54 protein-coding genes, 1 tRNA gene and 2 pseudogenes (2 of these 57 only partly in view) are annotated in these 54,800 nt (G+C 68.5%); 34 read left to right on the top strand and 23 right to left on the bottom strand.

Features of this window, described 5'->3' with window-relative positions; all coding sequences use genetic code 11:
- From FA743_RS01645 to ccoS, 5 genes are all read left to right on the top strand, one after another.
- Nucleotides 1-847, top strand: the 3' portion of a protein-coding gene (locus FA743_RS01645) for a nickel/cobalt transporter (RefSeq protein WP_136884130.1). It extends 107 nt beyond the left edge of the window; only the last 847 of its 954 coding nucleotides appear in the window; its start codon lies off the left edge, out of view; it ends in the stop codon at nt 845-847.
- A gap of 75 nt (nt 848-922) precedes the next feature.
- Nucleotides 923-2,338 (top strand): cytochrome c oxidase accessory protein CcoG, encoded by a 1,416-nt coding sequence (ccoG, locus tag FA743_RS01640; RefSeq protein WP_136884129.1) that lies wholly within the window; start codon nt 923-925, stop codon nt 2,336-2,338.
- Nucleotides 2,335-2,793: a FixH family protein gene (locus FA743_RS01635; RefSeq protein ID WP_136884128.1), complete on the top strand. Its 459-nt coding sequence runs from the start codon at nt 2,335-2,337 to the stop codon at nt 2,791-2,793. Before ccoG ends, FA743_RS01635 begins: the two co-directional genes overlap by 4 nt.
- 4 nt (nt 2,794-2,797) lie before the next feature.
- Nucleotides 2,798-5,002: a heavy metal translocating P-type ATPase gene (locus FA743_RS01630; RefSeq protein ID WP_136884127.1), complete on the top strand. Its 2,205-nt coding sequence runs from the start codon at nt 2,798-2,800 to the stop codon at nt 5,000-5,002.
- The gene (ccoS, locus tag FA743_RS01625) at nt 5,002-5,175 is read left to right on the top strand and encodes a cbb3-type cytochrome oxidase assembly protein CcoS (RefSeq protein ID WP_136884126.1); all 174 of its coding nucleotides are present in this window, start codon (nt 5,002-5,004) and stop codon (nt 5,173-5,175) included. Before FA743_RS01630 ends, ccoS begins: the two co-directional genes overlap by 1 nt.
- Here the strand turns inward: ccoS and hisG are convergent.
- From hisG to hisS, 3 genes are read right to left on the bottom strand one after another with little or no spacing between them, the layout of a single operon-like run.
- The gene (hisG, locus tag FA743_RS01620; RefSeq protein ID WP_136884125.1) at nt 5,145-5,846 is read right to left on the bottom strand and encodes an ATP phosphoribosyltransferase; all 702 of its coding nucleotides are present in this window, start codon (nt 5,844-5,846) and stop codon (nt 5,145-5,147) included. The two genes, ccoS and hisG, sit on opposite strands and share 31 nt — an antisense overlap.
- Complete coding sequence (locus FA743_RS01615; RefSeq protein ID WP_136884404.1) at nt 5,843-6,916, bottom strand: ATP phosphoribosyltransferase regulatory subunit; 1,074 nt, start codon at nt 6,914-6,916, stop codon at nt 5,843-5,845. Before FA743_RS01615 ends, hisG begins: the two co-directional genes overlap by 4 nt.
- Nucleotides 6,916-8,397, bottom strand: coding sequence for a histidine--tRNA ligase (gene hisS / locus FA743_RS01610; protein ID WP_136884124.1), 1,482 nt, complete (start codon nt 8,395-8,397; stop codon nt 6,916-6,918). Before hisS ends, FA743_RS01615 begins: the two co-directional genes overlap by 1 nt.
- Nucleotides 8,398-8,455: 58 nt before the next feature.
- Here hisS and FA743_RS01605 point away from each other — a divergent pair, with 58 nt between their 5' ends.
- The 5 genes from FA743_RS01605 (at nt 8,456) to ispG (ending at nt 12,324) form a co-directional block, all read left to right on the top strand.
- Complete coding sequence (locus tag FA743_RS01605) at nt 8,456-8,689, top strand: SlyX family protein (protein WP_136884123.1); 234 nt, start codon at nt 8,456-8,458, stop codon at nt 8,687-8,689.
- Nucleotides 8,690-8,877: 188 nt separating this feature from the next.
- On the top strand, nt 8,878-10,170 hold the full coding sequence (locus FA743_RS01600; protein WP_136884122.1) for an adenylosuccinate synthase: 1,293 nt from the start codon (nt 8,878-8,880) through the stop codon (nt 10,168-10,170).
- 107 nt (nt 10,171-10,277) lie between these two features.
- Nucleotides 10,278-10,487: a DUF2842 domain-containing protein gene (locus tag FA743_RS01595; protein WP_136884121.1), complete on the top strand. Its 210-nt coding sequence runs from the start codon at nt 10,278-10,280 to the stop codon at nt 10,485-10,487.
- Complete coding sequence (locus tag FA743_RS01590) at nt 10,484-11,140, top strand: thiamine diphosphokinase (RefSeq protein WP_136884120.1); 657 nt, start codon at nt 10,484-10,486, stop codon at nt 11,138-11,140. Before FA743_RS01595 ends, FA743_RS01590 begins: the two co-directional genes overlap by 4 nt.
- A gap of 62 nt (nt 11,141-11,202) precedes the next feature.
- The gene (ispG, locus tag FA743_RS01585) at nt 11,203-12,324 is read left to right on the top strand and encodes a flavodoxin-dependent (E)-4-hydroxy-3-methylbut-2-enyl-diphosphate synthase (RefSeq protein WP_136884119.1); all 1,122 of its coding nucleotides are present in this window, start codon (nt 11,203-11,205) and stop codon (nt 12,322-12,324) included.
- A 192-nt stretch (nt 12,325-12,516) separates the two neighbouring features.
- Here ispG and FA743_RS01580 read toward each other — a convergent pair whose 3' ends face one another.
- Nucleotides 12,517-13,059 carry a hypothetical protein gene (locus tag FA743_RS01580; protein WP_136884118.1) on the bottom strand — a complete coding sequence of 181 codons (543 nt, stop codon included), beginning with the start codon at nt 13,057-13,059 and terminating at the stop codon, nt 12,517-12,519.
- A 208-nt stretch (nt 13,060-13,267) separates the two neighbouring features.
- Here FA743_RS01580 and FA743_RS01575 point away from each other — a divergent pair, with 208 nt between their 5' ends.
- From FA743_RS01575 to FA743_RS01565, 3 genes are all read left to right on the top strand, one after another.
- On the top strand, nt 13,268-14,977 hold the full coding sequence (locus tag FA743_RS01575; RefSeq protein WP_136884117.1) for a bifunctional sulfate adenylyltransferase/adenylylsulfate kinase: 1,710 nt from the start codon (nt 13,268-13,270) through the stop codon (nt 14,975-14,977).
- Between the two features lie 132 nt (nt 14,978-15,109).
- Entirely contained in the window at nt 15,110-16,537 is a 1,428-nt protein-coding gene (locus FA743_RS01570) for an MFS transporter (protein ID WP_136884116.1), read from the top strand.
- The gene (locus tag FA743_RS01565; RefSeq protein WP_136884115.1) at nt 16,534-17,352 is read left to right on the top strand and encodes a TolB family protein; all 819 of its coding nucleotides are present in this window, start codon (nt 16,534-16,536) and stop codon (nt 17,350-17,352) included. Before FA743_RS01570 ends, FA743_RS01565 begins: the two co-directional genes overlap by 4 nt.
- On the opposite strand, the gene FA743_RS01560 is transcribed toward FA743_RS01565, so the two are convergent.
- On the bottom strand, nt 17,346-17,573 hold the full coding sequence (locus FA743_RS01560) for a DUF1150 family protein (RefSeq protein ID WP_136884114.1): 228 nt from the start codon (nt 17,571-17,573) through the stop codon (nt 17,346-17,348). The two genes, FA743_RS01565 and FA743_RS01560, sit on opposite strands and share 7 nt — an antisense overlap.
- Entirely contained in the window at nt 17,566-17,994 is a 429-nt protein-coding gene (locus tag FA743_RS01555) for an Hsp20 family protein (protein ID WP_136884113.1), read from the bottom strand. Before FA743_RS01555 ends, FA743_RS01560 begins: the two co-directional genes overlap by 8 nt.
- A gap of 216 nt (nt 17,995-18,210) precedes the next feature.
- Here FA743_RS01555 and FA743_RS01550 point away from each other — a divergent pair, with 216 nt between their 5' ends.
- Genes FA743_RS01550 through FA743_RS01535 form a run of 4 tightly spaced genes read left to right on the top strand, consistent with a single transcriptional unit; the run spans nt 18,211 to nt 20,437 of the window.
- Nucleotides 18,211-18,429, top strand: coding sequence for a YdcH family protein (locus tag FA743_RS01550; RefSeq protein ID WP_135312821.1), 219 nt, complete (start codon nt 18,211-18,213; stop codon nt 18,427-18,429).
- A 58-nt stretch (nt 18,430-18,487) separates the two neighbouring features.
- On the top strand, nt 18,488-18,973 hold the full coding sequence (gene purE / locus FA743_RS01545; protein ID WP_136884112.1) for a 5-(carboxyamino)imidazole ribonucleotide mutase: 486 nt from the start codon (nt 18,488-18,490) through the stop codon (nt 18,971-18,973).
- The gene (locus FA743_RS01540; RefSeq protein ID WP_136884111.1) at nt 18,966-20,000 is read left to right on the top strand and encodes a 5-(carboxyamino)imidazole ribonucleotide synthase; all 1,035 of its coding nucleotides are present in this window, start codon (nt 18,966-18,968) and stop codon (nt 19,998-20,000) included. The genes purE and FA743_RS01540 overlap by 8 nt, the downstream gene beginning before the upstream one ends.
- Complete coding sequence (locus tag FA743_RS01535; protein ID WP_136884110.1) at nt 20,000-20,437, top strand: NUDIX domain-containing protein; 438 nt, start codon at nt 20,000-20,002, stop codon at nt 20,435-20,437. The genes FA743_RS01540 and FA743_RS01535 overlap by 1 nt, the downstream gene beginning before the upstream one ends.
- Before the next feature lie 81 nt (nt 20,438-20,518).
- Here FA743_RS01535 and purF read toward each other — a convergent pair whose 3' ends face one another.
- From purF to radA, 3 genes are all read right to left on the bottom strand, one after another.
- Complete coding sequence (purF, locus tag FA743_RS01530; RefSeq protein WP_136884109.1) at nt 20,519-22,009, bottom strand: amidophosphoribosyltransferase; 1,491 nt, start codon at nt 22,007-22,009, stop codon at nt 20,519-20,521.
- Between the two features lie 132 nt (nt 22,010-22,141).
- On the bottom strand, nt 22,142-22,744 hold the full coding sequence (locus FA743_RS01525) for a CvpA family protein (protein WP_136884108.1): 603 nt from the start codon (nt 22,742-22,744) through the stop codon (nt 22,142-22,144).
- 41 nt (nt 22,745-22,785) lie between these two features.
- The gene (gene radA, locus FA743_RS01520; protein WP_136884107.1) at nt 22,786-24,150 is read right to left on the bottom strand and encodes a DNA repair protein RadA; all 1,365 of its coding nucleotides are present in this window, start codon (nt 24,148-24,150) and stop codon (nt 22,786-22,788) included.
- Between the two features lie 134 nt (nt 24,151-24,284).
- Between radA and FA743_RS01515 the strand changes: the two genes are divergently transcribed.
- From FA743_RS01515 to FA743_RS01505, 3 genes are all read left to right on the top strand, one after another.
- The gene (locus tag FA743_RS01515; RefSeq protein ID WP_136884106.1) at nt 24,285-25,580 is read left to right on the top strand and encodes a lipoprotein-releasing ABC transporter permease subunit; all 1,296 of its coding nucleotides are present in this window, start codon (nt 24,285-24,287) and stop codon (nt 25,578-25,580) included.
- Entirely contained in the window at nt 25,573-26,238 is a 666-nt protein-coding gene (locus FA743_RS01510) for an ABC transporter ATP-binding protein (RefSeq protein ID WP_136884105.1), read from the top strand. Before FA743_RS01515 ends, FA743_RS01510 begins: the two co-directional genes overlap by 8 nt.
- Nucleotides 26,239-26,304: 66 nt before the next feature.
- Complete coding sequence (locus FA743_RS01505) at nt 26,305-26,718, top strand: c-type cytochrome (RefSeq protein ID WP_136884104.1); 414 nt, start codon at nt 26,305-26,307, stop codon at nt 26,716-26,718.
- Here FA743_RS01505 and selD read toward each other — a convergent pair.
- Complete coding sequence (gene selD / locus FA743_RS01500) at nt 26,715-27,773, bottom strand: selenide, water dikinase SelD (protein WP_136884103.1); 1,059 nt, start codon at nt 27,771-27,773, stop codon at nt 26,715-26,717. The genes FA743_RS01505 and selD overlap by 4 nt on opposite strands.
- A 163-nt stretch (nt 27,774-27,936) precedes the next feature.
- On the opposite strand from selD, the gene tig reads away from it, so the two are divergent.
- Complete coding sequence (gene tig / locus FA743_RS01495) at nt 27,937-29,271, top strand: trigger factor (protein ID WP_136884403.1); 1,335 nt, start codon at nt 27,937-27,939, stop codon at nt 29,269-29,271.
- A 162-nt stretch (nt 29,272-29,433) separates the two neighbouring features.
- Here tig and FA743_RS01490 read toward each other — a convergent pair whose 3' ends face one another.
- Nucleotides 29,434-30,348 carry a 1-acyl-sn-glycerol-3-phosphate acyltransferase gene (locus FA743_RS01490; RefSeq protein ID WP_246054776.1) on the bottom strand — a complete coding sequence of 305 codons (915 nt, stop codon included), beginning with the start codon at nt 30,346-30,348 and terminating at the stop codon, nt 29,434-29,436.
- Nucleotides 30,349-30,361: 13 nt separating this feature from the next.
- Nucleotides 30,362-32,932: an aminopeptidase N gene (pepN, locus tag FA743_RS01485; RefSeq protein ID WP_169308732.1), complete on the bottom strand. Its 2,571-nt coding sequence runs from the start codon at nt 32,930-32,932 to the stop codon at nt 30,362-30,364.
- Between the two features lie 182 nt (nt 32,933-33,114).
- On the opposite strand from pepN, the gene FA743_RS01480 reads away from it, so the two are divergent.
- The 5 genes from FA743_RS01480 (at nt 33,115) to FA743_RS01460 (ending at nt 38,989) form a co-directional block, all read left to right on the top strand.
- Entirely contained in the window at nt 33,115-33,849 is a 735-nt protein-coding gene (locus FA743_RS01480; protein WP_211242178.1) for a hypothetical protein, read from the top strand.
- Nucleotides 33,850-34,049: 200 nt separating this feature from the next.
- Nucleotides 34,050-35,624 (top strand): Re/Si-specific NAD(P)(+) transhydrogenase subunit alpha, encoded by a 1,575-nt coding sequence (locus FA743_RS01475; RefSeq protein ID WP_136884102.1) that lies wholly within the window; start codon nt 34,050-34,052, stop codon nt 35,622-35,624.
- 12 nt (nt 35,625-35,636) lie between these two features.
- Complete coding sequence (locus FA743_RS01470) at nt 35,637-37,079, top strand: NAD(P)(+) transhydrogenase (Re/Si-specific) subunit beta (protein ID WP_136884101.1); 1,443 nt, start codon at nt 35,637-35,639, stop codon at nt 37,077-37,079.
- 114 nt (nt 37,080-37,193) lie between these two features.
- On the top strand, nt 37,194-38,498 hold the full coding sequence (locus FA743_RS01465) for a DUF3422 family protein (RefSeq protein WP_136884100.1): 1,305 nt from the start codon (nt 37,194-37,196) through the stop codon (nt 38,496-38,498).
- A 146-nt stretch (nt 38,499-38,644) separates the two neighbouring features.
- On the top strand, nt 38,645-38,989 hold the full coding sequence (locus FA743_RS01460) for an arsenate reductase family protein (protein WP_246054774.1): 345 nt from the start codon (nt 38,645-38,647) through the stop codon (nt 38,987-38,989).
- Nucleotides 38,990-39,024: 35 nt separating this feature from the next.
- Here the strand turns inward: FA743_RS01460 and FA743_RS01455 are convergent, their stop codons facing one another.
- The 3 genes from FA743_RS01455 to FA743_RS01445 all read right to left on the bottom strand — a co-directional run bounded on the left by FA743_RS01455 (nt 39,025) and on the right by FA743_RS01445 (nt 40,794).
- The gene (locus FA743_RS01455) at nt 39,025-39,453 is read right to left on the bottom strand and encodes a protein tyrosine phosphatase family protein (RefSeq protein WP_136884099.1); all 429 of its coding nucleotides are present in this window, start codon (nt 39,451-39,453) and stop codon (nt 39,025-39,027) included.
- Nucleotides 39,454-39,566: 113 nt separating this feature from the next.
- The gene (gene gph, locus FA743_RS01450; protein WP_136884098.1) at nt 39,567-40,238 is read right to left on the bottom strand and encodes a phosphoglycolate phosphatase; all 672 of its coding nucleotides are present in this window, start codon (nt 40,236-40,238) and stop codon (nt 39,567-39,569) included.
- Nucleotide 40,239: 1 nt separating this feature from the next.
- A complete protein-coding gene (locus FA743_RS01445) occupies nt 40,240-40,794 on the bottom strand; it encodes a thioredoxin family protein (protein ID WP_136884097.1) in 555 nt (184 codons plus the stop codon).
- A 231-nt stretch (nt 40,795-41,025) separates the two neighbouring features.
- On the opposite strand from FA743_RS01445, the pseudogene FA743_RS01440 reads away from it, so the two are divergent.
- Nucleotides 41,026-42,402: pseudogene (locus tag FA743_RS01440) on the top strand (ISNCY family transposase).
- A 312-nt stretch (nt 42,403-42,714) separates the two neighbouring features.
- Here the strand turns inward: FA743_RS01440 and FA743_RS01435 are convergent.
- Nucleotides 42,715-43,326: pseudogene (locus FA743_RS01435) on the bottom strand (LysE/ArgO family amino acid transporter).
- 185 nt (nt 43,327-43,511) lie between these two features.
- On the opposite strand from FA743_RS01435, the gene FA743_RS20200 reads away from it, so the two are divergent.
- From FA743_RS20200 to grxD, 3 genes are all read left to right on the top strand, one after another.
- Complete coding sequence (locus FA743_RS20200; RefSeq protein ID WP_169308731.1) at nt 43,512-43,679, top strand: hypothetical protein; 168 nt, start codon at nt 43,512-43,514, stop codon at nt 43,677-43,679.
- Between the two features lie 121 nt (nt 43,680-43,800).
- Nucleotides 43,801-44,043 (top strand): BolA/IbaG family iron-sulfur metabolism protein, encoded by a 243-nt coding sequence (locus tag FA743_RS01430; RefSeq protein ID WP_136884096.1) that lies wholly within the window; start codon nt 43,801-43,803, stop codon nt 44,041-44,043.
- Between the two features lie 72 nt (nt 44,044-44,115).
- Entirely contained in the window at nt 44,116-44,478 is a 363-nt protein-coding gene (gene grxD / locus FA743_RS01425) for a Grx4 family monothiol glutaredoxin (protein WP_136884095.1), read from the top strand.
- Nucleotides 44,479-44,531: 53 nt separating this feature from the next.
- On the opposite strand, the gene FA743_RS01420 is transcribed toward grxD, so the two are convergent.
- The 4 genes from FA743_RS01420 to lipA all read right to left on the bottom strand — a co-directional run bounded on the left by FA743_RS01420 (nt 44,532) and on the right by lipA (nt 46,907).
- Entirely contained in the window at nt 44,532-45,197 is a 666-nt protein-coding gene (locus tag FA743_RS01420; RefSeq protein WP_136884094.1) for a phage holin family protein, read from the bottom strand.
- 10 nt (nt 45,198-45,207) lie between these two features.
- On the bottom strand, nt 45,208-45,639 hold the full coding sequence (locus FA743_RS01415; RefSeq protein WP_136884093.1) for an ElaB/YgaM/YqjD family protein: 432 nt from the start codon (nt 45,637-45,639) through the stop codon (nt 45,208-45,210).
- A 114-nt stretch (nt 45,640-45,753) separates the two neighbouring features.
- Nucleotides 45,754-45,837, bottom strand: a tRNA-Leu gene (locus FA743_RS01410).
- A 119-nt stretch (nt 45,838-45,956) separates the two neighbouring features.
- On the bottom strand, nt 45,957-46,907 hold the full coding sequence (gene lipA, locus FA743_RS01405; RefSeq protein ID WP_136884092.1) for a lipoyl synthase: 951 nt from the start codon (nt 46,905-46,907) through the stop codon (nt 45,957-45,959).
- A 222-nt stretch (nt 46,908-47,129) separates the two neighbouring features.
- On the opposite strand from lipA, the gene FA743_RS01400 reads away from it, so the two are divergent.
- Complete coding sequence (locus FA743_RS01400; RefSeq protein ID WP_136884091.1) at nt 47,130-47,678, top strand: peroxiredoxin; 549 nt, start codon at nt 47,130-47,132, stop codon at nt 47,676-47,678.
- Nucleotides 47,679-47,725: 47 nt separating this feature from the next.
- On the opposite strand, the gene FA743_RS01395 is transcribed toward FA743_RS01400, so the two are convergent.
- The gene (locus FA743_RS01395) at nt 47,726-48,643 is read right to left on the bottom strand and encodes a LysR substrate-binding domain-containing protein (RefSeq protein ID WP_136884090.1); all 918 of its coding nucleotides are present in this window, start codon (nt 48,641-48,643) and stop codon (nt 47,726-47,728) included.
- A gap of 98 nt (nt 48,644-48,741) precedes the next feature.
- On the opposite strand from FA743_RS01395, the gene FA743_RS01390 reads away from it, so the two are divergent.
- Nucleotides 48,742-50,235, top strand: a complete 1,494-nt coding sequence (locus tag FA743_RS01390) for a catalase (RefSeq protein ID WP_136884089.1) — start codon at nt 48,742-48,744, stop codon at nt 50,233-50,235.
- Nucleotides 50,236-50,302: 67 nt separating this feature from the next.
- Here the strand turns inward: FA743_RS01390 and FA743_RS01385 are convergent, their stop codons facing one another.
- Nucleotides 50,303-51,451 carry a DUF6456 domain-containing protein gene (locus FA743_RS01385; protein ID WP_136884088.1) on the bottom strand — a complete coding sequence of 383 codons (1,149 nt, stop codon included), beginning with the start codon at nt 51,449-51,451 and terminating at the stop codon, nt 50,303-50,305.
- Between the two features lie 216 nt (nt 51,452-51,667).
- On the opposite strand from FA743_RS01385, the gene FA743_RS01380 reads away from it, so the two are divergent.
- Entirely contained in the window at nt 51,668-52,015 is a 348-nt protein-coding gene (locus FA743_RS01380; protein ID WP_246054771.1) for a DUF6477 family protein, read from the top strand.
- 3 nt (nt 52,016-52,018) lie between these two features.
- Here the strand turns inward: FA743_RS01380 and FA743_RS01375 are convergent, their stop codons facing one another.
- Nucleotides 52,019-53,578 carry a helicase HerA-like domain-containing protein gene (locus FA743_RS01375; RefSeq protein WP_136884087.1) on the bottom strand — a complete coding sequence of 520 codons (1,560 nt, stop codon included), beginning with the start codon at nt 53,576-53,578 and terminating at the stop codon, nt 52,019-52,021.
- Nucleotides 53,579-54,048: 470 nt separating this feature from the next.
- On the opposite strand from FA743_RS01375, the gene FA743_RS01370 reads away from it, so the two are divergent.
- Nucleotides 54,049-54,800, top strand: partial view of an invasion associated locus B family protein gene (locus FA743_RS01370; RefSeq protein ID WP_246054770.1) — the 5' portion only. It continues 100 nt past the right edge of the window; only the first 752 of its 852 coding nucleotides appear in the window; its start codon is at nt 54,049-54,051; its stop codon lies off the right edge, out of view.

The raw sequence follows: 54,800 nt of genomic DNA, 5'->3' as shown, positions 1-54,800 counted from the left end.
CGCCCTGCAGCAGCGCGCGGCGCAGGACCTGATGGCGGGCGCGCTGCGGGCGCTCAGGGCGGGTGATCCGGGCGCCACGGCCTCGCTGGTCTGGGTCTGCTTCGGCTACGGGGTCTTTCACGCGGTCGGGCCGGGTCATGGCAAGCTGGTCATCGGAAGCTATGGCTTTGGCTCGCAGGTGCCGCTGGCCCGGCTGGCGGGACTGTCGCTGGCATCGTCGCTGGCGCAGGCGGGCGTGGCGGTGGCGCTGGTCTGGGGCGGCATCACGATCCTGGATCTGGGTCGCGAGGCGCTGACCGACCTGTCCGAGGCCCATATGGCGCGGATCAGCACCGTGCTGGTCGCGCTGGTCGGGCTGTGGCTGGCCCTGCGCGGGTTGAAGATGCTGCGGCATGAGGCCGCACGGGATGGCGTCCCCGGCCATTCCCACGATCACGCGCATTCTCACGACCACGACCACGACCACGATCACGGCCCCGCGTGCGGCTGCGGCCATGCGCATGGCCCGACGCCCCGGCAGCTGGCCGAGACGCGGTCCCTGCGCGACGGGCTACTGGTGGTGGCCTCCATCGCCGCGCGTCCCTGCACCGGCGCCCTGTTCCTGCTGATCCTGACCTGGCGGATGGGGATCTTCGGCACCGGCATTCTGGGAACCTTCGCCATGGGCCTGGGCACCGCGACGGTCACGCTGGCCGTCGCGGGGCTGGCGGTCTGGGCGCGACGGGGCAGCTTTGCGCTGCTGCCCCAGACGGGCCCCTGGGCGCAGACGGCGCGCTGGCTGCCCGGCGCGATGCAATTGGGGGCCGGGGCGCTGATCGCGGCGGTCTCGGTGGCGGTGCTGCTGTAGCCGGGGATTGATGCAGGTCAAGGACGGACGGCGCGCGCGGGGCCTAGATGGCGCAACGCGCAACAGGAGTCCGCCATGACCACCCCGCAGCTGGACCCGCCCAGCCTTTACGCCGCCCGCGAGCCGATCTTTCCCAAGCGCGTCAGCGGGCGGTTCCGCAGCCTGAAATGGGCGGTGATGGCGGTCACGCTGGCCATCTACTACATCACCCCCTGGCTGCGATGGGACCGGGGTCCGGCCATGCCCGATCAGGCCGTGCTGGTCGATCTGGCGCATCGGCGCTTCTTCTTCTTCGGCATCGAGATCTGGCCGCACGAATTCTACATCGTTGCGGGCCTGCTGGTCATGGCGGGGCTCGGGCTGTTCCTGTTCACTTCGGCGCTCGGGCGGGTCTGGTGCGGCTATACCTGCCCGCAGACCGTCTGGACCGACCTGTTCATTCTGGTCGAGCGCTGGATCGAGGGCGACCGCAACGCCCGCATCCGCCTGCACCGGCAGGGCTGGTCGGTGCGCAAGGCCGGGCTGCGCGGGGCGAAATGGGCGGTCTGGCTGGTGATCGCGGTGCTGACCGGCGGGGCCTGGGTGTTCTACTTCACCGACGCGCCGACGCTGGCGCGCGATCTGGCGACCCTGTCGGCGCCACCCGTCGCCTGGATGACCATCGCCATCCTGACCGCGACGACCTTCCTCTTCGGCGGCTTCGCCCGCGAGCAGATCTGCATCTATGCCTGCCCCTGGCCGCGCATCCAGGCCGCGATGATGGACGAGGACACGCTGACCGTCGCCTATCGCGACTGGCGCGGAGAGCCGCGCGGCAAGGGCGAGGGGGCGGGCGACTGCATCGACTGCCTGGCCTGCGTGTCCGTCTGCCCGACGGGCATCGACATCCGCGACGGGCAACAGCTGGAATGCATCACCTGCGCGCTGTGCATCGATGCCTGCGACCAGATGATGGACCGCACCGGGCGCCCGCGCGGGCTGATCGGCTATCTGGCCTTGTCCGACGAGACGGCCGAGCGCGCCGGCACCGCCCCCCGCAGCCCCTGGCGCCATGTGCTGCGCCCCCGCACCCTGATCTATGCGACTCTGTGGTCCGGCATCGGCGTGCTGCTGGCCACGGCGCTGGTCCTGCGCTCGCAGATCGATCTCAGCGTGACGCCGGTGCGCAACCCGATGTTCGTCACCCTGTCGGACGGCGCGGTCCGCAACGCCTATGAGCTGCGCCTGCGCAACAAGCAGCACGAGGCGGTGCGCTATGACATCGCCGTCGAGGCCCCGGGCGCGATCGAGGTCAGCGTCGAGGGCGAGACGGACGGCGCCATCACCGTGCCACCCGACCAGACCCTGACCCGCCGGGTCTATCTGACCGCGGCGCCGGGCAGCCCGCTGGCGGGCACCGGCGCCACCCCCGTCATCCTGACGGCCCGCGATCCCGGCAGCCCGGCTCGGGCTGAGATCGACACCGTCTTTCATGGAAGGGACGCCGAATGACCCGCGAACTTACCGGCCGCCACGTGCTGGCCATCACGGTCGGGGCCTTTGCCGTGATCATCGGCGTCAATCTGGTCATGGCCTTCCAGGCCGTGCGCAGCTTTCCCGGGCTCGAGACGCGCAGCGCCTATATCGCCTCGCAGCAATTCGAGGCCGAGCGTGCGGCCCAGGCCGCCCTCGGCTGGACCGCCGCCCTGTCGTTGGACGGCGACCGGCTGCTGCTGACCCTGCAGGATGCCGAGGGGCAGGGGGTCAGGCCGCGCGCGCTGGCGCTGGTCCTGCGCCGGCCCACGCATCTGCAGGCCGACCAGCATCCCCGGCTGCTGGCCGAGGCGGCGGGCCGCTGGCACGGACAGGTGCGGCTGGCCCCGGGCAACTGGAATGCCGACCTGACCGCCGAGGCGGCGGATGGCACGCAGGTGCGCCTGCGCCTGCCGCTTTACGTGGGGAGCTGAGATCATGGCCGACCTGTCCGCTGGTCACCATCACCGGCTTGGCGCCTGCCCGGCCTGCGACGCCGCCCCCCTGGCGCAGCGCCTGGCCGAACGGGCCGAGGCCGCGCGTCCCGCCCGGCTGGTCCTGTCGCTGCCCGACGCGCATTGCGCGCTGTGCATCACCTCGGCCGAGCGCGCGCTGATGGCCCATCCCGGCGTCAAGGCTGCCCGCGTCAACCTGACCCTGCGCCGCGTGACCATCGAGGCGCCCGGCCTGACCGCGCTGGATCTGGTCCCGGTGCTGGCCCGCGCCGGCCATGAGGCGCATGAGCTGGATCCCGACGCGCTGGTCGGGGCCTCGGCCGACCGGGCGGGGCGCGATCTGCTGATGCGGATCGGCATCTCGGGCTTCGCGATGATGAACGTGATGATCCTGTCGGTCGCGGTCTGGTCGGGGGCCGAGGCCGCGACCCGCGACCTGTTCCACTGGATCAGCGCCGCCATCGCCCTGCCGACCGTGGCCTTCGCGGGCCGGCCCTTCTTCGCCAGCGCCTGGACCTCGCTGAAGGCGCGGCGCTTGGGGATGGACGTGCCGATCTCGCTGGCGCTGATCCTGGCCAGCGCGATCAGCGTCTTCGAGACGACGCAATCGGGCCATCACGCCTATTTCGACGCGGCGGTGATGCTGTGCTTCTTCCTGCTGATCGGGCGCTATCTGGACCACCGCACCCGCGCCATCGCGCGGTCCGCCGCAGCCGAGCTGACCGCGCTGGAGGTGCCGCGCGCCACCCTGATCTCGGGGATGGTGGAACGGGCGGTGGCGGTGGCCGACCTGCGCCCGGGCGATCTGATCCGCGTGCGCCCCGGCGGGCGCATCCCCGCAGACGGCATCATCGCGCAGGGGCGCAGCGAGATCGACCGGGCCCTGCTGACGGGCGAGACGATGCCGGTGCCCGCAGGCCCCGGCACGGCCCTGCAGGCGGGCGAGGTGAACCTGACCGGCCCCTTGGACCTGCGGGTGACGGCGGCGGGACAGGACAGTTCGCTGGCGCGCCTGACCGCGCTGGTCGAGGCGGCCGAGACGGCGCGGGGCCGCTATACCTCGCTGGCCGAACGCGCCGCGCGGGCCTATTCGCCGGCTGTGCATCTGCTGGCCTTCGGCAGCTTTCTGGGCTGGCTCTGGGGCACGGGCGATGTCCGGCTGGCGGTGAACATCGCGGCGGCGGTGCTGATCATCACCTGCCCCTGCGCGCTTGGGCTGGCGGTGCCGGCGGTGGTGACCTCGGCCTCGGGGCGGCTGTTCCGGCGCGGGCTGCTGATCAAGGACGGCACCGCGCTGGAGCGTCTGGCCGAGGTGGACACGGTCGTCTTCGACAAGACCGGCACGCTGACCCTGGGCCAGCCGCTGCTGCTGACGGATGTCCCCGAGGTCCTGCGCGCCCCCGCTTTGGCCCTGGCGCAGGGGTCGTCGCATCCCCTGTCGCGCGCTCTGGCCGAGGGGCTGGAGGGCACGATCCCCGCCACTGTCACGGATCTGTGCGAGCATCCGGGGCAGGGCGTCAGCGCCATCTGGCAGGGGCAGGCGCTGCGGCTTGGCCGCGCCGACTGGCTGGGGCTTGGCCCGCAACAGGACAGCGCGACCCTGTCCAGCTGGCTGGCGGTCGGGGATCAGCCGCCGCTGCGGCTGGACTTCTCGGACCGGCTGCGCCCGGGCGCCGAGGCGTGCATCGCCCGGCTGAAGGCGGACGGGCTGCGGGTGATCCTGCTGTCAGGCGACCGCGCGGCGCCGGTGCAGGCGCTGGCGGCGCAGCTGGGCATCGAGGACTGGCGCGCGGGCATCAGCCCGATGGGTAAGGCCGCGGCCATCGCCACACTGTCGGACGAAGGTGCCCGCGTGCTGATGGTCGGCGACGGGCTGAACGACACGGCGGCGCTGGCGGGGGCCCATGCCTCGATCTCTCCGGCCAGCGCGCTGGATGCGGCGCGGGTGGCCAGCGACATGGTGCTGACCGGCCGGGATCTGGCGCCGGTGGCCGAGGCGCTGGTCATCGCGCGTCAGGCCACCCGGCGGATCCGCGAGAACTTTGCCATCTCGATCGGCTACAACGTCATCGCGGTGCCGTTTGCGGTGATGGGTCTGGCCACACCGCTGCTGGCCGCCTTGGCCATGTCGGCCAGCTCGATCACGGTGACGCTGAACGCGCTCCGCCTGAACGGAAAGGCCCGCTGATGGAGATCCTGGTCATCCTGATCCCCGTCTCGCTGGCCCTGGGGGGGGTGGGCCTCGGCGCGTTCCTCTGGGCGCTGAGGAACCGCCAGTTCGAGGATCCCAAGGGCGATGGGGAACGGGTGCTGTCGGACCGGTGGGACGATCACCCCCGGCCCGACACGCCCCCCGACTGAAGGCCCAGGACAGCGGCGAAGGCGTCCAGATCCGGACCCAGGGCCGCGCGGGCCGCGAACAGCGTCGCTTGCGAGCGCAGGATCGGCGGCTCGTCCAGGATGCGCAGGTTGTTGGCCCGCAGCGTCTCGCCCGACGAGGTGATGTCGGCGATCGCCTCGGCGGTCTGGTTGGCGACGGTGCCCTCGGTCGCGCCCTGGCTGTCGACCAGCTGGTAATCGGCGACCTCGTGCGCGGCCAGATGCGCGCGTACCAGCCGGTGATACTTCGTGGCGATGCGCAGGCGGAACCCGTGCTGCGCGCGGAAATCGCGGGTGATCGCGGCAAAATCGTCCAGGTCGCGGCAATCGCGCCAGCAATCGGGCACCGCTAGGATCAGGTCGGCATGGCCGAAGCCCATCGGCGCCAGCTCGACCAGGTCCGAGGACCAGCCAGCCAGCTTCTCGCGCACCAGATCGGTGCCGGTCACGCCCAGCTCGATCCGCCCCGCCGCCAGCTCGCGCGGGATCTCTCCGGCCGACAGCAGGACCAGCTGCACGCCCTCCGCGCCCTCGACCCGGCCCGCATATTCGCGGTCCGACCCGGCGCGCGACAGGCGCACGCCACGCGCGGCGAACCAGTCGAAGGTCTGTTCCATCAGCCGCCCCTTGGACGGCACCCCAAGGCGGATCATGCGGATGCCTCCAGTTCGGCGACCAGTCCGGGGCGAATGATGCCGCCCACGGCGGGGATCTCGCGCCCGCGTCCCAGCACGCGGGTCAGCGCGTCATAGCGCCCGCCCGAGGCGACGGGCGGCCAGGTCGCGCGCCCGGGCAGCGTGCGGTCGGCATGGAAGGTGAAGGTGAAGCCGTCGTAATATTCCAGCGTGGTGCGCCCGTGGCTGGCATCGAAGATCACCGCGCCCAGGTCGATCCCGCGCGCCGCGATGGCGTCCATCCGCGCGTGGATGCGGTCCACCGCCGGGGCGATGGCGGGCATGTCGCGGGCCAGTTCAACCAGCGCCGGCAGGGCGTCCGATGCGGGCGCACGCAGAGCGAACAGCCGCTCCAGCCGCTCGGTCCAGACCGGGGACAAGGGCGGCACGGCGGCATCGGCCTGCAGGCGCGCGATGCGGCGGATCATCTCGTCCTCGGACCGCATCCCGGCCCAGGGCGCGGTGCTGTCCGGAAACGCCCGCGCCACCGCGGGCCTGGAGAACCGCGCCAGCAGCCGCGCGAAGCGGCCCGGGCGCCAGATGTGATGAGAGAGGGCACAGGCCCGCGCCTGCGTCAGCGGCAGCCCCGCCACGGCATCCAACAGCAGCCCCATGTCGCCCGTCTCGGCCTGCAGGTCCAGCGGCGCCAGCGCCTCGTGGAACAGCGCGAAGACCTCGGCATCGGCGGCGGGATCGCGGCTGAACAGCTCGAACCCGCATTGCAGGTATTCGTGGTCGCGCGGCGTCTCGGGGCGGGTGTCGCCCATGTCCTGCTTGCGGAAGATCTCGCCCAGATAGCAATAGCGCGCGGGCTCGGCGCCCGTCCGCATATGGGCCTGCACCACCGGCACGGTGAAATCCGGGCGCAGCATCATCTCGCCCCGGATCGGGTCGGCGGTGACATAGGCGCGCGCGCGCAGGTCCTCGCCATAGAGGTCCAGCAGGCTCTCGGCGGGCAGCAGGATGTCGGGGGCGACCTCCTCGGCGCCGGTCGCCCGAAAGCGGGCCAGCAGGCGCTGGCCGACATCCTGCTTGTCGCGCTTGGTGATCATCCCAGGATCCGCCGCACTTCGGCCACCAGATCGGCGCGGGCCACCTCGGTCTGGGCGGGCTGGGATTTCCATTCGTCCAGCGAGGCCTGGGCCGCGATCCTGGCGCCCAGGATCAGGTCCTTGACCTGCACGACGCCGCGCGCGGCCTCGTCCTCGCCTTGGATGATCGCCACCGGGGCGCCGCGCTTGTCGGCATATTTCAGCTGGTTGCCGAAGTTCTTGGGGTTGCCCAGATAGACCTCGGCCCGGATCCCGGCGGCGCGCAGATCGGCGGCCATGGCCTGATAATCGGCCATCCGGTCGCGGTCCATGACCGTCACGACGACCGGTCCCGCCGCCTCGTCCCCGGCCAGCCCCTTGGCGCGCAGCGCGGCCAGCAGCCGGTCCACGCCGATGCTGACGCCGGTGGCAGGCACCTTCTGGCCGGTGAAGCGCTCGACCAGCCCGTCATAGCGCCCGCCGCCCGCGACGGACCCGAACTGGCGCCTGCGGCCCTTCTCGTCCAGGATCTCGAAGGTCAGCTCGGCCTCGAAGACCGGCCCGGTATAATATCCCAGGCCCCGCACGACCGACGGGTCGATCACGGCCCGGTCCTCGGCCACGCCCATCGCGGAGAGAAGGCCGGCCATCTGCGAAAGCTCGTCCACCCCCTCGGCGCCCATCTGCGAGACGCCCACGGCGGCGCGCAGATTGTCCAGCGTCGCGGCATTGTCCGCGCCCTTCGAGGTCAGGAAGGCCAGCACCGGCGCGGCCTGCGCCTCGGAAAGGCCCACGCCCTCGATCTGCGCGCCGCTCTCGTCGCGCCGTCCCGTGGTCAGCAGCGCCAGGACGCCGTCGCGGCCGACCTTGTCGAACTTGTCGATCGTGCGCAGGACGTCGTCGGCGCGGTCCGTGTCGACCTCGGCCGCCTCGAGCACCCCGTTCAGGACCTTGCGGTTGTTCATGCGCACCAGATAGTCGCCGCGGGCGATGCCCACGGCCTCCAGCGCATCGGCCAGCATCGCGCAGATCTCGGCATCCGCCGCGACCGACCCCGAGCCCACCGTATCCGCATCGCATTGATAGAACTGCCGGAACCGCCCCGGGCCGGGCTTCTCGTTGCGCCAGACCGGACCCATCGCATAGCGGCGATAGGGGCTGGGCAGGTCGTTGCGGTACTGCGCCGCGACCCGGGCCAGGGGCGCGGTCAGGTCATAGCGCAGCGCCAGCCAGTCGCCCGCCGTGCCGCCGCCCGGAACGGCCTCCTCCTGCCAGGCGAAGACGCCGGCATTGGGGCGGTCCACGTCGGGCAGGAACTTGCCCAGGGCCTCGACCGTCTCGACGGCGCTGGTCTCCAGCGGATCGAAGCCGTGGCGGTGATAGACCTCGGCGATGCGGTCCAGCATGCGCTTGCGCTCGGTCACGTCGCTGCCGAAGTAATCGCGGAACCCCTTGGGCGTCTCGGCCTTGGGGCGGGGCTGCTTCTTGTCTTTTGCCATGGTATCGGTCGCCTTTTCGGGCCCATATTCAGGCGCCGCTCTAACGGAAGGTGACGACATGGACAAGCAGCCCGCAGCGCCCGGCGCGCAGGACCGGCTTCTGCAGCTGGAAGAGGCGCTGGCCCATCTGGCCCGCCTGACCGAGGACCTGTCCGAGGTGATCGCCCGCCAGGACCGCGACCTGGCCCGGCTGACCCGCCGCCTGGACCTGCTGCTGCAGGCCGAGGCCGACCGCCAGGCCGACGCCCCCGGCCAGGTCGCCCTGACCGACCAGCGCCCCCCGCATTACTGAGGCGGGGGGCCGAACCCCCACCTTTCATCTTGGCATAAATATCCTCGGGGGGTCCGGGGGGCGAAGCGCCCCCGGTCGTCGCCCCCCGGCAAGGTCCCGCCCTCCTTGGGAAATCGCGCCTTCCCCCATCATCTTCGATGCGCTAGACGCAATCCGAAAAGAGTTTCGGACAACGAAAAGGATCGGTCATGGCCAATGTGGTGGTTGTCGGGGCCCAGTGGGGCGACGAGGGCAAGGGCAAGATCGTCGACTGGCTCTCGGAGCGGGCGGATGTGATCGCGCGGTTCCAGGGCGGTCACAATGCCGGCCATACGCTGGTCATCGGCGAGACGGTGTTCAAGCTGTCGCTGCTGCCCTCGGGCATCGTGCGGCCGGGCAAGCTGGCGGTGATCGGCAATGGCGTCGTGCTGGACCCCTGGGCGCTGTTCTCGGAAATCGACCGGCTGGCCGGGCAGGGGGTCGCCATCTCGACCGAGAACCTGATGATCGCCGAGAACACGCCGCTGATCCTGCCGCTGCACCAGGATCTGGACAAGCTGCGCGAGGATGCCGCCGGCAAGGCCAAGATCGGCACCACCGGGCGCGGCATCGGCCCCGCCTACGAGGACAAGGTCGGCCGCCGCACCATCCGCGTGGCCGATCTGGCCGACGAGGAGACCCTGGACAGCCGTCTGGACCGCCTGCTGGCCCATCACGATGCGCTGCGCAAGGGTCTGGGCGCCTCGCCCATCGACCGCGCCGACCTGAAGGCCCGGCTGATGGAGATCGCGCCCCAGCTGCTGCCCTATGCCCAGCCCGTCTGGAAGATCATGGGCGACGCGCGAAAGGCCGGAAAGCGCATCCTGTTCGAGGGCGCCCAAGGGTCCCTGCTGGACATCGATTTCGGCACCTATCCCTATGTGACCTCGTCGACGACGACCTCGGGGGCCGCGGCCTCGGGGACGGGCGTGGGGCCGGGGGCGATCGGCTTCGTGCTGGGCATCGTCAAGGCCTACACGACCCGCGTGGGCGAGGGGCCGTTCCCGACCGAGCTGGACGATGCGGACGGGCAGCGCTTGGGAGAGCGCGGCCACGAGTTCGGCACGGTGACGGGGCGCAAACGCCGTTGCGGCTGGTTCGACGCAGTGCTGGTGCGCCAGACCTGCGCCATCTCGGGCGTGAACGGCATCGCCCTGACCAAGCTGGACGTGCTGGACGGGTTCGAGACACTGAAGATCTGCACCGGCTACGAGATCGACGGCGTGACCTATGACTATCTGCCCACCGCCGCCGCGCTGCAGGCCAAGGTGACCCCGATCTATGAGGAGATGGAGGGCTGGCAGGAATCCACCGCCGGCGCGCGCAGCTGGGCCGAGCTGCCTGCGGCTGCCATCAAGTACGTCCGCCGGGTCGAGGAGCTGATCCAGTGCCCCGTCGCCATGCTGTCGACCAGCCCCGAGCGGGACGACACGATCCTGGTGACCGATCCCTTCGCGGACTGATCTCGCCCGCGACCCCGCGTCCCCTTGCGTCCCGCGACCGCCGGGGGACATCCTTTCCCCCGGACCCCCTGGGGGATATTTCTGCCAAGATGAAAGGACGACCCGTCATGCAGCTGAAGGCCCGCAAGAGGTGGTCGATCTTCATTCTGGTCGTGGCGCTGCCGCTCTATGTGATGGCGGCGGTCACGCTGATGAACTGGCTGGACGGGCGCTTCGGGCGCCAGCCGATCTGGATCGAGCTGCTGATCTATGTCGGTCTGGGGGTCCTGTGGGCGCTGCCCTTCAAGAAGGTCTTCCTGGGCGTCGGCAAGGGGTGAGGTCCGCTTGGGTCCGCGATCCGCGCGGGGTGACCGTGATCGGTGGCGGTGCGGTCGCTTCGGAGGATCTGGACGGTGCCCTGGCGGTCGCTCCGTTGCTGGTGGCGGCGGATGGGGGGGCGGACCGGGCCCATGATCTGGGACGGGCGCCCGATTGGGTGATCGGGGATCTGGACAGCATCTCCGACGCCGCGCGGGCACGGGTGCCCGGCGGACGCCTGCTGGAGGTGGCCGAGCAGGACAGCACCGATTTTGCCAAATGCCTGGGACGGATCGACGCGCCGCTGATCATGGCGGTGGGATTTGCCGGGCTGCGTCTGGATCACACGCTGGCGGCCCTGACGGCCCTCGTGCAACCGGAGGCGCCTCGGGTGGTGATGCTGGCCTCGGAGGACGTGATCCTGGCCTGTCCGGCGCGGATCGACCTGCCACTGCCGGCGGGAACGCGGGTGTCGCTGTTTCCTATGGGCCCGGCGCGCGGGACCAGCCGGGGGCTGGAATGGCCGATCGACGGGATCGAGATGACGCCGGGCGGGCGGGTCGGAACCTCGAACCGCGCCCTGGGGCCGGTGAGCCTGCGGATCGAGGGGCCGATGCTCTTGATGCTGCCCCGCGATTGCCTGGGGGTGGTGCTGGGCGCGCTCGGTCGCTGAGGGGGCGGTTGTCGTCGCGGCCTCGATGGCTTATCTGAGGGGCGAACCCCCGGAGGCCGCCCATGTCGCTGAACCCGATCCGTCCCTGGCGCAACATCGAACGCCGGAAATCGCGCCAGATCATGGTGGGCAACGTCCCCGTGGGCGGCGACGCCCCGATCAGCGTGCAGACCATGACCAACACCAACGGCCATGACGTGCGTGCCACGCTGGACCAGGTCATCGCCTGCGCCGAGGCCGGGGCCGACATCGTGCGCATCAGCGCGCCCGATCAGGAGACGACGACCGCGCTGCGCGAGATCTGCCGCGAAAGCCCGGTGCCGATCGTGGCGGACATCCATTTCCACTACAAGCGCGCCATCGAGGCGGCCGAGGCGGGCGTGGCCTGCCTGCGCATCAATCCCGGCAATATCGGTGACGAGACCCGGGTGCGCGAGGTCATCAAGGCGGCCCGGCATCACGGTTGCTCGATGCGGATCGGGGTCAATGCGGGGTCGCTGGAGCGGCATCTTCTGGAGAAATACGGCGAGCCCTGCCCGGATGCGATGGTCGAATCCGGCATGGATCACATCAAGATCCTGCAGGACAACGATTTCCACGAGTTCAAGATCAGCGTGAAGGCCAGCGACGTGTTCCTGTCGGCGGCCGCCTATGCGCAGCTGGCCGAGATCACCGATGCGCCGATCCATCTGGGCATCACCGAGGCCGGCGGCTTCGTCGGCGGCACGGTGAAGTCCGCCGTGGGTCTGGGCAACCTGCTGTGGTCGGGGATCGGCGACACGATCCGCGTCAGCCTGTCCGCCGATCCGGTGCAGGAGGTCAAGGTCGGCTTCGAGATCCTGAAATCGCTCGGGCTGCGGACGCGGGGCGTGCAGATCATCAGCTGCCCCTCCTGCGCGCGGCAGGGCTTCGACGTGATCCGCACGGTCGAGGCGCTGGAGCAGCGGCTGGAGCACATCAAGACGCCGATGAGCCTGTCGATCATCGGCTGCGTGGTGAACGGCCCCGGCGAGGCGCTGATGACCGATCTGGGCTTCACGGGCGGCGGCGCGGGCTCGGGCATGATCTACATGGCCGGCAAGCAGAGCCACAAGCTGTCCAACGACCAGATGGTCGATCACATCGTCGAACTGGTCGAGAAGCGTGCCGAGGTGCTGGAGGCCGAGGCGAAGGCGGCAGAGTAAGGCGCATGGTTCTGTGACGAAAGGCCGGGGGCTGAGGCTGGCGCCGATGGGCGACCCCTGCCGAAGCAGGCTGTCGAAGCCGATTCGCCCCGGCAAGATGATCCGGTGATTTTGGTGTAGCCCCCGACGCGGTGTCGCCGGGGGTTTTTCCTTGGTGTCAGCCGATCATGGGCGCAGACCCGGATCCGGGCGTCACTTGCGCGTGCCCGAGCGTTCGCGGGCGGGCAGGTCTCCGGCGTGATCCAATGCACCGGAGGGCGCGGTAGCGCGCTCGGTGCCGGCCAAGCCCTTCTTGCCGGGATCGGCATCAGGATCGTTCGGGTGCAGCGCGCCGCCTCCTTCCAGCATCGGATTCGGCGTCTCGGCCTCGGTCTTCAGCTGCATCGCCTGTTCGGCCAGCTCGGTCTGGCTGGCGCCACCGGCCTCGCGGCGGCCGCGTTCCTCGGTGGCGCGGTCCAGCGCGGCGGTCAGGTATTCCGCCTTGCTGCGCGTGCCCTCGTTGCCGCCGGCCGAGGACTTGCCCGAGGGCCGGACCTTGCCGCGCGCCTCACGGCCCTGCCGGGCGGCGATGTCGCGGGCGCGGTTTCGGCGCACCCGCAGCAGCCCGATCAGATCCGACAGGTCCTTGTCGGACAGCTGACCCAGGGCGGGCTGGCGGCTTTGATTGGCAAATCCCAGCTCTTCCTGGCTCAGGGCCCGCTGTTCTTCGGGGGTGGCGGGGGTGTGGTCGGTCATCGAAGCCTCCGGGTTGCCATGCGGTCGCAAACCCAACGTAGGCGCCTTGGCAGGGTTCCTCTGCCACACCCCCGGCGCCGTGACGACGCAAAAGCGTTTTCCCAGACTTGAATATCGCTTTTTTCGCGGCTATGGCTGTGCTGGTATCACGCGGTCCCCTTCAGGTTGCGCGTGTCGATTCCCTTTCGCGTAACCGTGAGCTTTGCACATGACCCTGCCCAACCAGACCCCGATCCCCGAACTCTACGTCTCGGAGGCCGCCGCCGAGGCGCTCAAGGACGATGCGGGGCAGATGCCCAGCTGGGACCTGACGCCGCGCCAGATCTGCGATCTGGAGCTGCTGATGAACGGCGGCTTCAACCCGCTGAAGGGCTTCCTGACCGAGGCCGACTACAACGGCGTCGTCAACGAGATGCGGCTGGAATCGGGCGCGCTGTGGCCGATGCCCATCACGCTGGACGTGTCTGAGAAATTTGCCGACGGCCTGCCCACCGGCACCGACATCGCGCTGCGCGATCAGGAAGGCGTGATCCTGGCGATCATGTCGGTCACCGACAAATGGGTGCCGAACAAGGCGCTCGAAGCCGAGAAGGTCTTCGGCGCCGACGATCTGGCCCATCCGGCGGTCAACTACCTGCACAACACCGCGGGCCCGGTCTATCTGGGTGGCCCGGTCAAGGGTCTGCAGACGCCGACGCATTACGACTTCCGCGCCCGCCGCAACACGCCCAACGAGCTGCGCGCCTTCTTCAAGAAGCTGGGCTGGACCCGCGTCGTGGCCTTCCAGACGCGCAACCCGCTGCACCGCGCGCATCAGGAGCTGACCTTCCGCGCCGCCCGCGAAGCGCAGGCCAACCTGCTGATCCATCCGGTCGTCGGCATGACCAAGCCGGGCGACGTGGACCACTTCACCCGCGTGCGCTGCTACGAGGCGGTGCTGGACAAGTATCCGGCCGCGACCACCAACCTGTCGCTGCTGAACCTGGCGATGCGCATGGCGGGCCCGCGCGAGGCGGTCTGGCACGGCCTGATCCGCGCCAACCATGGCGTCACGCACTTCATCGTGGGCCGCGACCATGCCGGTCCGGGCAAGAACAGCCAAGGCAAGGACTTCTACGGTCCCTATGACGCCCAGACCCTGTTCACCCAGTACAAGGACGAGATCGGCGTCGAGATGGTCGACTTCAAGCACATGGTCTATGTGCAGGAAAAGGCCAGCTATTTCCCCGCCGACGAGATCCCCGAGGGCTCGACCGTGCTGGACATCAGCGGCACCGAACTGCGCCGCCGCCTGCGCGAGGGTCTGGACATTCCCGAATGGTTCAGCTTCCCCGAGGTCGTGCAGCAGCTGCGCCGCACCTCGCCGCCGCGCGCCCAGCAGGGCTTCACGGTGTTCTTCACCGGCCTGTCGGGTTCGGGCAAGTCGACCGTCGCCAACGCGCTGATGGTCAAGCTGATGGAGATGGGCGGGCGTCCCGTGTCGCTGCTGGACGGCGACGTGGTCCGCAAGCACCTGTCCTCGGAGCTGGGCTTCTCGAAGGAGCATCGCGACATCAACATCAAGCGGATCGGCTATGTCGCGTCCGAGATCACCAAGAACGGCGGCATCGCGATCTGCGCGCCGATCGCGCCCTACACCGCGACCCGTCGCGCCGTGCGCGAGATGGTCGAGGCCGGTGGCGCCTTCGTCGAGGTCCATATCTCGACCCCGATCGAGGAATGCGAGCGCCGCGACCGCAAGGGCCTGTACAAGCTGGCCCGCGAAGGCAAGATCAAGGAATTCACCGGGATCTCGGATCCCTATGAAGAGCCGAAGAATGCCGAGCTGGTCGTCGACACCAGCGACATCGACGTGGACGGCGCCGCCCACCAGGTGCTGCTGAAGCTGGAAAGCATGGGCCTGATCGGCCTCAGCTGATCGCGACTGCAAGTTTCGGAACGGCCCCGGCACCCTGCCGGGGCCGTTTCGCGTTTGTCCCGGGGCGCGCGGAACCCGCCCTGCCACCCGAAGGTTCGACCCCGGCCGTTTCCGCCGCGAAGGATATCCCCGATGACCACATCGACCGCCGCGCCCAGGGGCGTGAACCCTTGGGCCGCGACCGTGCTGCTGCTGATGGGCAATTTCATGAACCTAGTCGATGTCAGCATCGTCAACGTGGCGCTGCCCTCGATCCGGGCCGACCTGAACGCGACCGAGACGCAGATCGAATGGGTCTCGGCCGCCTATGTGCTGGCCTTCGCGGTGGGGCTGCTGCCCTGCGGGCGGTTCGGGGACAAGCTGGGGCGCAAGCGGCTGTTCCTGTCGGGGGTGGGGCTCTTCACGCTGGCCTCGGTCCTGTGCGGGCTGGCGCCGGGCATCTGGGTGCTGATCGCGGCGCGGGCGCTGCAGGGGATCGGCGGCGCGATGATGGTGCCGCAGGTCATGGCGATCATGCATGTGCTGTTCGCACCCGAGCAGAAGGCCCGGGCCTTCGCGCTGGCGGGCGTCGTGGTCAGCCTTGGCGCGGTCAGCGGGCCGCTGCTGGGCGGGCTGCTGATCACCGCCGACATCCAGGGGCTGGGCTGGCGGCCGATCTTCCTGGTGAACCTGCCCATCGGCCTGCTGGTCGTTCTGGGCGGCCTGCGGCTGATCCCGACCATGTCCTCGGCGCGCGAGATGGCCATCGACTGGCGCGGGGTCGGGCTGTTCGCCGCCGCCATCACGCTGGTCGTGCTGCCGGTGATCGAGGGGCCGCTGCTGGGCTGGCCGTGGTGGTCGCTGGTGGCGCTGGCCAGCGCCGCGCCGGTGGGCTGGCTGTTCTGGCGCCGCCAGCAGGCGCTGGAACGCGCGGGCCGCGAACAGCTGCTGCCGGTGCAGCTCTTGCGCGACCGGGGCTATCTGTCGGGAGTCATCGTGGTGATGCTGCATTTCTCGGCCATTCCGGGGATGTTCCTGATCTTGGCGATCTATCTGCAGACGGGCTTCAGGTTGAGCCCGCTGCAATCCGGGCTGGCCACGGCACCCTTTCCTCTGGGGGTGATGCTGGGCAGCTGGGTGACGGCGCGCTTCGGCATCCGCGCCATGACCCGGCGCATCGCGATGGGCGCCGGGATCATGCTGGTCGGCATGATCTGGCTGCGCCATGCGGCGGGCCATCCGCCCGCCGATCTGCATCTGTGGACGCTGGCCGCGCCCCTGGCCCTGAACGGTTTCGGAATGGGGCTGGCCATCTCGCCGCTGTTCCAGATGGTGCTGCGCGACGTGCCCGGGCCGATGGCGGGGGCGGCGACCGGAGGGATGCAGGCCTTCCAGCAGGTCGGCGCGGCCATCGGCATCGCGCTGGCCTCCAGCCTGTTCTTCGTGCATCTGCGCGGGACGGGCGATTATCCGGCGGCGCTGGCCACCGCGCTGACCTATCAGGTCTGCGTCTTTGCCGCGATCCTGACCCTGCTGGCGATCCGGGCCCGCACGGTGCGCCGCGTGCGGGTACCCGGATGAGCGGCTGGCGATCCTCGCTGGAGGTCTGGGATCTGGCCTCGGCCAGCGCCCGGGTGATCCTGCGCACGGAAAAACTGATCGAGGCGCCGAACTGGCATCCCGATGGCTGGTTCCTTGTCAATGGCGAGGGGCGGCTGTGGCGGGCGGACGAAGCGGGGCTGCACCTGATCGACACCGGCTGCCCCGAGCGGTGCAACAACGACCACGGCATCCTGCCCGACGGGCGCATCGTCTTTTCGGCGCATGACGGGACGGGGGCGGGCATCCACATCTCGGATGGGCGCGAGGTGCGGACCCTGCCGCTGCCCCGGCCCAGCTGGTGGCACGGCGCCGGGACGGAACGTCTGGTCTATGCCTGCGCGCGCGGCGGCGACCGGGTCGTGCGGATCGCCAGCTGCGACCTGGAAGGCCACGACGAGCGGATCCTGACCCCGGGCATCGCCCATCATGACGGCCCGGATCTCAGCCCCTGCCGCACGTGGATCTGGTTCAACTCGGACGCCACGGGGCACGCGCAGATCTGGCGGATGCGGTCCGACGGATCAGAGGCCGCACCGGTCTTTCGCGACGACCATGTGAACTGGTTTCCCCATCCCTCGCCCTGTGGCAGCCACGTCATATGGCTGGCCTATGCGCCGGGCACGCAGGACCACCCGCGCGACCGTCCCGTGGCGCTGCACATCATGCGACCGGACGGGACGGGGCGGCGGAAGCTGCTGGATTTGTGGGGAGGGCAGGGAACGCTTAACGTGCCCTGCTGGGCGCCGGACGGGCACGCCTTTGCCTTCATGCGCTATGCGCGGCTCGGTCAGTGAACGCTGACCGGCATCATCTCGTTCTGCCGCGCCAGCGTGAAGGCCAGGCTGCGATCCTGGACCAAGGCCAGACGCTCGCCCTCGGCATCATGCACGGCATAGACGTCCTGCCCTTCGGGCAGCTGCTCGCGGATGTCGCGGGGCAGGGTGGCGAGGGCCACCTTGCGGATGTAGACTGTCTGGGCGACGTCGATATCGCCGAAATCGTATCTGCTATTCAAGACGTTCCCCTTCCTTGCGGCTGATGGGAATGGATCGGACGACCTGATGCGGGGTGACCCGTCTCAGATCAATGTTCAAAAGCCCGTTGTCGAGACCCGCGCCCATCACCTCAACGCCGTCGGCCAGCACGAAGTTGCGTTGAAATGCGCGGGCCGCGATCCCGCGATGCAAAAAGACGCGGTTGTCCTCGCCCTCGGGCTGGCGGCCCCGGATGACCAGTTGGCGGTCCTCGGTCGTGATCGCCAGATCCTCCTCGGCAAAGCCTGCGACGGCCAGCGTGATGCGGAACCCGTTGGGCGCGATATGTTCGATATTGAAGGGCGGATAGCCCTCGGCCCCTTTGGCGGCGCGTTCGGCCAGGCGTTCTAGCTGGTCGAAGCCCAGAAGATAGGGGTGAGACCCCAAGGACATCTTTGTCATCTCAGCCCTTTGCATTGCAGCGACTGCGTGGCGCGGGTCCCGAAGCGATGTGGCAACCCGCCTGATCGGAATATGGAAAGTCGCGGGCATTTTTGCAAGAACTGCATGTCGTGCAATGCGCCCGCAGCCCCGGATTCGAACAGGGGCAGTTAACAGACGCGCATCGCCGCGCTATACTGGATGAAACCGGCATCGACAGCCCGAAAGCGTCCAAAGATGAACATGCAGCATTCGATGACCCATGATGATATCGCGCGCACCCGCCTCGAGGCGCTGCGCTGCGAGCATCGCGATCTGGACGAGGCGATCGCGGCCCTGCAGGGCCAGCAGCTGACCTCGTCCCTGGCCCTGCAGCGGCTGAAGAAGCAAAAGCTGTCGCTCAAGGATCGCATCGCCCGGCTGGAGGACGAGCTGACCCCCGACATCATCGCCTGATTGAAGGCCGCGCCCCCCCGCGCTATGCGGGACCCGGCAAGGATCAATGGGGGCCGCGATGGACGAACCGGTGGGAATTATCATGGGCAGCCAGTCCGACTGGCCGACCCTGCGCGAGGCGGCGGATGTGCTGGACCAGCTGGGCATTCCCTGGCACGCGCGCATCGTCAGCGCCCATCGGACCCCCGACCGGCTGTGGGACTATGGCCGCTCGGCCGTCGATCGCGGGCTGCGCGTCATCATCGCGGGCGCGGGCGGGGCGGCGCATCTGCCCGGCATGATGGCCAGCAAGACGCGGATCCCGGTGATCGGCGTGCCGGTCCAGACCAAGGCCCTGTCGGGGGTCGATTCGCTCTATTCCATCGTGCAGATGCCCAAGGGCTATCCGGTGGCCACCATGGCCATCGGGGCTGCGGGCGCCGCCAATGCCGGGCTGATGGCCGCCGCCATCCTGGCACTGTCCGATCCGTCTTTGGCACAAAGGCTGGACGATTGGCGCGCGGCGCTGTCGGCCTCGATCCCCGAGGAGCCGGTCGATGAGTGAGATCCGCACCCTCGGCATCCTGGGCGGCGGTCAGCTGGGCCGCATGATCTCGGTCGCGGCCAGCCGCCTCGGGCTGCGCTGCCACATCTTCGAGCCCGGCGCGGCGCCGGCCGGCGATGTCGCCTGGCGCGTGACGACGGCTCCCTACGAGGACGAGGCCGCCCTGCGCGCCTTCGCCGCCTCGGTCGATGTCATCACCTATGAATTCGAGAATGTGCCGACCAGCGCGCTGGATCTGCTGGAAAGCCTGGCGCCCATCCGCCCGAACCGCCGCGCGCTGGCCGTCTCGCAGGACCGGCTGACGGAGAAGTCCTTCCTGAACCAGATCGGCTTGGCCACCGCCCCCTTCGCCGATGTCCCCGATGCGGGCGCGCTGGACGCGGCCATCGCGGAGATCGGGCGCCCCTCGATCCTCAAGACCCGCCGCATGGGCTATGACGGCAAGGGCCAGGTCCGCATCGGGGACGGCCCCGCCGACTGGACCGGCGGGCCCTCAGTGCTGGAAGGGTTCATCGACTTTTCGGCCGAGATCAGCGTCATCGTCGCGCGCGGCGCCGATGGGCAGGTGGCGGCCTTCGATCCGGGCCTGAACGTGCATGAAGGTGGCATCCTGCGCACCACCACCGTGCCCTGCGGCCTGGCCGGGGCGGTCACCACCGATGCCGTGCTGATCGCCGCCCGCATCGCCACCGCGCTGGACTATGTGGGCGTCATGGGGGTCGAGCTGTTCGTCACCCCCCAGGGCCTGATCGTGAACGAGATCGCGCCGCGCGTCCACAATTCCGGCCATTGGACGCAGGCCGGATGTGCCGTCGACCAGTTCGAGCAGCATGTCCGCGCCGTGGCGGGCCTGCCCCTGGGCGATGGCCGCCGCCATGCCGATGTGGTGATGGAGAACCTGATCGGCGACGACATGGACCGCGTGCCCGAGCTGCTGGCGCAGCCGCGCACCCAGGTCCATCTCTATGGCAAGGGCGAGGCGCGTCCCGGTCGCAAGATGGGCCATGTGAACCGGATCACCGGCTGATGGCCCCCCGCCTCGCGGTCCGCGCGGCGATCCTGCATCGGGCCCTGGTGCTGGTGGTGAATGCCTGGCCGGGCCATGGCTCGGACCTGTGGTGCCTGCCCGGCGGCGGGGTCGAGCCGGGCCAGTCCCTGCCCGACACGCTCATCCGCGAGGTGGCCGAGGAGACCGGCTTGCAGGTCACCCCCGGCGCCCCCTTCCTGATCAACGAGTTCCACGACCCCGCCTCAGGCTTCCACCAAGTCGAGATCCACTTCCGCGCCACCCTGACCGGCCCCGACCTGATCACCCTGGCCGACCCCGAAGGCATCGTGAACCGCGCCCGATGGGTGACGCGGGCCGACCTCGCGCAACTTCGCCACAAACCCGACAGCCTCGGCGCGTCCATCTGGGGCGGCGGCGACGCGCATTACGACCCGCTCGAGACGGTCATCTTCTAAGCGAACCCCACCCCCTTCATCTTGGCTGAAATATCCCGGGGGGTGCGGGGGGCTGGCCCCCCGCCGTCGCGGGACGCACCCTTATTCTGCGGCCTGCTTGACCGCCGTTTCCGACCCGACCTTCATGCGGAAGCCGCGCTCCAGCTGGTCGAAGGGCGCCACCGGGTAGTCGCCCGAGAAGCAGGCATCGCAATATTGCGGACAGCTCTTGTTGCGCCCCTCGGCCTCGCCCACCGCACGATACAGCCCGTCCAGCGAGACGAAGGACAGGCTGTCCACGCCGATCCATTCGCGCATCTCGTCGGGCGTCATGTTGGCGGCCAGCAGCTTGTCGCGATCGGGCGTGTCGACGCCGTAGAAGCAGGGCCAGGCGGTCGGAGGCGAGGCGATGCGGAAATGCACCTCGGCGGCGCCCGCATCCAGGATCATGTCCTTGATCTTGCGGCTGGTGGTGCCGCGCACCACGCTGTCATCGACCAGCACCACCCGCTTGCCAGCGATCAGCGCGCGGTTGACGTTCAGCTTCAGCCGGACGCCCATGTTGCGGATCTGCTCGGAGGGCTCGATGAAGGTCCGGCCCATATACTGGTTGCGGATGATGCCCATGCCGTAGGGAATCCCCGATTCCTGCGCATAGCCAATGGCGGCGGGGGTGCCGCTGTCGGGGACCGGGCAGACCAGATCGGCCTCGACCGGGGCCTCGCGCGCCAGTTCCACGCCGATCTGGCGGCGGGTCTCATAGACCGAGCGCCCGCCGATGATCGAATCGGGGCGCGAGAAATACACGTGCTCGAAGATGCAGAACCGCCCCGTGGAGGGCCCGAAGGGGCGCGAGCTTTCGATCTTGCCCTTCGAGATCACCACCATCTCGCCCGGCTCGACCTCGCGCAGGAATTCCGCGCCGATGATGTCCAGCGCGCAGGTCTCGGAGGCCAGCACATAGCCGTCCTCGCCCACCCGGCCCACGACCAGCGGGCGCACGCCCAAGGCGTCGCGCACGCCGATCAGCTTGGTGCGGGTCATGGCGATGACCGAGAATGCGCCCTCGACGCGGCGCAGGGCGTCCTTCATCCGCTCGGGGATGTTGCGCTGGATCGACCGGGCCATCAGGTGGATGATGCATTCGCTGTCCGAGGAGGACTGGAAGATCGAGCCGCGCTCGATCAGTTCGCGGCGCAGCGCGGCGGCATTGGTGATGTTGCCGTTATGGGCGATGGCGCAGCCGCCCATGTGGAACTCGCCGAAGAAGGGCTGCACGTCACGGATCGCGGTATTGGCCTTGGTGCCGGTCGTCGAGTAGCGCACATGGCCGATGGCCAGCGGCCCGGGCAGCGTCGACATCACGTCCGGCTTGGTGAAGTTGTCGCGCACATAGCCGAAGCGGTGGGCGCTGTTGAAGCCGTGTTCGGGATCGTGGGTGACGATGCCGCCGGCCTCCTGCCCGCGATGCTGCAGGGCGTGCAGCCCGAGGGCCACGAAGTTCGACGCGTCAAGCACGCCGATGGCGCCGAAGATGCCGCATTCTTCGTGGAGGCGGTCCGAATCGAAGGGATGGGCCAGGAATGGTTGCATTGGCACGGACCTCGATGGCTGGGGGCTGTCCTGCGCTATGTAGGGCCGGGAACCCCTAAAGTCACGCCCCCGCGGTCGGGCGGGGGCGCTTTTTCGTCATCCGCCCGTCATGCGGGCGGATCTTGGTACGGATCAGTTCACTGCGGGCGTGGTGGGGGTGGCGGGGGTCACCGGGACCGCATCGGCGGTGCAGGCGGCGACCATCTGCTCGTAGCGGTTGACGATCCAGCCCGGCGCGTCGGCGGGGATCTGCTCGTCCATCTGGCCGCGCATGCGGGCGAAGACCTGCGCCGAGCGCGAATTCTCGACCATCTCGACGCTCTGGCTTGTCATCACCCGGTCATGGACGATGAAGGCGATGGCGACCAGCAGGATGCCGCGCGCGACCCCGAAGAGGAACCCCATGCCCTGATCGACCCCGCCCAGGGCGGATCGCTGCACGACCGACGAGAACAGCGGCGTGATGATCGAGAAGATCACCAGCGCCAGGGCAAAGACCACCGCGAAGCCCGCGATTGTGGCCAACTCGCAACTGTCGCCCAGAAAGCGGTCCAGCACGGGCAGCTGCGCCACCATCGGCCGCACCGTCGGCGCGAAGAGAAAGGCCAGGATGGCCGCCGCGATCCAGCCCAGGATCGCCAGCGATTCGCGCACGAACCCCCGCGACCAGGCCAGAATTGCCGACAGGATGATGACCCCTGCCACCACCGCGTCGATGATCGTAAATCCGTCCATTACCTGCCCTTTGCGCCGGTTGTCCCTGTTCTGCCGGCGGCCTAGCCGGCGCCGAACACCTCACCCACGAAGCCCGTCAGGTCGGTGATGCGCCGCAGCGTCATGCCGCCCGTGCCCTCGACCCTGGAAGCGTCCGGCAAAATCGCTTGTGAAAAACCAAGTTTTTGCGCCTCTTTCAACCTGTTTTCGGCCTGAGCCACCGGACGAAGCGCCCCGGACAGGCTGATCTCGCCGAAAAGCACGGCCTCGGGCGGCAGGGGCGCATCCTCGCGGGCCGACAGAAGCGCGCCGGCGATGGCAAGGTCGGCGGCGGGTTCCGCGACCTTCATGCCGCCCGCCACGTTCAGGAATACGTCGAGCCCCGCGAAGGGAATGCCGCAGCGCGCCTCGAGCACCGCCAGGATCGTGCTGACGCGGCCCGAATCCAGCCCCACCACCGTCCGGCGGGGCGAGGCGAGGGTCGAGGGGGCGACCAGCGCCTGCACCTCGGTCAGGACCGGGCGGGTCCCCTCGATCCCGGCAAAGACCGCGCTGCCGGCGATGGGCTGGCCGCGTTCGGACAGGAACAGCGCCGAGGGGTTGGCGACCTCGGCCAGGCCCGCGCCCGTCATCTCGAAGACGCCGATCTCGCCCGAGGGGCCGAAGCGGTTCTTGACGCTGCGCAGGATGCGGAACTGGTGGCCGCGCTCGCCCTCGAAATAGAGCACGCAATCGACCATGTGCTCGACCACGCGGGGGCCGGCGATCTGGCCGTCCTTGGTGACATGCCCGACCAGGATCACCGCGACGCCGCGCTTCTTGGCGAAGGTCACCAGCTCGTGGGCGGCGGCGCGGACCTGGGCCACGCTGCCCGGCGCGGCCTCGACCGTGTCGGACCAGAGCGTCTGGATCGAATCGATCACCGCCACGTCGGGGCGCTCGGTGTCCAGCGTCGTCAGGATGTCGCGCAGGTTCGTCTCGGCGCCGAGGCGCATGGGCGCGTCGGCCAGGCCGAGGCGTTGCGCGCGCATGCGGACCTGGGCCGAGGCCTCCTCGCCCGAGAAATAGATCGCCTGCAGCCCGGTGCGCGAGAAGGCGGCGGCCGCCTGCAGCATCAGCGTGGACTTGCCGATGCCCGGATCGCCGCCGACCAGCAGCGCCGAGCCGGGCACGAGGCCGCCGCCCAGCACGCGGTCCAGTTCCACCATGCCCGACAGGCTGCGCGGCGGCGGCGGTTCGGTCGTCGACAGCGCGGACAAGGGCACGGCCCGGCCCTTGTGGGCGCCGAGGCCGCGGCCCGGGCCCTGGGACAGGGGCGCTTCCTCGATGATGGTGTTCCAGGCCCCGCAGGCCTCGCAGCGCCCGGCCCATTTCTTGTGGGCGGCGCCGCAGGCAGTGCAGGTGAAGGCGGTGACGGATCTGGCCATGCCCCCCTGTCGCACCCGGGGGCAGCCGTCGCAAGATGGGTATTTGTGCAAAGAAGAAGGGCTCACGGCTTTGTCGGCTTGAATCTCGGGGGATGGGGGGGCAGGGTCCGGGCGGAATTTCAGGGGTTTGAACCATGACGCTCGGCTTTTCGCGTTTCGAATTCCTCATCGCCTGGCGCTACCTTCGGGCGCGCCGCGCCGAGGGGGGGGTCAGCGTCATGACCTGGATCAGCCTGATCGGCATCGCCCTGGGGGTGATGGCGCTGATCGCCACGCTGGCGGTGCGGGCCGGATTCCGGGCCGAGTTCGTGGACACGATCCTGGGCGCCAATGCGCATACGACGGTCTATGTCTCGCCGCAGCGGATCACCAACGAATTCACCGACGACGTCTATGTGGTGCCCGGGCGGATCGCGGATTACGACGCGATGGCCGCGCGGCTGGCCGAGGTGCCGGGCGTCACCCGCACCGCCGCCATCGTCAAGGGCCAGGTCATGGCCAGCGCCAATGACAGCTCGAACGTGGCCGAGGTGTTCGGCGTGGCGCGCAGCGATCTGGAGGCGATGCCGCGCATCGTGGACCCCGCCACATCGATGGGGGATCTGGAGCGGTTCGACGAGGGCATCGCCATCGGCTCGGGCATCGCGCGGGAATTGGGCGTGGGGGTGGGCGACCGCATCCGGCTGATCGCGCCGGAGGGGGCGCGCACGGCCTTCGGCACCACGCCGCGGGTCAGCGCCTATGAGGTGACCTATGTCTTCAGCGCCGGGCGCTATGACATCGACCGCACCCGCATCTACATGCCACTGGCCGAGGCGCAGTCCTATTTCAACCGCGAGGGCGTGGCCGACGAGATCGAGGTCTTCGTCGACGATCCCGAACGGGTGGGCGACTGGACGCTGGCGCTGATGCAGGCGGCGGGCGAGGGCGCGCAGACCTGGTCCTGGCGCGACAGTTCCGGATCGTTCCTGTCGGCCCTGGACATGGAGGATGACGTGATGTTCGTCATCCTGTCGGTGCTGGTGCTGATCGCCTCGATGAACATCACCAGCGGGCTGATCATGCTGGTCAAGAACAAGGGCCGCGACATCGGCATCCTCCGCACCATGGGGCTGACCGAAGGGTCGGTGCTGCGGGTATTCTTCCTCTGCGGGGCCTTCACGGGCATCCTGGGGACGCTGGCGGGGGTGGTGCTGGGCGTCCTGCTGGCGCTGAACGTCGACACGATCATGGCGGGCCTGAACGCGCTGACCGGGGGGGGCGCGTGGCAGCCCGAGGTGCGCGGCATCTATCGCCTGCCGGCCGAGCTGCGGCTGTGGGATATCGGGCGCGCGGTGGGGCTGTCGCTGGTCCTGTCCTTCGTGGTCACGATCTTTCCGGCGCGCCGGGCCGCGCGCATGAACCCGGTGGAGGCGCTGCGCTATGAATGACGTGTTGCGGCTGGAGGGCGTGGGCAAGACCTATGCCGCGGACGGGCCTTCGCCGGTGACCGTGCTGGCCGGGCTGGACCTGAGCGTGGCGCGGGGCGAGGTCGTGGCGCTGGTCGCGCCCTCGGGGGCCGGAAAATCGACGCTCTTGCATATCGCGGGGCTGCTGGACACGCCCGACACGGGCCGGGTCTTTCTGGGCGGGCGCGATATGACGGGGCTGCCCGACCGCGCCCGCACCGAGGCGCGGCGGCGCGAGCTGGGCTTCGTCTATCAGTTCCACCACCTGCTGCCGGAATTCAGCGCGGCCGAGAACATCGTGCTGCCGCAGTTGGCCGACGGGGTGTCGCCGCGCGTGGCGCAGACCCGGGCCACCGACCTTCTGGGCCGCGTGGGCCTGTCGCACCGCGCCGATCACCGACCCGCGCAGATGTCGGGCGGCGAGCAGCAGCGCGTGGCCTTCTGCCGGGCGCTGGCCAACCAGCCCGCGCTGCTGCTGGCGGACGAGCCCACAGGCAATCTGGATCCCGAGACCTCGGACAAGGTCTTCGACGTGCTGATGACGCTGGTGCGCGAGACGGGCCTCTCGGCGCTGATCGCCACGCACAATCATGCGCTGGCGGCGCGGATGGACCGGGTGGTGCGGCTGACCGCCGCCTGATCGTTGCGCCTGCGCGCGCCAGCGTGCATGCTGCGTGCCTGAAGCAAACTGGAAGGCGGGTCGGCGATGCGGGCAGTGATGATGGCGGGCGGCATGGGACTGGCCATGGCCGGGCTGGTGGCGGCCTGTGCGCCCGAGGCGCAGCCGCGCGGCGCGGCGCGCGATTATGCCGAGAATTGCGTGGTCTGCCACGGTCCGGCCGGGCGCGGCAACGGGCCCGCCGCCGTGGGCATGATGCCTGCGCCAAGCGATCTGACGATGCTGGCCGCCGAGAATGGCGGGGTCTTTCCCAAGACGCGGGTGATGGGCCAGCTGGTCGGCTACACCATGGGCCGCAGCACATCCCACATGCCGGTCTTCGAAGAGCTACGCGAAGGGCCGGTGGTCATGTATGACGACGGCTCGGGGCAGCGGGTGGCGACGCCGGCGCGACTGGTCGCGCTGGCGGATTACCTGCAGACCCTGCAGCGCGCGCCCTAGCGCAGAATGACGCGCGGCGTGGCGGTTTCGGGACCGACTTCGCCGATCACCGCGGCCCCGGCAAAGCCATGGCGGGCGAAGGCCTCGCGGACGGCCGCCAGCGCTTGCGGAGCGCAGGCCACCAGCAGCCCGCCGCTGGTCTGCGGATCGCTGAGCAGCGCGCGGGCGTCCTCGCCAAAGCCCTGGGGCAGTGCCACGCCGTCGCTGTAGCTGGCCCAGTTGCGGCCCGAGGCGCCGGTCACATGGCCCGCCGCGATCAGCGCGTCGATGCCCGTCAGGCGCGGCACGGCGGACCAGTCGACGACCAGATCGCAGCCCGAGCCGCGCGCCATTTCCAGCGCGTGACCGCCCAGGCCGAACCCCGTCACATCGGTCATCGCATGGACGCCCGGGATGGCCGCCAGATCGGGGCCGGGGCGGTTGAGGCGCGTGGTGACCTCGATCATCTGCGCGTAACCCTCGGGCGACAGGGCACCTTTCTTCAGCGCCGCCGACAGGATTCCGACGCCCAGAGGCTTGCCCAGCACCAGCACGTCGCCGGGCTGGGCATCGGCATTGCGCTTGAGCAGTGCCGGATCGACCAGACCGAGCGCCACGAGGCCGTAGATCGGTTCCACCGAATCGATGGTATGGCCGCCCGCGATGGGGATGCCTGCCTCGCGGCAGACCTGCGCGCCGCCATCCAGCACGCGGGCGATCGTCTCGGGCGAGAGGACGTTGATCGGCATGCCGACCACGGCCAGCGCCAGGATGGGGGTCGCGCCCATCGCATAGACGTCGCTGATCGCGTTCGTGGCGGCGATGCGCCCGAAATCGAAGGGATCGTCCACGACCGGCATGAAGAAGTCGGTGGTGGCGACCAGGGCCTGATGGTCGTTCAGGCGCCAGACGGCGGCGTCGTCCGAGGTCTCGATCCCGACCAGCAGTTCGGGCGGGACGGGCAGGGCGGCGCTGCCGCGCAGCAGGCCCGACAGCACGCCCGGCGCGATCTTGCAGCCGCAGCCGCCGCCATGGGCCAGCGAGGTCAGGCGGGGTTCGGGGGCGGTCTGGGTCATGGCTGTCTCCGGCTTGCGTGGCGCGAACCTTACCGCAGGCCGGACGGGATGTTCCAGACGGGCCGTCTGCTATCTGCTTGCAGGTCCGGGACGGCGCGACTAGAACGGCTCAAATTTTCAGGCCGCCGAAGGATCGGTGGCCCTTCTGTCTATGAGGGTGATGATGCAGGTCAAGGAAACGCAGAACGACGGTCTGAAGCGCGGATATCAGTTCACGCTGCCCGCAGCCGATCTGGCCGCCGCCGTCGACGCCAAGCTGAAAGAGGCGCAGCCCGAGGTCGAGATGAAGGGCTTTCGCAAGGGCAAGGTGCCCATGGCGATGCTGAAGAAGCAGTTCGGCCCCCGGATCCTGGGCGAGGCCATGCAGGACGCCATCGACGGCGCGCTGCGCGACCATCTGGAAGGCTCGGGCGACCGCCCCGCCGCCCAGCCCAAGGTCGAGATGGACAATGGCGACGGCTGGAAAGAGGGCGACGATGTCGTCGTCAACGTCACCTATGAGACGCTGCCGACGATCCCCGAGGTCGACCTGACCACGCTGTCGCTGGAAAAGCTGACTGTGCCCGCCGAAGAGGCCGCCGTCACCGAGGCGCTGGAGAACCTGGCGAAATCCTCGCAGGCCTTCGAGGACCGCGAGGCCGGCAGCGCCGCCGAAAACGGCGACCAGATCACCATCGACTTCAAGGGCTTCGTCGATGGCGAGGCGTTCGAGGGCGGCGAGGCCGAGGACTATCCGCTGGTCCTGGGCTCGAACAGCTTCATCCCCGGTTTCGAGGACCAGCTGGTCGGCGCCAAGGCCGAGGACGACCTGAAGGTCGAGGTGAGCTTCCCCGAGGAATACGGCGCCCCCCATCTGGCCGGCAAGGCCGCCACCTTCGAGTGCAAGGTCAAGTCGGTGAAGGCCCCGAAAGAGGCGCAGATCGACGACGAGTTGGCCAAGAAGTTCGGCGCCGAGGATCTGGACGGTCTGAAGAAGCAGATCACCGAGCGTCTGGAGGCCGAATATGCCGGCGCCGCGCGTCAGGTGATGAAGCGCTCGCTGCTGGACCAGCTGGACCAGAAGGTCAAGTTCGACCTGCCCGAATCGCTGGTCGAGGCCGAGGCCAGCCAGATCGCGCATCAGCTGTGGCACGAGGAGAACCCCGAGGTTCAGGGCCACAACCATGACGCCATCGAGCCGACCGACGAGCACAAGACCCTGGCCGAGCGCCGCGTGCGGCTTGGCCTGCTGCTGGCCGAGATCGGCCAGAAGGCCGAGGTGACCATCACCGACCAGGAGATGACCCAGGCCGTGCTGCGCGCCGCCCGTCAGTATCCGGGCCAGGAGCGCGCCTTCTTCGAGTTCGTCCAGAAGAACGAGGGGGCCCAGCAGCAGCTGCGCGCGCCGATCTTCGAGGACAAGGTCGTCGATCTGATCGCCGAAAAGGCGAAGGTCGAGGAAAAGACCGTGACCAAGGAAGAGCTGGAAAAGGCCGTCGAGGCGCTGGACGAGCTGTGATCCTGGCGCAGTGACGACAAGGGGCCGCATCTTCGGATGCGGCCTTTTTCATGTCCGGGGTTTCCGTTCCGCGCACCGGGACGGTCGGCGGGGGCGGATGCCTCCGGCGGGGATATTTTTGCCAAGATGAAAGAGGGCGGGCCCGTTTTGGCGGTCGGGGCCTCAGCCGCCGACGGGGCGGCGGCGGGCGCCGATCAGGCGAGTGACGCCGCGATCCCGGCTGAGGCGGGCAGCGTTCTGGCCGGGCGCGGGCAGGGAGAGCACGGCCTCGCGCAGGACCGTGATCGCGTCCTCGCTGCTGCGGGGCAGGTCGCCCGGCGCGATGGGGGCGCCGATCGTCACGCGATAGGGCTGGCGGGTCTTGTTCAGCACCTCGTTGAACAACGTCACGTCGCGCAGGGTCGGATGCATCTTGTCCAAGAAGTAGAAGAGAAGCGAGTTGCGGGCGCGGATGCGCAGCGGGATCACCGGTAGGTCGAACTTGCGCGCGATCATCGCCGCGCTGGCCATCCAGGGACGTTCGGTCAGGGTCAGACCGTGCCGCTTGGCCAGACGGCCCGAGGGGAAGATCAGCCCGAGACGCCCCGCGGCGATCGCGTCGCGGGTATAATCCATCGTCGCCCGGGTCTTGGCATGGCTGCGCTTTTCGGGGCGCCATTCGACCGGGGCGATCATCTCGATCATCTGCGGCAGGACGCGGATCATGTCGTGATTGGCATAGATGAACAGGTCGTCGCGCAGCTGCGAGATGACCGCGTTCAGGAAGATCCCATCCGCGATGCCGGTGGGATGGTTGGCGACGATCAGGGCAGGGCCGGTGGCCGGGATATGCTCCAGCCCCTCGACCTGCAGATCCTGCACCACCATATCGCTCATCCGGCGGAAGATCTCGGTGGGCGGCAGGTCGCGGAACTGGGCGCCCAGATCCACGGTCCGGGGATAGCGCAGCAGATGCATCATCGTCCATTTCGCCAGACGATGATGCGGACGGCCCGAAAAGAGCCAGGGCGCGCGCTCGGCGATCAGCGGGTCCAGCCGCGCCTGCATCTCGGCGCGTGCGTTCATCAGCGTGCTCATCCCGGTTTCCCCCTCAGCGGCCCGCCGCGATCATGCGCGAGACCATTTCGCGCGTGTTCCGGCTCAAACCCTCGAGAGCGGCGATCCGTTCCAAGGCGGCCCGGGCGCGAGCGCCCCGGGCGGCGTCATAGCGGGGCCAGGTCTCGAAGGCGGTGGACATGCGCGCGGCGATCTGCGGGTTGGCCGCGTCCATGCGCATGAGCCAGTCGGCGGTGAAGTCATAGCCCGACCCGTCGGCCGCATGAAAGCCCGCATGGTTGCCCGCCAGCCCGCCCAGCAGCGCGCGGAAACGGTTGGGGTTCTTCCAGTCGAAGTCGCGCCGCGCGGCCAGATCGCGGGCCACGGCCACCGCCTGCGCCGGGGGCGCGGCCATGACCTGGATCGCGAACCACTTGTCCATGACCAGCCGGTTGTCGGCGAACTCGGCCTCCAGCACCTTCAGCGCCGATCCCGCCCGGTCCAGTCGCACCAGGACCGCCAGGGCGGCCATCCGCTCGGTCATGTTCGAGGCGACGCCGAAGAGGATCTCGGCCCGCTCGCCGCCATCGATCCGGGCCAGCAGGCCCAGGGTGGCGATGCGCAGGGACCGGCGGGCCGCCGAGGCGGCATCGGGCGAATAGGCGCCGGGCACGGTCATCTCGTCGTAGAGGCGCGACAGCAGGTCCTGATGGGCCAGGGCGATGCGGCGTGCCAGATCGCCCCGCGTGGCATGGATCGCGTCGGGATCGGGGGTGGACCCTTCGGCGGCCATGCGGGTGGCGATCTCCTCCTCGCCGGGCAAAGTCAGGCAGAGGGCGCGGAAGGCCGGATCGGCACTCTCGTCGGCGGCCAGCGCGCCGATGGCGTCGATATAGGCCGAGGCTGCCGGATCGCCATGGATCAGCGCCGACAAGGCCAGCTCGCGCCCCGCCTCCCACCGCGCGAAGGGGTCGGTGTCATGGGCCAGCAGGAAGGCGCGGGTGGCGTCGTCCATCAGGCGCTTCAGCATGACCGGGGCCGAGAAGCCGCGCAGCGCCGAGACGACGGGACGGGCGCCCAAGCCACTGAAGGTGAAGCTTTCGCGCGCCTCGGTCATCTCCAGCACGCGGGTGGGGGCGACCTCGTCGCCATCGGGGCCGATCAGGCCGACCGCGATGGGGATCACGCGGGCGGGCTTGTCGGGCTGGCCGGGCGTCGGCGGCGTCGATTGGGCGAAGCTCAGCGTCAGGGTGCCGTCCTGCCAGTCCTCGACCATCTCCAGCACCGGGGTGCCCGCGTCGGTGTACCAGCGCTTGAACTGCGTGAGGTCGCGGCCGGTCGCATCCTGAAAGACCGTCAGCCAATCCTCGATCGTGGCGGCGTCGCCGTCATGGCGGGTGAAGTACAGATCCAGTGCGCGGGCATAGGCCTCGTCGCCGACCAGCAGCTTGAGCATGCCGATGACCTCGGCGCCCTTCTCGTAGACCGTGGCGGTGTAGAAGTTGTTGATCTCCTCGTAGCGGTCGGGGCGCGGGGGATGGGCCAGGGGGCCCTGATCCTCGCGGAACTGCCGGGCGCGCATGGTCTGCACATCCTCGATCCGCTTGACCGCCGCCGAGCGCAGGTCCGAGGTGAACTGCTGGTCGCGATAGACCGTCAGCCCTTCCTTGAGGCACAGCTGGAACCAGTCGCGGCAGGTGATGCGGTTGCCGGTCCAGTTGTGGAAATACTCATGCGCGATCACCGCCTCGATCCGCTCGTAATCCGTGTCGGTCGCGGTGTCCGGCGAGGCCAGCACCAGTTTCGAGTTGAAGATGTTCAACCCCTTGTTTTCCATGGCCCCCATGTTGAAATCATCGACCGCGACGATGTTGAACACGTCCAGATCGTATTCGCGGCCATAGACATCCTCGTCCCACCGCATCGAGGCGACCAGGCTTTCCATGGCGAAGCCTGCCCGGTCCTGATCGCCCGGGCGCACCCAGACATTCAACGCGACCTCGCGGCCCGAGCGGGTGGTGAAGCGGTCGCTGACCGCCACCAGATCGCCCGCGACCAGCGCGAAGAGGTAGGCGGGTTTCGGCCAGGGGTCGTGCCATTCCGCCACGCCCGCGTCGGTGCGGACCGGGTTGCCGTTCGACAGCAGCACCGGCAGGTCGCTGCGCAGCGTGACGTGAAAAACCGTCATCACGTCGGGGCGGTCGGGATAGAAGGTAATGTGGCGGAAACCTTCGGCCTCGCATTGCGTGCAGAAGATGCCGCCGGACAGGTAGAGCCCCTCGAAGGCGGTGTTGGCCTCGGGGTCGATGGCGACCTCGGTTTCCAGGATGAAGGGCGCGCGGGGCAGGGCGGCGGCGGCGATGGTCAGACGCTCGTCGGTGCGCGTGACATGGGCGGGGTCGGGGGCCTGCCCGTCGATGGTCAGCGCGCGCAATTGCAGGCCCGCGCCGCCGTCCAGGATCAGGTCCTCGGGGGCATCGGGATCGCGCATCGCCAGGTCCAGGGCGGCCCGGACGATGGTTCCGCGCCCCGCCAGCGTCAGGTCCAACCGGGTCTGGGACAGCAGGAAAGGCCAAGGCCGATAATCTGCAAGGTGCTGGACGGGTTGCAGTTTTGGGGCGGACATGGGCGGCGGCCTCTCGTGAAAAAACCGGACCGGGGCGGAACCCGGGCCTGACACCGGTGTTAATCGCCTGAACGCCGGCTCGCAAGACGCGGTGTCCGGCCTTGGCGGTTGACAGCCCATCGGCCGCGCGCCAAGCACAGCGACGTAACCCGGTCCCAAGACAGTCCGAACTGGAGGCTTCCATGAGCTATGATCCCAACGATCCGAACCGCCCGAAACCCGGCACGGGTCACAAGGAGACCTATGTCGAGCCGGTCGAGCGCAAGTCCTCGGCGCTGCCGCTGATCATCGGTGTGCTGCTGGCTCTGGCGCTGGCCTATTTCGTGCTGCAGCGGTTCATGGCCGATGACACGACCATCGTCGATGGCGACACGACCACGGTGACGACGACCGAGGACACGCCCGATCCGGTCGAGGCGCCCGCCGTCGTGGCCGAGCCCGATGCCGAGCCCGACACGGCCGAGATGGAGGCCGAAGCCGCTGCCGACAATGCCGCTGCCGATGCGGAAGCGGCCGCCGAGAGTGCCGCCGAAAGCGCGTCGGAAACGGCCGATGACGCGGCAGATGCCACCGGTTCCGCGGTCGATGCGGCCGGCACGGCTGCGTCGAACGCCGCCGATGCGGCGTCGGACGCGGCGAGCGATGCCGCCGATGCGGTCGAGGATGCCGTGACCGTCGACGAACCCGCCACCGAGACCGAGGCCGAGATCGACACGCCGGCGCCCGTGGCGACGCCTGACGCCACCGAGACGCCGGCCACCGAGACCCCGGACGTGGTCGAGACCCCCGATGCGGCTGAAGCCGAGACCGATACCGAGACCACCACGGTTCCGATCGAGCCGGTGACCGAGGATCCGGCGACGGACGACGCCACGACGGATGACGACGCGACGACGGCGCCCGCCCCGGCGAACTGATCGGTTCCGCCGACCGCAAGACGGCCCGGATGCAGCATCATCCGGGCCGTTTTCATATGGGCCGCGCAGGATGCGGCAATCGTGACGTCACGTCGGCCTTCGGTCGTGCCTGTCGCAGCCGAACCTTGTGAAATAATCTTTCCCGATGCTATGTGTCGTTCAATTGCAGGAACCACGACATGCGGGGGGCATTGGAAGCCATGAAGATTGGCGCTTTGAAAGAGAGCTTCGAGGGTGAGGCCCGCGTGGCGATCACGCCCGGCTCTGCGGGGCATCTGGGCAAGCTGGGACACGAGGTTCTGGTCGAAAGCGGCGCAGGCGCGCGGGCCGGATTCTCTGATGACGAATATCGCCGTGCGGGCGTCACCGTCTGCGCGACGGCGGCCGAACTGATCGGGGCGGTCGACGTGCTGGCCAAGGTCCGGCCCGCGACCGAGGCCGAGATCGGGCAGATGCGCGAAGGGCAGACGCTGATCTCGTTCTTCTATCCCGGGCAGAGCGCGGACCTGCTGGCGCGCGCCAAGGATCAGGGCATCACCGCCATCGCCATGGACATGGTGCCCCGCATCAGCCGCGCGCAGAAGATGGACGCGCTATCCTCGATGGCCAATATCGCGGGCTATCGCGCGGTGATCGAGGCCGCGAACAATTTCGGTCGCTTCTTCACCGGGCAGGTGACGGCGGCGGGCAAGGTGCCCCCGGCCAAGGTGCTGGTGGTGGGCGCGGGCGTCGCGGGTCTGGCGGCCATCGGCACATCCGTGTCGCTTGGCGCGCAGGTCCATGCCTTCGACGTGCGCCCCGAGGTCTCCGAGCAGATCGAATCGATGGGCGCCGAGTTCGTCTATCTGGAATTCGACGAGCCCGCGCAGGACGGCGCCGCGACGGGCGGCTATGCCGCGCCCTCCAGCCCTGAATTCCGCGAGAAGCAGCTGGCGCGGTTCCGCGAACTGGCCCCGCAGATGGATATCGTCATCACCACGGCGCTGATCCCCGGGCGCGACGCGCCCAAGCTGTGGACCGCCGACATGGTCGCCATGATGAAGCCCGGCAGCGTCATCATCGACCTGGCCGCCGAAAAGGGCGGCAATTGCGAGCTGACCGTCCCGGACGAGCGGATCGTGTCCGAGAACGGCGTGGTGATCGTTGGCTATACCGATTTCCCCTCGCGCATGGGCGCGCAGGCCAGCGAGCTTTATGGCAACAACATCCGCCATTTCCTGCACGACCTGACCCCCAAGAAGGACGGCGTGATCCATCACAACATGGAGGATGACGTGATCCGGGGCGCCACCGTTGCCCATGACCACGACATCACCTGGCCGCCCCCGCCGCCCAAGATCGCGGCCATCGCAGCGCAGAAGCCCAAGGAAAAGAAGAAGGAGCTGACCCCGGACGAGCGCCGCGCCGCCGAGGCCGCGGCCTTCAAGGCCGACACGGCCAGCCAGATCAAGCTGCTGCTGGGCGGCGGTCTGGTCGTGCTGCTGATCGGGCTGGTCGCGCCCGCCAGCTTCATGTCGCATTTCATCGTCTTCGTGCTGGCCTGCTTCGTCGGCTTCCGGGTCATCTGGAACGTCGCGCATTCGCTGCACACGCCGCTGATGGCCATCACCAACGCGATCAGCTCGATCATCATCCTGGGCGCGCTGATGCAGATCGGCTCCGGCTCGGGCTGGGTCATGGTGCTGGGCGCGCTGGCGGTGCTGATGGCGTCGGTCAACATCTTCGGTGGCTTCATGGTCACCCGGCGCATGCTTGCCATGTTCCAGAAGTCGTAAGGGGTCGGGACAATGGAATACGGATTCACCACTGCGGCCTATGTGGTCGCCTCGGTCCTGTTCATCCTGTCGCTTGGCGGGCTGTCGGGACAGGAAAGCGCCAAGCGCGCCATCTGGTACGGCATCGTCGGCATGGCGCTGGCCGTGCTGGCCACGCTGTTCGGCCCCGGCGCGGGCAACTGGTTCCTGTCGCTGGTCATGATCGCGATCGGCGGCACCGGCGGCTGGATCGTCGCCAAGCGCGTGCAGATGACCGAGATGCCGCAACTGGTCGCCGCGATGCATTCGCTGGTCGGTCTGGCCGCGGTCTTCGTGGGCTTCAATGCCCAGATCGAGTTGGGCCGCGTGATGCGCGCCGCGCTGAGCGAAGTGCCGGTCGTCTTCACGGGCTTTGCCGCCCTGCTGGCCAGCCGGACCCCGGCCGAGATCGCCATGCTGAAGATCGAGGTCTTCCTAGGCATCTTCATCGGCGCGGTGACCTTCACCGGGTCGGTCGTGGCCTTCGCCAAGCTGTCGGGCCGCGTCGACGGCAAGCCCAAGAAGCTGCCGGGCGGGCACATGCTGAACGCGGGCGCCCTGGCGCTGTCGATCCTGCTGGGCATCCTCTACTTCACCGGCGTCGGCCCCGCGATCCTGTGGCTGGTGATCATCACGCTGCTGGCCTTCTTCATCGGCTATCACCTGATCATGGGCATCGGCGGCGCCGACATGCCGGTCGTGGTATCGATGCTGAACAGCTATTCGGGCTGGGCGGCGGCGGCCATCGGCTTCACGCTTGGCAACGACCTGCTGATCGTGACCGGCGCGCTGGTGGGCTCGTCGGGCGCGATCCTGTCCTACATCATGTGCAAGGCGATGAACCGCAACTTCGTCAGCGTGATCCTGGGCGGCTTCGGCGGCGAGACGGGCCCTGCGGCGGCCATCGAGGGCGAGCAGATCGCCATCGATGCCGACGGCGTGGCTTCGGCGCTGAACGAGGCCGACAGCGTGGTCATCGTGCCGGGCTATGGCATGGCGGTGGCGCAGGCGCAGGGCGCGGTCAGCGAGCTGACCCGCAAGATGCGCGCGGCGGGCAAGACGGTGCGCTTCGCGATCCACCCGGTCGCGGGCCGACTGCCCGGGCACATGAACGTGCTTCTGGCCGAGGCCAAGGTGCCCTATGACATCGTGCTGGAGATGGACGAGATCAACGAGGATTTCCCCTCGACCGACGTCGTCATCATCATCGGCTCGAATGACATCGTGAACCCGGCGGCGCAGGACGATCCGAACAGCCCCATCGCTGGGATGCCGGTCCTCGAGGTCTGGCGCGCCAAGCAGGTGTTCGTGTCCAAGCGCGGGCAGGGGACCGGCTATAGCGGCATCGAGAACCCGCTGTTCTTCAAGGACAACACCCGGATGTTCTATGGCGATGCCAAGGACAGCATCAACAAGCTGCTGCCCATGATCGACTGACCCTCTGCGGGACCCACGACACAGGCCCGCCGGATCCGTCCGGCGGGCCTTTTGCTGCCTTGCGCCCGGTCACGGGCCGGGGTCAACTGCGCCAAAGGATCGGGGGACAAGGTGATGGGACCGGCAACGGAACATCCGCTGCGCTATGCGCTGGTGAACGAACTTCATGCACGGCCCTCGCCCCGGATGGCGGCTCCCGCCACGGCGGTCTTCGTCGCCTTCAAGGAACCGCAGGACGCCGCCACCCGCGACCGGTCCCGCGACATGGCGCATCTGTCCGAACTGGTTTCGCGCCATGGCGGTCCGCGCCCCGATCCCGAGGACAGCCATTACCAGGGCCGGCAAGGGCGCCATGACCTGAAATGGGAAAGCCACACCGAATTCGTGACCTATATGGCCACGACGCCCGGCCTGCCGATCCGGCCCTTCGATCCGTCGGCGGCGGCGATCTTCTCCGAGGACTGGCAGCGCGCCGCGCCGGGCAAGCGCGTGGCGGCGGTCATGGTGCAGGTGGACCTGCTGCCCGACGATCCCGCCGAGGTGCTGGAGCGCATCGGCGGCTGGTTCGCCCGCGACAGCGTGGCGGCGATCTGGGTGCTGGACGAGGCGGCGGTGGTGGCGGGCGATTTCCGCATCGACGCCGATGGCTGGATGCGCTTTGCCGTCTTCGTCCGACCCGGCACCTCGGAAGGGCGCACGGGGCGGCTGGTGCACCGGCTAGTCGAGCTGGAGACCTATCGCGCCATGTCCATGCTGGGCCTGGGCCGGGCGCGCGGCCTCAGCCGTCGCCTGAACGAGCTGGAGCCGCGCCTGACCGCGATCCTGGACCAGATGGCCGACGAGACGCTGCCCGCCGAACAGCTGCTGCACGAGCTGCTGGCCGTCTCGACCGAGCTGGAGGCGCAGGCGGTCCAGCATTCCTTCCGCTTCGGCGCGACCTCGGCCTATGAGGCGATCGTGCATGACCGCATCGGCACGCTGCGCGAGACGCGGTTCCTGGACCGGCAGATGCTGTCCGAGTTCATGCGCCGCCGCTATCAGCCCGCCATGCGCACGGCGAAATCGGCCGAGCTGCGGCTGGCCACGATCCGCGAGCGTGCCGCCCGCGCCTCGGAACTGCTGCGCACCCGCGTCGATGTGGAACGCAGCGCGCAGAACCAGAAGATCATGCACCGGATGGACCGCCGCGCCGACCTGCAGCTGCGCCTGCAGCACACGGTCGAGGGGCTGTCGGTGGTCGCGATCAGCTATTATGCGGTGGGGCTGCTGGGCTATGCGCTGGCGCCGCTGGCCGGGGCGTCGGGCCTCGACAAGACGGTGCTGGTGGCGGTGCTGACGCCGCTGACGGTGCTGGCGGTCTGGGGCGCGATGCGCCGCGTGCGCAAAAGCCTGCATGCGGCGGGCGGGGATGATTTGTGACTTGCGATGCGCCGGAGGGGCCGTGATAACCACGGGGCAGCCCCTCGAAAGGACCTTTCTCATGCGCCTGACCCTTGCCTTGCTGGCGACCCTTGCCCTGACGGCCTGCGGCGTCCCCTTCGTGCCCCTGATCTGACGAGGAAACCATGGCCAAGTCCCTGACGATGTTCGGTTTGTCCCATTGCTCGACCTGCCAGAAGGCGCAGGCGGGGCTGGAGGAGCAGGGCTGGACCGTCGCCTTCCGCGACGTTCAGAAGGAGCCCCTGTCCGAGGACGAGCGGCGCGCGCTGGTCGAGGAGTTCGGCGACAAGATCATCAACCGGGCCAGCCTGACCTGGCGCGGCATGTCCGAGGACGAACGGGCGGCCGATCCGGTCGCGATGATGGGCGAAAAGCCGAGCGTGATGAAGCGGCCCGCCATCCGCGCCGGCGAAACGGCGACGCTTGGCTGGACCGCCAATGTCAAGCGGGCCTTCGGCGTCCCGGTCTAGGACCGGGCCCGTCCAGAGGCGCGGGGCAGGGGCCTTCAGCCCTTGCGGCTGGCCAGCGAGGCGATCAGCGGGCGCACGCCGCTGAGGTCGTAGCCGGCCTTGTCGGCGGTCTGCAGGATCTCGTCCTCGGGCAGCCGTCCGGCCTGGTTCAGCGCCCAGAGGACCGTGCTGCGATTGCCCGAGCGGCAATAGGCGATGACCGGACCCGCGCCCGACACCGCATGACCGAAATCCGCGATCAGCTGCGGGGTGATCTGGCCGGGCTGGAAGGGCAGGTAATGATACTGCATCCCGGCCTCGGCGGCAGCGGCGGCCATCGCCTCGTGGTCGATCTCGGCGCCGACCTCGTCATCGGGGCGGTTGTTGACCAGCACCTTGAAGCCCGCCTCGGCCAAGGCGGGGACATCGTCGGGCAGGATCTGCGCAGAGACGGCAAGGGTCGGGGTCAGTTGGCGCAGGTCCATGGGCAAGCCTTTCATGAAGGTGTCATGCCGACCTGCAGGCTTTCCCCGTGTCTTGTCAAGCCGGCCCCCGACATCTGGGCAAGGGGCCGCCCGCGCGGTGGGCAGAGGCGCCCTCAGGCGAGGGCCGCCTCGGCGATCAGGCCCGGAAGCTGGTCGAAGCGGTCGAAGACCGCCTGATGCGGCAGATCCGCGATAGGGGTCGTCCGGTAGCCCTGCGAATAGATCAGGAAGGGCACCGGCACGGCGGCCGCGCAGTGCGCATCGAACTCGCTGTCGCCGACATAGAGCGCGCGGGGCCGGTCGCCGGTCGCGCCCAACTGCGCCAGCGCCAGCCGCAGCGGCGCGGGGTCGGGCTTGCGCTGCGGCAGCGAATCGCCGCCGACGACGACCGGCAGCAGGCGGCTGAGGCCGAAATGCTCCAGCACGACCCGGGTGGGCGCCATCGGCTTGTTGGTGCACAGGCCAAGCGGATGGCCGGCCTCGGCCAGAAGCCCGAGCGCCTCCAGCGCGCCGGGATAGAGCCGCGTCAGCGCCGTCGCATCGTGATAGCGTGTCATGAAGGCGGCGATCAGCACCCGGCGATGCACCGGATCGATGGCGCAGGCGGCGATGATCCGTGTCCACAGCACCTCGACCCCGCCGCCGATGAAGCTGCGCACCCGGTCCAGCGACAGAAGGGGCAGGTCATGTTCGCGCAGCACCGCGTTCACGCAGGCATGGATGTCGGGAGCGCTGTCGATCAGCGTGCCGTCCAGATCGAAGACGATGGGGCAGGGTCGGGTCATGTCAGGCAGCCTTCCATTTGATCGAGCATCCCATCGAGGCCACCTGGTCGCGGGGCCCGGATCCGGTCTCGGCAATCATCATCATCGCCTCGTACAGATCGCGGCGCGCCTCGGGCGGGGCCGGCGCGCGACCCGACGCATCCAGCCGCCCGCGATACTGCAACCGGCCTTGGGCGTTGTAGCCGAAGAAATCCGGCGTGCATTCGGCGCCATAGGCCCGGGCGACCTGTTGCGTCTCGTCATGCAGATAGGGAAACCGGAACCCGGCGTCACGGGCCAGCTCGGCCATCTGGGCCGGGCCGTCCTGGGGATAGGCGCTGGCATCATTGGACGAGATCGCCACGACGCCGATGCCCTGATCCATCAGCGCATGTGCATCCCGCACGATCCGGTCGAGGATGGCGCGGACATAGGGACAATGGTTGCAGATGAACATGATCAGCGTGCCACGCGGTCCCGCCACCTCCGCCAGCGTCAGGACCTGTCCGTCGCCCGCAGGCAGCGCGAACTCATGCCAGGCTGCGCCGAAATCACAGACGGGTGGCGAGACGGCCATGCTATTCTCCTGAAGATGTCGGGACGATCTTGGAAGACCAGCCGGACGGCAGCAAGCTGCAAATTGGTCGAACGGGGAACGGGGATATGTCCTGATATGACATAATACAGATTATTCCACAAATAGTTTGTAGAACCAAAGTAGGATTGTCGCGAACTGGCAAAGTTGATTTGTCGCCTCTTCCCTGACGGATGACGCTGCGCTGAGCAGCATCGCACGAGGGCTTTCGACATGGGACTTGTTCTGATGAGCGAACACGAGCTTCAACGCATTGATGTGCTAGCGCAGGTGCTGGATGGCAGCCTGCGCACGGTCACGGCAGCGCATGTCTTGAATCTGAGCCAACGCCAGGTGCAGCGGTTGATCCGAGAAGTTCGTGCTGAGGGCGCATTGGCCGTGCGCCACAAACTGCGAGGCCGTCCCTCCAGCAACCGCATCAGCGATCTGAAGCGCGACTATATCCTGTCGCTGATCCGCACCAACTACCCGGATTTCGGCCCGACACTGGCCACGGAGATGCTGGCCGAACGGCATGGCATCCATGTCTCGTCGGAAACGCTGCGCAAATGGATGATAGCGGATGGGATCTGGAAGAGCCGCGCGCAACGGCGCCGCGTGCATCAGCCCCGATTGCGGCGTGAATCCCTGGGTGAGTTGATCCAGATCGACGGCTCGGAACACCGCTGGTTCGAGGATCGCGGTCCCGCCTGCACCTTGCTGGTCTTCATTGACGATGCGACCGGAACTCTCATGCAACTGCGCTTCGTGCCCTCGGAATCGACCGAGAGCTACTTTTCATCCCTGTCAGATTACCTGCACGACCACGGACTGCCGGTAGCCTTCTATTCCGACAAGCACAGCGTCTTCCGCGTGAACCGCCCCGAGCCCCGGAGCGGGCACGGGATGACGCAATTTGGCCGGGCGCCCTGCGAGCTGAACATCGAGATCCTCTGCGCGAACAGTAGCCAGGCCAAGGGCCGCGTAGAGCGCGCCAATCGGACACTGCAGGACCGGCTGGTCAAGGAATTGCGGCTGGCCGGGATCAGCGACATAGAGGCGGGCAATGCTTTCCTGCCGGGCTTCATCGCGCAGCATAACCTGCGCTTTGCCCATCCCCCTGCCCGGCCCGACAACCTCCATCGGCCCCTCAATCTGCCCGCGTCGCGCCTGGCCGAGATCCTCTGCGTTCGCGACCAGCGGCAGGTCGGAGCGAGCCTCGTGGTGCATTACGAGCGCCGAAAGTTCATTCTCGATGACAGCGAGCATGCGCGCAGTGCGATCGGCTGATATGTCGAGACCTACGCCTATGCAGACCGGCCTTTCGAGATCCGATGGAAGGGTATTGCGCTACCCTATCGCATCTTCGATCCTGCGCAGCAGCGGGTTACCCATGCCGCCGTGACCGAGAACAAACGCTTAAGCGAGGTTTTGGCCCATGTAATGGCCGGGCAGGAGGTTGCCCCCCCGAAGGTCGGACCAGTTGGCAAACAGCGCAGCCGCTACGCGCTGAAGGGGAACGCGCATCGCGGCAGAAAGGGATGGGTCGAAAAGCGCGCCGAGCGTCGCGCGGCGGACGCTCTCGTCATGCCCTCACCGCCAGCAGAATGACCGTGTCAGTGTGGAGGTAAATTATCGGTAGTGGCACTTGCAATCGCCGCCACCGCCACCGCCGGCCCCATCCCTACGGCCCTTGATGGAGAGAGCGGGCCGGGGCCGGCTCAGCGCCTATCCGCACCGGCAGCGACATTTCTAAATGGCGGAACACGCGACGTTTTAACTTGGTGACAACATGATGCAGAAGGGCCGGGCCCTCTTCTCCATTGCGCCAGATCGACGTCTGGCAGCCTTTGACAGTCAAGGATGTGTGGCCATACATCCCGTCATCTCGCCTCCGGTTTCGACACGCTGTGGCTCACCCGGTCACGCGCCCAGAACCAGCTTGACCGCGATGGCCCACATGACGATCGCGATGACGGCTTCCAGGATCCGCCAGGCCGCCGGGCTGGCAAAGATCGGGCGCAGCCAGGCCGAGCCATAGCCGAGCGAAAAGAAGAACAGAAACGAACCCGACACCGCGCCTGCCGCGAAGGAGTCCGTATTCCCGACAAAACGGGTCGAAATTGTGCCCAGTAGAACGACCGTATCCAGATAAACATGCGGGTTCAGCCAGGTGATGGCGAGGCACGCCAGCACGGTCCGGCCTAGTCCCGCGGCCGGACGTTCGGTGCCGATGACCAGCGCCTCCTGCGACCGCAGCGCGGCCTTCAGGCTTCGTGCCCCGTACCAGATCAGGAAGGCCGCGCCTGCATAGCGCATGACCGGCGCCAGCCAAGGCAGCACCTGCGCGATTTAACCGAAGCTGGTCACACCCAGCAAGATCAGCAGCGCGTCCGAGACGGCACAGGTCAGGCAGACCGCCAGGACATGCTCGCCCCGCAGCCCCTGGCGCAACACGAAGGCGTTCTGCGCACCGATCGCCAGGATGAGGCTGAGACCGGTCAGCAGGCCGGTCATGAAGACGCTCAGGTTCATCCGGGCCACCCTGTTTCACGACAGGATCCGCTTTACCGGGTTTGACGGCCTGAGGAAAAGCCCTTCTTGCCACCTTGAAAAAGCCCCGACCCCCAAGGGGCATGGCTGCCCGGTTCGGGAACCTCCGGCTTGGTTGCGGCGTCTGTCTGCAGGAGAAACAATCTGTTCAGATAAGGATCACCCTCATGACCTCTGCAAAAGCCGGACTTCTTGTTGCAATTCTGGCCCTGTCGGCCTGCGGGACCACGGTCGGCGAGCGCGCGGCGACGGGCGGTCTTGGCGGCGCGGCTGTCGGCGGGCCGGTCGGCGCGGCCGTCGGCGGCACCGTGGGTGCGGTCAGCGCCACCCAGTAAACGGCACCCCACGCGGATGCCCGACGGCCGTGCCCCCCGGGGCGCGGCCGTTTCCGTGTCGGCCTTGCGGGGGGCCGCACCATCCCCTACATCTGAGGCAAGCACAGACAAGGATCCCCTCATGGCCATGGAAGCGCATGATATCGAAGCCCTGATCAGGGTCTCGTTCCCCACCGCCAAGATCACGATCACCGATCTGGCGGGCGACGGCAACCATTACGCCGCCGAGGTCATCGACGAAGCCTTTCGCGGCATGAACCGGGTGCAGCAGCAGCGCGCCGTCTATGCGGCCCTGCAGGGCAAGATGGACGGCCCCTCCGGGGAACTGCACGCACTGGCCCTGACAACCAAGGCGCCCGACTGACCGCACCCTGCCCCGCCATAGATTTCCGGCCTGCCTCGGGCAGGTCCTTGACCGAGAAAAAGGAGTGTCATGATGAGTGACGTGACCAACCGTATCCAGGGTATGATCGACAGCAATGATGTGGTGCTGTTCATGAAGGGCACCAAGGAAATGCCGCAATGCGGATTTTCCAGCCGCGTCGCGGGCGTGCTGAACTATATGGGCGTGCCGTTCCAGGATGTGGACGTGTTGTCGGATGCCGATGTCCGTCAGGGCATCAAGGAATTCTCGGACTGGCCGACCATCCCCCAGCTTTACGTCAAGGGCGAGTTCGTCGGCGGGTGTGACATCATCACCGAGATGACCCTCTCGGGCGAGCTGGACCAGCTGTTCTCGAAGCAGGGTGTGGTCTTCGATCAGGCGGCGGCGGACAAGATCCGCGAAGCGAACGCCTGATCCGAGATCTGCAAGCCGGATGTGAAAAAGGGCGCCATTGGCGCCCTTTCTCGTCAGATCAGATCGTCGGGATCATAGTCATAGGCCGGATCCGCGTTGCGGCTTTCCTGGATCTTGGCCGCCAGCGTGACGCCGACCGCAAAGGCTCCGAAAAGCTTGGCCATGCTGCCGACGTTGGAGTTCGCCGCCTGCTTGACCTGCTGCGTCCCTGACTGGACGCGACGTCCGGCAGCCTGCCGCGTCTCGCTGTCCAGACCGACCGCACGGACCGTGTCGCGGAACCCGCCAAAGACCGTGCGCTCGGCATCGCCAGCCAGCTTGGTGGCGCGGTACGAGGCCTGATCCATCAGCGAATGGGCCTTGGTCTCGGCCATGTCCACCATGCGCGAGGCTTCGGTCCGGGCCCGTGTCACGGCGGCATCGGTCGCCAGAGACACGCGGGCCTCGACTTCGCGCTTCAGATCGTCGGTCGTCGGCATCTCATGCTTGCGACGCGACGAGACGGCGATCAGGATGCCCGCGATCAGAAGAAGCGCGCCCCCCACGGCCAGCGAGGCCAAGGTCGATCCCCAGTCAAGCTCGTTCGCCAAGAAGGACCAGAGCGCCGCCAGCAGGAAACCCGCCGCGATCAGTCCGGCAACTCCGGCGGCGACCTTGAGAGCCGCGCGCCGTACCGTATCGCCGACAGCCAGTTGAATGCGTCGGGCGAAATCGAACATATGCCCGACCTCAGCGACGCGACATCAGCAGGCCGACGAGGAAGCCGACACCGGCCGCGATGCCCAAGGCCTGAGCCGGGTTGCGACGGACCATTTCGGACACTTCGTCATAACGCTCTTCGGCGTAATGCGCGACCTCATGGGCCTTCTCCTGGCCGGCTTCGTACAGGCGCTCGGCCTCGGCACGGGCCTTCTCGGCATATTCGGCGCTGGTTTCACGGGCGCGCTCGACATACTGGCGGCCGGTTTCCTTGGCGTCGTCGGCCAAGGCTGCACCACGGTCCTTCAGGCGCTCGGCGCCGGAATTGTTGGTCAGGTCGTTCGCGGTCTCGCGCACATCGTCGGCCACGCGGCGGGCGCCGTCCTTCAGGTCGCGCTTGGCCTCGTTGGTTGCGGTCTGAGCGTCGCGCTTGGCGTCGTCGAGGGTCGGGTTCTGTGCCATGGTCTTGTCCTTTCATAGGTGTCTTGTCACCTTCGTCACACAAACAATGGCATGCGTCGGATTGTTCCCGCAGGCGACGAAAATCTTTGCATGAATCGGAAAGAAGGAAGGGCGTGGTAGGGGCGGCCGGACTCGAACCGGCACTCATTGCTGAAACGGATTTTGAATCCGTCGCGTCTACCATTCCGCCACGCCCCCGGCCTTGCCCGAGCGCCCTTCCGGCGGGATCCCTGCGGATCACCCGACGACGCGTAATTCCCGCCGCAGGGATTTGCAAGACAGATGTGGAGCCCCTGCCCCGTTGCGCACGACCCGCGTCAGGCCCGGCCCAGTTTCGCCAGCCGCGCGTCGCGCAGCCGCGCGAAATCGTCGCCCGCATGATAGGACGACCGCGTCAGCGGCGTGGCCGAGACCATCAGGAAGCCCTTGCCATAGGCGGCCTTCTCGTAGCCCGCGAATTCCTCGGGGGTCACGAAGCGGTCGACGCGGTGATGCTTGGGGCTGGGCTGCAGATACTGGCCGATGGTGATGAAGTCGATATCGGCGGCGCGCATGTCGTCCATGACCTGCAGAACGCCCTGCCGATCCTCGCCCAAGCCCACCATGATCCCCGACTTGGTGAACATCGTCGGGTCCAGCTCCTTGATCCGCTGCAGGATGCGCAGCGAATGGAAATAGCGCGCACCGGGCCGGACCGAGGGATAGAGGCCCGGCACCGTTTCCAGGTTGTGGTTGAAGACATCGGGCCGCGCCTCGACCACCGTCTCCAGCGCGCCGGGCTTCGATTTCAGGAAGTCGGGCGTCAGCACCTCGATGGTGGACGCGGGCGACCGGTGGCGGATCGCGCGGATGGTCTGGGCGAAGTGATCCGCCCCGCCATCGTCCAGATCGTCGCGGTCGACGCTGGTGATGACGACATGGTTCAGTCCCAGCTTGGCGACCGCATGGGCCACGCGGCCCGGCTCGAACGCGTCCAGCGATGTGGGCTTGCCGGTGGCGACGTTGCAGAAGGTGCAGCCGCGCGTGCAGATCTCGCCCATGATCATCATGGTGGCGTGGCCCTGGCTCCAGCATTCGCCGACATTGGGGCAGCCCGCTTCCTCGCAGACGGTGGACAGGCGGTTCTCGCGCAAGAGATCGCGCGTCGCCTTGTAGCCCGCCGAGGTCGGCGCCTTGACCCGGATCCAGTCCGGCTTCTTGGGCTGGGCCTGGTCGGGACGGTGCGCCTTTTCCGGGTGACGCTGATCTGGGATGGTGAGGTCGCGCAAGGTCGTGGTCCTTTCGGTCGCGGTTCCTGCAGAAATAGGCTGTTTCCATCCAGTTGGCAACGCATGGCCGGGGCGTGCCTAACATGGCTGCCATGCAAGGTCCCCGATCGGCCCCGATCGCGCAGCTGCGGCATTGCCGTCGCCGCGCTGCGGCATTATCTTTTTCCCGAAGGGAGGAGCCTTCGCATCGCGCCGCCGATGCCCCTACAGACAGGAGCCCCGATGACACCCGGATCGAAACTGCCCGACGTCACCTTCCGCACCCGCATCCGCGACGCCGCGCTGGACGGGCCCAATCCCTTCCGCTGGCAGGACATGACCACCGCCGATTACTTCGCCGGCAAGCGCGTGGTGCTGTTCTCGCTGCCCGGCGCCTTCACGCCCACCTGCTCGACCTATCAGCTGCCCGGCTTCGAGAAATCCTTCGGCCAGATGCAGGATCTGGGGATCGACGCGATCTATTGCCTGTCGGTCAATGACAGCTTCGTCATGAACCAATGGGCCAAGGCGCAGAACCTGCAGAACGTCACCGTCATCCCCGACGGCTCGGCCGAGTTCACCGACCGCGTCGGCATGCTGGTGCGCAAGGACAATCTGGGCTTCGGCCCGCGCAGCTGGCGCTATGCCGCCGTCATCGACGACGGCGTGGTCGAGGCCTGGTTCGAAGAGCCGGGCCGCTGCGACGATTGCGACGAGGATCCTTATGGCGCCACCGCGCCCGAGGCGGTGCTGGCTTGGCTGCAGACCGCTCGGGTGTCCGAACCCGCCTGAGACCGCCTGCCTGAAGCGAAGGGGCCGCCACTGTCGCGGCCCCTTTGTCATGCCTGCGGATCGCCCCCCAGCAGCGGCTGCGCCGCCGCCCGCAGGACCTGCGCCAGATCGTCGAACCATCCCTGCGCCGGGGTCGAGGCACGGCGCATCAGCATCACCTGCCGCGCGGGTTGCGGCTCGGCGAAGCGGATCGCGGTCAGGCCGGGGGCGGCCGCCAGTTCCTGACGCCGCGCGATCTCGGGCAGGAAGGTCAGCCCCATCCCCTGCGCCGCCAGACGGCACAGCGTCGCCAGCGAGGCCGCGCCCAGATCCAGCCGGGCGCTGCGCCGGTTCAGCCCGCAGACCTCCAGCGCCTGATCGCCCAGGCAATGCCCCTCGTCCAGCAGCAGCAGCTGGCCCGGATCCAGCGCGCCCGGGGCCACGGCGCGGGCATGCAGGTCGGCCACCCGCGAAGCGCTGCCCGCCAACAGGAAATGGTCGGTGAACAGCGTGACCGCCTCGACCCGGGCATCCTCGGGGGGGCTGGCCACGACGATGGCATCCAGCCGGCCCTGCGCCAGTTCCTCCAGCAGGCGCTCGGTCTGGGCCTCGCGCAGATGCAGGTCGCGGCCGATGTCGCGGGCGCGCAGGACGGGCAGCGCCTCGGGCAGCAGATAGGGCGCGACCGTGGGGATCATCCCCAGCATCAGCCGGCCGCCCTGCCCCGGGCGCCGCAGCCCCTGTTCCAGATCGGTCATCGCCTGCAGCACCCGCAGTGCATGGGCCTGCAGCGCCCGGCCCTGCGGGGTCAGCACGACGCCCGAGGAGGTCCGCTCGACCAGCGTGGCGCCCACCACATCCTCCAGCGCGCGAATCTGCATGGACAGCGCGGGCTGGCTGACATGGATCGCCTCGGCCGCGCGGGTGAAATGCGCGGCATCGGCCAAGGCCAGGAAATAGCGCAGCTGGCGCAGGGTGATGTTCATAAGGGGACCTGATCGGTTCAAGCAGAATTACCGATTTCTGTTTATCGCCCGGATGGGTCATGGTGCAACCAATGAATTCAACCACAAGGGAGCCTCTCATGAGCCAGAACGATCCGTCCGGCCGCCCGCGCATGACCACCACCGCAGGCGCACCCATCGCCTCGAACCAGAACAGCGAAACGGCCGGTGTGCGCGGCCCGCTGCTGATGCAGGATTACCAGCTGCTGGAAAAGCTGGCCCACCAGAACCGCGAGCGCATCCCCGAGCGTGTCGTCCACGCCAAGGGCTGGGGCGCCTTCGGGACCTTCACCGTCACCAACGACATCAGCCAGTACAGCTGCGCCTCGATCTTCTCGCAGGTCGGCAAGACGACCGACATGCTGGCGCGCTTCTCGACCGTGGCCGGCGAGGCCGGGGCGGCCGACCATGAGCGCGACGTGCGGGGCTTCTCGCTGAAGTTCTACACCGACGAGGGCAACTGGGACATGGTGGGCAACAACACGCCCGTCTTCTTCGTCCGCGACCCGCTGAAGTTTCCCGACTTCATCCACACGCAGAAGCGTCACCCGCGCACCAACATGCGCAGCCCGACCGCCATGTGGGATTTCTGGGGCCAGCAGCCCGAATCGCTGCACCAGGTGACGATCCTGATGTCGGATCGCGGCATTCCGCAGGACCCGACCTTCATGAACGGCTATGGCAGCCACACCTATTCGCTGTGGAATGCCGCGGGCGAGCGCTTCTGGGTCAAGTTCCACTTCAAGACCCAGCAGGGCCACCGCCATTTCACCAATGGCGAGGCCGCCGAGATCATCGGCCACAACCGCGAGGGGTATCAGGAGGCCTTGTTCGGCAAGATCGAGGACGGCCAGTTCCCGCGCTGGAAGATGATGGTTCAGGTCATGCCCGAACTGGACGCGGAAAAGACCCCCTATGATCCGTTCGACCTGACCAAGGTCTGGCCGCATTCCGACTATCCGCTGATCGAGGTCGGCGAGGTCGAGTTGAACCGCAATGCCGACAACTATTTCGCGCAGATCGAACAGGCTGCCTTCAGCCCGTCGAACAAGGTGCGCGGCATCGGCTATTCGCCCGACAAGATGCTGCAGGCCCGCGTCTTCAGCTATGCCGACGCGCATCGCTATCGCTTGGGCACGCATTACGAGCATCTGCCGGTGAACGCCGCGAAATCCCCGGTGCATCACTATCACAAGGACGGGTCGATGAACTTCTTCGGCCACAAGTCGGGCAGTTCGGACGCCTATTACGAGCCGAACAGCTTCGGTGGCGCCGTCGAGGATCCGTCCTTCGCAGAGCCGCCGCTGCGGATCTCGGGCGAGGCCGGGCGCCATCCGCACCAGCAGCAGATGGACGACTATACGCAGGTCCGCGCGCTGCATGACACGGTGCTGACCGAGGAGGAGCGCGAGCGCCTGTACAAGAACCTCGCCGCCGCGATGGAGGGGGTGTCCGACGAGCGCATCCTGGATGTCGCGCTGGCGCATTTCGACGCGATCAGCCCGGCCTATGGGGCGGGCATCCGTCAGGCCCGCGCCGAGATGGCAGAACGCCACCGTCACGCGGCGGAATAACCGCCGCGTGACCTGTTTCACGAGTGTCGGTTTAAAAGGGGCGCCCCACGGGGCGCCCCCTGTTCGTTCAGCCGATCAGCGGACGGCCCTTGCCGTAGGTTTCCAGATAATGCCGCTCCAGCCGCATCAGGGCCAGGCGCAGCACGATCTTGCCCGAGCGGGCCGACCAGCCGAAGCGCCGCTCTGTCATCTCGATGCCCTCCAGAAAGCAGCAGACCCGCAGCACGATGTCGCCCAGCCCCGGTCCCAGATCGCGCAGGGCCAGCGCCACGCGGTCGCGGGCCTTCTCGGATCCGCCGCAAAATCCTGCACCGCCCCGCGACACGTCGATTCCCGCCGTCATGAAGCCGTCCCAGTTCTGCGTGACCCGGGGCCCGATCTGCGCCAGCTCGAAATCCTCGCGCAGCCGCTCGCCTGCCGAGACCAGCTCCGCACTCAGGAAGGGCTGCCCGTCCGTATCGCGCCGCCGGGCCAGCACCAGAAGCGGGCTTTCCGCGATGTTGACCCGGGCATGGCGGCGCCGCCCCGTCTCGGGGTCCTCGATCACCCGATCCTCCCAGACCCGATGGCTTTCGGCGGGGGCGAACTCGGCCTGCGCTTCGGCCATGCCGGGCGGCAGGGCTGCCGGTTCGGGACCGACCCGTTCGGCATCCGCGAAGGCCGCCGGGCCCGGGACCGCATTGCGCTGGCGGGGCGAGCGCAGCATGTCGCGCAGCGCCGCGCGTCCCGCCGGGGCGATGACATAGCGCTGCAGCCGCCCGCCCGTCCGGGTCTGCACGACCCAGCCCTTTAGCGCCATGCCCTCGGCCAGGGCGCGGTCCAGCACGGCGGTACGGATGTCGTTGCGGGTCACGATGGCCTTGTCCATGCCGGGCGCCGAGGCCATCGCCGCACCCGGCTCGGCCAGCCGCCGCAGCACCCGCAGCGCCTGCCGGTCGTCCTGGGCGCTGTTGCGCGGGGGCCGGGGGGTCAGGGCGGCATCGACCAGCGGATCGTCGCGCCGCGCCTCGAACCGACGGACGCGGCGCAGGATGGTCGAGGCATGACAGCCGGATTCGCGGGCCAGCGCCCGGATGGGCACGCCCTGTTCGACATGGCGCAGGTAGAGGCGGGCATCCTCGGTCATGTCGCAGGGCGCGTGCTTGCCTTGGCCGGTCCCGGAAAGCGGCGCCGCGACATCCGGGCAGGGTGCGAAATCACCGGTGGATATGGTCATGTCAGGTCCCTTGTCGTCCTCGGGCTGCCAGGCTGGAAGGGCAACCCTGGGTTGTATGGCGTTCTGTGCCGAACAGGATGTCTCTGCACATAGCCGCAACATTCCCTAACAATTCCTAAAGAATCTTTGCGCGACCGCGCGCTGCGACGGGCGATTCGGCAACACAGCTGAAAGTTGTGTGAAGCTGCATCGCGAGCAAAACTGAAGGACAGGCCCATGACCGCGCCCATGACCGCAATGTCGAACGTGATCGTCTTCCGCCCCCGCCCGTCGCTGCACGGGCTGCGTCGTCCCGCGATGCTGATCCGCGCCGCCCGCGAGGGTCAGGCGTCCTGGCGGCGCGACCGGGATCTGGCGCGGCTGCTGCGCTCGGAGACCTGCCCGGCCCCCGGCGCGGTGCTGCCGCGCCTGCGCGCCGAGGAGGATCTGCAGAACGACCTGCGGGTGACGCGGGCCGCCGGCTACGATCTCAGGCGCCATGTCGCACTGATGATCGCCATTCTGGCCGAGATGCGCGCCGCCGTCGCCGCCACCCCGCCCTGCCCGGCCGTCGCCGCGCGCTGAGCCTCAGCGCCGACGCCTGCCCGTCAGCGAGCCCAGGACGCCCCGGATCAGCGCCTGCCCGGTCCGGGTGCCCAGTTGCCGCGCGAGGCTCTTGCCAAAGGCCTGCGCGATGCTGTCGGACCGGCCGCGCGGCGCGGGTTTCTCGGGCGCCTCGGGCGCCTGATAGGGGCGGCCCCGGCTGGCGGTTGGAGCGGGGCTGGGGGCGGGCATCCGGAACAGATCCTCATCTGCCGGCGCCGCCGCCTCGGCGGTGCGCTGCGCCAGCATCTCATGGGCCGAGTGGCGGTCCAGCGTGGTGGCGTATGTTGCCCCCAGGGGCGAGGCCGCCACGATCGTCGCGCGCTCGTCCTCGGTGATCGGGCCGAGCTGGCTGAAGGGCGGGCGGATCAGCGTGCGCTGCGCGATCCCCGGCTCTCCCTTCGCCTGCAGGAACGAGGTCACGGCCTCGCCGGTGCCCACCGTCTGGATCGCCTCGGCGATGTCGAAATCCGGGTTCGGGCGATAGTTCTGCGCCGCCGCGCGCAGCGCCGCCTGATCCTTGGCGGTGAAGGCCCGCAACCCGTGCTGCACGCGATTGCCCAGCTGGCCCAGCACATCCTCGGGAATGTCGGCGGGGGACTGGCTGACGAACCAGATGCTGACGCCCTTGGAGCGGATCAGCCGGGCCACCTGCTCGATCTTGTCGACCAGCGCCTTGGGGGCGTCGTCGAACAGCAGATGCGCCTCGTCGAAGAAGAACGCGAGCCGCGGGCGGTCGGGATCGCCCACCTCGGGCAGCTGCTCGAAGAGTTCGGACAGAAGCCACAGCAGGAAGGTCGCATAGAGGCGCGGCGCGGACATCAGCCGGTCCGCCGCCAGGATGTTGATCACCCCCCGCCCCTGATCGTCCTGCCGCAGCAGGTCGGCCAGATCCAGCGCCGGCTCTCCGAACAGGCGGTCGCCGCCCTCGCCTTCCAGCACCAGCAGCGCGCGCTGGATCGCGCCGACGCTGGAGGTGCCGACATTGCCATAGCGCAGCGACAGGTCGCGGGCGTTCTGGCCCACCCAGACCAGCATCGCCTGCAGGTCCTTCAGGTCCAGAAGCGGCAGCCCCTGCTCGTCGGCCAGGCGGAAGGCGATGGTCATCACCCCCTCCTGCACGGCGGTCAGGCCCAGCAGGCGCGACAGCAGCAGCGGCCCCATCTCGGCCGGGGTGGTGCGGACCGGATGGCCCTCGGCGCCCCAGACATCCCAGAAGGTCACCGGGAAGGCTTGATAATCCAGATCGACGCCGATCCTCGCGGCCCGCGCCTGGAACGCGCCGTGCAGCTTGCCCTGATCGGAGCCCGGGCGCGCCAGCCCGGCCAGATCGCCCTTCACATCCGACAGAAAGACCGGCACCCCGGCCAGCGACAGGCTTTCGGCCAGGGTCTGCAGGGTCACGGTCTTGCCGGTGCCGGTGGCGCCCGCGATCAGCCCGTGGCGATTGGCCAGCCGCAGCAGCAGCGCCTCTGGCAGGGCGGAACCCTCGCCCGCACCGCCGACGATGATGCGACCCGCCTCGGGATCAAGGACCATGGCCATCGGCTGCCCCTTTCTTAGAAAAATAATGCGCCGCGCAGCAGGCAACGCGCGTTCCGAAAAGACTATCTTAACGGCTTCATGGCAAGGTTGAACCTGTCCGGAACACCTGCCGTGCCTTCGGACATTCCTCCCTGTTGGACTGGCCGCACCCCCGGGTGCGGCCTTTTTTCAGACCGGGGGACGGACTGTCTTCCCCGTTGACGGATCACGGCGGCGCGACTACTGTCCGCTGCAATGATGACCGGCCCGTCCGGCAGGGAGACTTACGCAACGCGTCGGGGGCCGTGGTGAAAGCTGCGGCCTTTCGCATGTCCGGGCCCCGGGGCCCTTTCGGCGAAACCTTGCGCGGGGCCGGGATGCGGGCGCGGGCTCAAGCCAAGGTGACGGCGCGCGATGTGGCGGGGGCCTGACAAGGTTTTCCGACCGTGCTAGATCGGCCACAATGCGCTGAGCAAAAGGAAGAAAGATTCATGTCCATCAAATCGTCGCAGGCGCTGCTGGCTGCTTTGGCGCTGATTGCCGGCCCGGCCTTCGCCCAGGATGCCACCAGCCCGATCGCGCCCGCCCCCGAGGCCCCTGCCGCGGAAGCGCCCGCCAGCGAGGCTCCCACGATCGAGTCGCCGCTCGCTCCAGCCGCCAGCCCAGCCCCTGCCGACACCCCCGATGCCCCGGCAGAATCTGATGCGGCCCCCGGGACTGCGATGCCCACCCCCTCGGAACAGGCCGCCGACGGCGCGGCTGCCGGCACGGCGCCCGATCCCGAGGGCCCGGGCAGCTATTACGCCAGATCCGAGCATGGCGACTGGACGATCCGCTGCATCCGCGCAGGCCAGGGTAAGGACCCCTGTGAGATGTACAAGCTCTTGACCGACGCGGACGACAATGCCGTGGCCGAACTGACCTTGGTGCCGCTGTCCAACGGCAATGTGGCCGCCGGCGCGACGCTGGTCGCGCCGCTGGAGACCGACCTGATCGAGGGCCTGGGCTTTCAGGTCGATGCGGGCGAGATGCGCGGCTATCCGTTCAGCTTCTGCGCCCCGGTGGGCTGCGTCGCGCGTTTGGGCTTCACGCCCGAGGAACTGGCCGGCATGAAGGGCGGTCGCATCGCCAATGTGCAGCTGCTGCCCTTCGGCGGCGATCCGGCCGAGCCGGTGCAGCTGTCCATGTCGCTGGCCGGCTTCACCGCCGCCTTCGACGAGCTGACCGCCTATGCCGCCGAACC

The organism is Paracoccus gahaiensis (assembly GCF_005048225.1).
In the GTDB taxonomy this organism is placed as follows: domain Bacteria; phylum Pseudomonadota; class Alphaproteobacteria; order Rhodobacterales; family Rhodobacteraceae; genus Paracoccus; species Paracoccus gahaiensis.
The sequence above is the reverse complement of the archived record's forward strand: the minus strand, read 5'-3'. Positions and strand labels throughout refer to the sequence as shown.

Excerpts from the sequence above, each read along its gene's own strand:
- ccoG (WP_136884129.1), top strand. The coding sequence starts at position 923 with ATGACCACCCCGCAGCTGGACCCGCCCAGCCTTTACGCCGCCCGCGAG.
- FA743_RS01635 (WP_136884128.1), top strand. The coding sequence starts at position 2,335 with ATGACCCGCGAACTTACCGGCCGCCACGTGCTGGCCATCACGGTCGGG.
- FA743_RS01630 (WP_136884127.1), top strand. The coding sequence starts at position 2,798 with ATGGCCGACCTGTCCGCTGGTCACCATCACCGGCTTGGCGCCTGCCCG.
- ccoS (WP_136884126.1), top strand. The coding sequence starts at position 5,002 with ATGGAGATCCTGGTCATCCTGATCCCCGTCTCGCTGGCCCTGGGGGGG.
- hisG (WP_136884125.1), bottom strand. The coding sequence starts at position 5,846 with ATGATCCGCCTTGGGGTGCCGTCCAAGGGGCGGCTGATGGAACAGACC.
- hisS (WP_136884124.1), bottom strand. The coding sequence starts at position 8,397 with ATGGCAAAAGACAAGAAGCAGCCCCGCCCCAAGGCCGAGACGCCCAAG.
- FA743_RS01605 (WP_136884123.1), top strand. The coding sequence starts at position 8,456 with ATGGACAAGCAGCCCGCAGCGCCCGGCGCGCAGGACCGGCTTCTGCAG.
- FA743_RS01600 (WP_136884122.1), top strand. The coding sequence starts at position 8,878 with ATGGCCAATGTGGTGGTTGTCGGGGCCCAGTGGGGCGACGAGGGCAAG.
- FA743_RS01595 (WP_136884121.1), top strand. The coding sequence starts at position 10,278 with ATGCAGCTGAAGGCCCGCAAGAGGTGGTCGATCTTCATTCTGGTCGTG.
- ispG (WP_136884119.1), top strand. The coding sequence starts at position 11,203 with ATGTCGCTGAACCCGATCCGTCCCTGGCGCAACATCGAACGCCGGAAA.
- FA743_RS01580 (WP_136884118.1), bottom strand. The coding sequence starts at position 13,059 with ATGACCGACCACACCCCCGCCACCCCCGAAGAACAGCGGGCCCTGAGC.
- FA743_RS01575 (WP_136884117.1), top strand. The coding sequence starts at position 13,268 with ATGACCCTGCCCAACCAGACCCCGATCCCCGAACTCTACGTCTCGGAG.
- FA743_RS01570 (WP_136884116.1), top strand. The coding sequence starts at position 15,110 with ATGACCACATCGACCGCCGCGCCCAGGGGCGTGAACCCTTGGGCCGCG.
- FA743_RS01565 (WP_136884115.1), top strand. The coding sequence starts at position 16,534 with ATGAGCGGCTGGCGATCCTCGCTGGAGGTCTGGGATCTGGCCTCGGCC.
- FA743_RS01555 (WP_136884113.1), bottom strand. The coding sequence starts at position 17,994 with ATGACAAAGATGTCCTTGGGGTCTCACCCCTATCTTCTGGGCTTCGAC.
- FA743_RS01550 (WP_135312821.1), top strand. The coding sequence starts at position 18,211 with ATGAACATGCAGCATTCGATGACCCATGATGATATCGCGCGCACCCGC.
- purE (WP_136884112.1), top strand. The coding sequence starts at position 18,488 with ATGGACGAACCGGTGGGAATTATCATGGGCAGCCAGTCCGACTGGCCG.
- FA743_RS01540 (WP_136884111.1), top strand. The coding sequence starts at position 18,966 with ATGAGTGAGATCCGCACCCTCGGCATCCTGGGCGGCGGTCAGCTGGGC.
- FA743_RS01535 (WP_136884110.1), top strand. The coding sequence starts at position 20,000 with ATGGCCCCCCGCCTCGCGGTCCGCGCGGCGATCCTGCATCGGGCCCTG.
- purF (WP_136884109.1), bottom strand. The coding sequence starts at position 22,009 with ATGCAACCATTCCTGGCCCATCCCTTCGATTCGGACCGCCTCCACGAA.
- FA743_RS01525 (WP_136884108.1), bottom strand. The coding sequence starts at position 22,744 with ATGGACGGATTTACGATCATCGACGCGGTGGTGGCAGGGGTCATCATC.
- radA (WP_136884107.1), bottom strand. The coding sequence starts at position 24,150 with ATGGCCAGATCCGTCACCGCCTTCACCTGCACTGCCTGCGGCGCCGCC.
- FA743_RS01515 (WP_136884106.1), top strand. The coding sequence starts at position 24,285 with ATGACGCTCGGCTTTTCGCGTTTCGAATTCCTCATCGCCTGGCGCTAC.
- FA743_RS01510 (WP_136884105.1), top strand. The coding sequence starts at position 25,573 with ATGAATGACGTGTTGCGGCTGGAGGGCGTGGGCAAGACCTATGCCGCG.
- FA743_RS01505 (WP_136884104.1), top strand. The coding sequence starts at position 26,305 with ATGCGGGCAGTGATGATGGCGGGCGGCATGGGACTGGCCATGGCCGGG.
- selD (WP_136884103.1), bottom strand. The coding sequence starts at position 27,773 with ATGACCCAGACCGCCCCCGAACCCCGCCTGACCTCGCTGGCCCATGGC.
- tig (WP_136884403.1), top strand. The coding sequence starts at position 27,937 with ATGCAGGTCAAGGAAACGCAGAACGACGGTCTGAAGCGCGGATATCAG.
- FA743_RS01490 (WP_246054776.1), bottom strand. The coding sequence starts at position 30,348 with ATGAGCACGCTGATGAACGCACGCGCCGAGATGCAGGCGCGGCTGGAC.
- pepN (WP_169308732.1), bottom strand. The coding sequence starts at position 32,932 with ATGTCCGCCCCAAAACTGCAACCCGTCCAGCACCTTGCAGATTATCGG.
- FA743_RS01480 (WP_211242178.1), top strand. The coding sequence starts at position 33,115 with ATGAGCTATGATCCCAACGATCCGAACCGCCCGAAACCCGGCACGGGT.
- FA743_RS01475 (WP_136884102.1), top strand. The coding sequence starts at position 34,050 with ATGAAGATTGGCGCTTTGAAAGAGAGCTTCGAGGGTGAGGCCCGCGTG.
- FA743_RS01470 (WP_136884101.1), top strand. The coding sequence starts at position 35,637 with ATGGAATACGGATTCACCACTGCGGCCTATGTGGTCGCCTCGGTCCTG.
- FA743_RS01465 (WP_136884100.1), top strand. The coding sequence starts at position 37,194 with ATGGGACCGGCAACGGAACATCCGCTGCGCTATGCGCTGGTGAACGAA.
- FA743_RS01460 (WP_246054774.1), top strand. The coding sequence starts at position 38,645 with ATGGCCAAGTCCCTGACGATGTTCGGTTTGTCCCATTGCTCGACCTGC.
- FA743_RS01455 (WP_136884099.1), bottom strand. The coding sequence starts at position 39,453 with ATGGACCTGCGCCAACTGACCCCGACCCTTGCCGTCTCTGCGCAGATC.
- gph (WP_136884098.1), bottom strand. The coding sequence starts at position 40,238 with ATGACCCGACCCTGCCCCATCGTCTTCGATCTGGACGGCACGCTGATC.
- FA743_RS01445 (WP_136884097.1), bottom strand. The coding sequence starts at position 40,794 with ATGGCCGTCTCGCCACCCGTCTGTGATTTCGGCGCAGCCTGGCATGAG.
- FA743_RS20200 (WP_169308731.1), top strand. The coding sequence starts at position 43,512 with ATGACCTCTGCAAAAGCCGGACTTCTTGTTGCAATTCTGGCCCTGTCG.
- FA743_RS01430 (WP_136884096.1), top strand. The coding sequence starts at position 43,801 with ATGGCCATGGAAGCGCATGATATCGAAGCCCTGATCAGGGTCTCGTTC.
- grxD (WP_136884095.1), top strand. The coding sequence starts at position 44,116 with ATGAGTGACGTGACCAACCGTATCCAGGGTATGATCGACAGCAATGAT.
- FA743_RS01420 (WP_136884094.1), bottom strand. The coding sequence starts at position 45,197 with ATGTTCGATTTCGCCCGACGCATTCAACTGGCTGTCGGCGATACGGTA.
- FA743_RS01415 (WP_136884093.1), bottom strand. The coding sequence starts at position 45,639 with ATGGCACAGAACCCGACCCTCGACGACGCCAAGCGCGACGCTCAGACC.
- FA743_RS01400 (WP_136884091.1), top strand. The coding sequence starts at position 47,130 with ATGACACCCGGATCGAAACTGCCCGACGTCACCTTCCGCACCCGCATC.
- FA743_RS01395 (WP_136884090.1), bottom strand. The coding sequence starts at position 48,643 with ATGAACATCACCCTGCGCCAGCTGCGCTATTTCCTGGCCTTGGCCGAT.
- FA743_RS01390 (WP_136884089.1), top strand. The coding sequence starts at position 48,742 with ATGAGCCAGAACGATCCGTCCGGCCGCCCGCGCATGACCACCACCGCA.
- FA743_RS01385 (WP_136884088.1), bottom strand. The coding sequence starts at position 51,451 with ATGACCATATCCACCGGTGATTTCGCACCCTGCCCGGATGTCGCGGCG.
- FA743_RS01380 (WP_246054771.1), top strand. The coding sequence starts at position 51,668 with ATGACCGCGCCCATGACCGCAATGTCGAACGTGATCGTCTTCCGCCCC.
- FA743_RS01375 (WP_136884087.1), bottom strand. The coding sequence starts at position 53,578 with ATGGCCATGGTCCTTGATCCCGAGGCGGGTCGCATCATCGTCGGCGGT.